We start from the raw sequence: 42405 nt of genomic DNA, 5'->3' as shown, positions 1-42405 counted from the left end.
GGAAAAGAAATCAACCGAGATTCCCTTAGTAGTGGCGAGCGAACGGGGACTAGCCCTTAAGTGGCTTTGAGATTAGCGGAACGCTCTGGAAAGTGCGGCCATAGTGGGTGATAGCCCTGTACGCGAAAATCTCTTGGTCATGAAATCGAGTAGGACGGAGCACGAGAAACTTTGTCTGAATATGGGGGGACCATCCTCCAAGGCTAAATACTACTGACTGACCGATAGTGAACTAGTACCGTGAGGGAAAGGCGAAAAGAACCCCGGAGAGGGGAGTGAAATAGATCCTGAAACCGTATGCGTACAAGCAGTGGGAGCCCACTTTGTTGGGTGACTGCGTACCTTTTGTATAATGGGTCAGCGACTTATTTTCAGTGGCGAGCTTAACCGAATAGGGGAGGCGTAGCGAAAGCGAGTCTTAATAGGGCGTCTAGTCGCTGGGAATAGACCCGAAACCGGGCGATCTATCCATGGGCAGGTTGAAGGTTGGGTAACACTAACTGGAGGACCGAACCGACTACCGTTGAAAAGTTAGCGGATGACCTGTGGATCGGAGTGAAAGGCTAATCAAGCTCGGAGATAGCTGGTTCTCCTCGAAAGCTATTTAGGTAGCGCCTCATGTATCACTGTAGGGGGTAGAGCACTGTTTCGGCTAGGGGGTCATCCCGACTTACCAAACCGATGCAAACTCCGAATACCTACAAGTGCCGAGCATGGGAGACACACGGCGGGTGCTAACGTCCGTCGTGAAAAGGGAAACAACCCAGACCGTCAGCTAAGGTCCCAAAGTTATGGTTAAGTGGGAAACGATGTGGGAAGGCTTAGACAGCTAGGAGGTTGGCTTAGAAGCAGCCACCCTTTAAAGAAAGCGTAATAGCTCACTAGTCGAGTCGGCCTGCGCGGAAGATGTAACGGGGCTCAAACCATACACCGAAGCTACGGGTATCACCTTCGGGTGATGCGGTAGAGGAGCGTTCTGTAAGCCTGTGAAGGTGAGTTGAGAAGCTTGCTGGAGGTATCAGAAGTGCGAATGCTGACATGAGTAACGACAATGGGTGTGAAAAACACCCACGCCGAAAGACCAAGGTTTCCTGCGCAACGTTAATCGACGCAGGGTTAGTCGGTCCCTAAGGCGAGGCTGAAAAGCGTAGTCGATGGAAAACAGGTTAATATTCCTGTACTTCTGGTTATTGCGATGGAGGGACGGAGAAGGCTAGGCCAGCTTGGCGTTGGTTGTCCAAGTTTAAGGTGGTAGGCTGAGATCTTAGGTAAATCCGGGATCTTAAGGCCGAGAGCTGATGACGAGTTACCCTTTGGGTGACGAAGTGGTTGATGCCATGCTTCCAAGAAAAGCTTCTAAGCTTCAGGTAACCAGGAACCGTACCCCAAACCGACACAGGTGGTTGGGTAGAGAATACCAAGGCGCTTGAGAGAACTCGGGTGAAGGAACTAGGCAAAATGGCACCGTAACTTCGGGAGAAGGTGCGCCGGTGAGGGTGAAGGACTTGCTCCGTAAGCTCATGCCGGTCGAAGATACCAGGCCGCTGCGACTGTTTATTAAAAACACAGCACTCTGCAAACACGAAAGTGGACGTATAGGGTGTGACGCCTGCCCGGTGCCGGAAGGTTAATTGATGGGGTTAGCTAACGCGAAGCTCTTGATCGAAGCCCCGGTAAACGGCGGCCGTAACTATAACGGTCCTAAGGTAGCGAAATTCCTTGTCGGGTAAGTTCCGACCTGCACGAATGGCGTAACGATGGCGGCGCTGTCTCCACCCGAGACTCAGTGAAATTGAAATCGCTGTGAAGATGCAGTGTATCCGCGGCTAGACGGAAAGACCCCGTGAACCTTTACTATAGCTTTGCACTGGACTTTGAATTTGCTTGTGTAGGATAGGTGGGAGGCTTTGAAGCGTGGACGCCAGTTCGCGTGGAGCCATCCTTGAAATACCACCCTGGCAACTTTGAGGTTCTAACTCAGGTCCGTTATCCGGATCGAGGACAGTGTATGGTGGGTAGTTTGACTGGGGCGGTCTCCTCCTAAAGAGTAACGGAGGAGTACGAAGGTGCGCTCAGACCGGTCGGAAATCGGTCGTAGAGTATAAAGGCAAAAGCGCGCTTGACTGCGAGACAGACACGTCGAGCAGGTACGAAAGTAGGTCTTAGTGATCCGGTGGTTCTGTATGGAAGGGCCATCGCTCAACGGATAAAAGGTACTCCGGGGATAACAGGCTGATACCGCCCAAGAGTTCATATCGACGGCGGTGTTTGGCACCTCGATGTCGGCTCATCACATCCTGGGGCTGAAGCCGGTCCCAAGGGTATGGCTGTTCGCCATTTAAAGTGGTACGCGAGCTGGGTTTAGAACGTCGTGAGACAGTTCGGTCCCTATCTGCCGTGGACGTTTGAGATTTGAGAGGGGCTGCTCCTAGTACGAGAGGACCGGAGTGGACGAACCTCTGGTGTTCCGGTTGTCACGCCAGTGGCATTGCCGGGTAGCTATGTTCGGGAAAGATAACCGCTGAAAGCATCTAAGCGGGAAACTTGCCTCAAGATGAGATCTCACTGGAACCTTGAGTTCCCTGAAGGGCCGTCGAAGACTACGACGTTGATAGGTTGGGTGTGTAAGCGCTGTGAGGCGTTGAGCTAACCAATACTAATTGCCCGTGAGGCTTGACCATATAACACCCAAGCAATTTGCTTGCTTCGAGCTGAAAAGCGAAAGAGCACCAGATTGCGGTGTGTGAAGACGAAACGAACCGAAAGTTTGAATCTCACAAACACCGAAAGCTGTCACATACCCAATTTGCTGAAGCGCGGCCGTCTGGCCACGATTCGGTACCCGAATTTCTTGACGACCATAGAGCGTTGGAACCACCTGATCCCATCCCGAACTCAGCAGTGAAACGATGCATCGCCGATGGTAGTGTGGGGTTTCCCCATGTGAGAGTAGGTCATCGTCAAGATTAAATTCCGAAACCCCAATTGCGAAAGCAGTTGGGGTTTTGTTTTGTCCGCAAGAAATGTGTCTGCTTGATTTCTATGCAACGGCCCGGGGCATGGCTATCATTCGGGCCTCATTGTGAGGCGAAACCTGCATGTTGACGTTGTTGAACCTATTGAAGGACGGTCGATTCCATTCCGGACAGGATCTAGGGACAGCCCTGGGAATAAGTCGAAGTGCTGTATGGAAGCAACTGCAGCATCTTGAGGCTGAGCTTGGTCTGTCAATCCACAAAGTTCGCGGGCGGGGATATCAATTGTCTGCGCCACTGATGTTGCTTGATCCTGTGGAAATAGCCAAAAAGTCGCCTCAATGGCCTGTGACTGTCTTCGATTCTGTCGATTCGACAAATGCCGAAGCTTTGCGCTCCATTGCACAGGGTGCTTCCGCGCCTTTTTTGGTGCTGGCTGAACGGCAGACCGCCGGGCGTGGTCGTCGAGGACGGAAATGGGTAAGCCCGTTTGCCGAAAACCTTTACTACAGCCTGGCTCTGCGTATCGATGGCGGTATGCGTCAGCTCGAAGGGCTGAGTCTCGTCGTAGGCCTCGCTGTTGTGCAGGCCTTGCGAAATTCGGGAGTGTCGAATGCCGGACTGAAGTGGCCCAACGATGTTTTGGTTGGCAGCAAGAAGATCGCTGGCATTCTGCTCGAGCTTGTTGGGGACCCGGCGGATGTCTGTCATGTTGTGCTGGGAATAGGGATCAACGTGAATATGCAAATTGCGGAAGGGGTCGATCAGCAATGGACTTCTATAAGACTAGAGTCAGGTAAGGCCTGTGACCGCAATGCTCTGGTGGCTGAGCTGAGCAATCAGCTCAGCACTTATATTCAAAAGCACCAAGCCAATGGTTTCGCTAGTCTCCAGGCCGAATGGGCGGAAAATCATCTCTGGCAAGGGCGCTCGGTTTCCTTGATTGCGGGTAACAGTCATATAGATGGCGTTGTGCTCGGAATTGATAATCAGGGTGGGCTGCGCCTCAGAGTGGACGGTGTTGAGAAGGTATTTAGTGGCGGAGAGCTCAGCCTGAGGTTGCGTGATGATTCTTGAGCTTGACTGCGGCAACAGCTTTATAAAGTGGCGCGTGCTGAAAGCCCTGGTTGGAACTGTAGTTTCGGAAGGGGTTGTAGACTCCAATCAGGCACTGATTGAAAGCCTGCGAATGATTGCGTCGCTGTCGCTGCGCAAATGTCGTTTAGTCAGTGTCAGGACGAGCGAAGAAACCGGCGCATTGATCGAGCTGATTGAGCGAGAGTTCAGTATTCCTATCGTATCGGCGAAGCCTGCCCGTGAGATGTCTGGCGTGCGCAATGGTTATGAAGACTATGAGCGGCTTGGGCTTGACCGCTGGCTCGCGATGCTTGGTGGTTTTCATCTGGCTGCCGGTCGGCCCTGTCTCGTTCTGGATTTCGGCACTGCGGTCACTGCTGATTTCGTTGCAGCTGACGGTGAGCATCTCGGGGGGTTTATTTGTCCTGGTATGCCGTTGATGCGGAATCAGCTGCGCACACATACACGCAAAATTCGCTACGGAGATGAGGCGGCGGAGCGGGCGCTTTCCAGTCATGTCCCGGGGCGGACTACCGTTGAGGCTGTAGAGCGTGGTTGTTCTTTGATGTTGAGAGGCTTCGTCCTGACCCAGTTGGAGCTGGCACGCGCTTATTGGGGGGAAGGTTTTACTGTCTTCATCACGGGCGGGGATGCCGAATTGGTTGCGGGTGTCTCGCCCGAGGCCAGGGTTATACCTGACCTGGTCTTTGTCGGCTTGGCTATGGCGTGTCCATTGTCCTGAGGTTTATATGCGTTGGTTGTTCCTGCTGCTTATTGTACTCAACGTTTTTTATTATGTCTGGCATCAGCAAGAAGCACCTCTGCGAGCCAAAGACGTAACGCCTTTAAGTTTGTATCGTGGTTCACAACAGGACATTCGTCTGTTGAGTGAGGCTGCCGGCAATGGGCGCATCGAGGAGGGTGTAGCGCGTCAGCAGTGCCTGTTCCTTGGTGGCTTTTCTGATGAGGATTCGATTATCAGATTGCAGCAGCGGCTGTCAGCGATGAAGGTTAATGCGCAGTCCGCCCCAAAGGATGCTGCCGGAAGCGGTTTCTGGCTGACAGTTACACCGGAGGGGCAGCGCTTGTTGGGTGATCAGCAGCTGCAAAACCTTTCCAAGGAATTCAATGAGTTAAAACATAAAATAATGCTGTGCGAAGGGGTTGCACCTGCTGAATAGTTTGCATAGAATGGCGCCCGCTCCACAGCGAACACCTTAACCGGATTTCAAAGTGAAGCGTGTCAACGCAGCTAAGCTCAGGTTTTTAAATGAGAAAATGCTTGACAGGGGTTTGGCATGATATAGAATGCCGGCCTGATTAGGAGGGGTTCCCGAGCGGCCAAAGGGATCAGACTGTAAATCTGACGTCTACGACTTCGAAGGTTCGAATCCTTCTCCCTCCACCAGATTTAAGCGTGAGCTGCAGGCTCCGCGGGTATAGTTTAGTGGTAGAACCTCAGCCTTCCAAGCTGATGATGCGGGTTCGATTCCCGCTACCCGCTCCAAGTTTGCAGGTTGTGCAAAGGGTTTTGCTCTTGTAGCTCAGTTGGTAGAGCACACCCTTGGTAAGGGTGAGGTCAGCGGTTCAAATCCGCTCAAGAGCTCCATATAACAAGGCAGATATGAAAATATCTGCCTTTGTTTTAATGGTTGATATTGTTTGTCTAATTCTTCTGTTTGAGGGTGATATCGATGGCTAAGGAAAAATTTGATCGTTCCCTGCCCCACGTCAACGTAGGGACCATTGGTCACGTTGACCACGGTAAAACCACTCTGACTGCTGCTCTGACTCGCGTTTGCTCCGAAGTATTCGGTTCGGCAATCGTTGACTTCGACAAGATCGACAGCGCGCCAGAAGAAAAAGCTCGTGGTATCACCATCAACACCGCACACGTTGAATACAACTCGCTGATCCGTCACTACGCTCACGTTGACTGCCCAGGTCACGCTGACTATGTGAAGAACATGATCACCGGTGCTGCCCAGATGGACGGCGCGATCCTGGTTTGCTCGGCCGCTGATGGTCCGATGCCGCAAACCCGTGAGCACATCCTGCTGTCCCGTCAGGTAGGCGTTCCGTACATCGTGGTTTACCTGAACAAGGCTGACCTGGTAGACGACGCTGAGCTGCTGGAACTGGTTGAGATGGAAGTGCGCGATCTGCTGAGCACTTACGACTTCCCAGGTGACGACACTCCGATCATCATCGGTTCTGCTCGTATGGCTCTGGAAGGCAAAGACGATAACGAAATGGGCACCACGTCCGTTCGTAAGCTGGTTGAGACTCTGGACAGCTACATCCCGGATCCAGTCCGTGTTATCGACAAGCCGTTCCTGATGCCAATCGAAGACGTATTCTCGATCTCCGGTCGCGGTACTGTTGTAACCGGTCGTATCGAGCGCGGTATCGTCAAGGTTCAGGATCCACTGGAAATCGTTGGTCTGCGTGACACTACTGTCACCACCTGCACCGGTGTTGAAATGTTCCGTAAACTGCTCGACGAAGGTCGTGCTGGCGAGAACTGCGGCGTTCTGCTGCGTGGTACCAAGCGTGACGACGTTGAGCGTGGCCAGGTTCTGGTCAAGCCAGGTTCGGTCAAGCCGCACACCAAGTTCGAAGCTGAAGTGTACGTACTGAGCAAAGAAGAAGGCGGTCGTCACACTCCGTTCTTCAAAGGCTACCGTCCACAGTTCTACTTCCGTACTACTGATGTGACTGGTAACTGCGAGCTGCCGGAAGGCGTTGAGATGGTAATGCCGGGCGACAACATCAAAATGGTTGTTACCCTGATCAAAACCATCGCGATGGAAGATGGTCTGCGTTTCGCTATCCGTGAAGGCGGTCGTACCGTCGGCGCTGGTGTCGTAGCCAAAATCATCGAATAAGCGGTTGTAATGTATTTTTCGGGCCGGCATAATGGTCGGCCTGATTTTGTTTTAGGTCAGTAGCTCAATTGGCAGAGCGACGGTCTCCAAAACCGTAGGTTGGGGGTTCGATTCCCTCCTGACCTGCCAGATTCACTTGGTGTGTCTGGCTTTCTTTTCACAGGATCTTCATAGATGACTCCTAAAGCTGAAGCTCAAGGCTCTCGCTTCGATCTGCTCAAGTGGCTTGTAGTAGTCGCTTTGGTAGTTGTTGGCGTTGTTGGCAATCAGTATTACGCTGCTTCGCCGATCCTGTACCGTGTACTTGCTTTGCTTGCCATTGCTGCTGTAGCTGCCTTTGTAGGCCTGCAGACTGCGAAGGGCAAGTCTTTCTTTGTACTGGTTAAGGAAGCTCGCACCGAGATTCGTAAAGTCGTGTGGCCAACTCGCCAAGAAACCACGCAGACCACGCTGATTGTCGTGGCTGTTGTTCTGGTTATGGCGTTGCTGTTGTGGGGTCTTGATTCCCTGCTCGGCTGGCTTGTTTCCTTGATTGTCGGCTAAGGGTGTCCCGTGGCTAAGCGTTGGTATGTTGTGCATGCTTACTCGGGTTACGAGAAGCATGTGATGCGCTCGCTTGTCGAGCGCGTAAAGCTGGCTGGCATGGAAGATGGCTTCGGCGAGATTCTGGTTCCCACTGAAGAAGTGGTGGAAATGCGCAATGGCCAGAAGCGCAAAAGCGAGCGTAAGTTCTTCCCTGGCTATGTGCTGGTCCAGATGGATATGAACGAGGGTACTTGGCACTTGGTCAAGGATACCCCTCGCGTGATGGGTTTCATCGGCGGTACCGCTGACAAGCCTGCACCGATCACGGATAAAGAAGCAGAAGCAATTCTGCGTCGCGTTGCTGACGGTAGCGACAAGCCTAAGCCGAAGACGTTGTTCGAGCCGGGCGAGACGGTGCGTGTCAATGATGGTCCGTTCGCCGATTTCAACGGCGTTGTAGAAGAAGTTAACTACGAAAAGAGCCGGATCCAAGTGGCTGTGCTCATTTTCGGTCGCTCTACTCCGGTGGAGCTCGAGTTCAGTCAGGTCGAGAAGGTCTAACTGGACAAGCAATCCCAACCCCGTAGCCTTAGGCTGTGGGGTTTTGTCGTCACTGGGATAAACGCGCAAGTAACCGGGGAGCCTTTCGAGGCGCTAGAACCCGTAATTGGAGTGCCTCATGGCCAAGAAGATTACCGCTTACATCAAGCTGCAAGTGAAGGCCGCTCAGGCTAACCCAAGCCCACCTGTTGGTCCTGCCCTGGGTCAGCACGGCGTGAACATCATGGAATTCTGCAAGGCTTTCAACGCCCGTACTCAGGGTATTGAAGCAGGCCTGCCGACTCCAGTAATCATCACTGTCTACAGCGACCGTAGCTTCACTTTCGAAACCAAATCCACCCCTGCTTCGGTTCTACTGAAGAAGGCGGCCGGTCTGACCAGCGGTTCCGCTCGTCCGAACACCGTTAAGGTTGGCACCGTTACCCGTGCTCAGCTGGAAGAAATCGCGAAAACCAAAAACGCGGATCTGACTGCAGCTGATATGGATGCAGCCGTGCGTACTATCGCCGGTTCTGCTCGTAGCATGGGCCTTAACGTGGAGGGTGTGTAATGGCTAAGCTGACCAAGCGTCAAAAGGCTATCGCCGGCAAAATCGAAGCAGGCAAGGCCTACAACATTGTAGACGCCGCTGCACTGCTGGCCGAGCTGTCGACTGTCAAGTTCAGCGAGTCGTTCGACGTTGCTGTAAACCTGGGTGTAGACCCGCGTAAATCCGACCAGGTCGTTCGTAGCGCTACCGTGCTGCCTCACGGTACTGGCAAGACCGTTCGCGTTGCTGTGTTCACCCAGGGTCCAGCTGCCGAGGCCGCTCTGGCTGCCGGCGCTGACCGTGTAGGTATGGACGACCTGGCTGCCGAAATGAAAGGCGGCGACCTGAACTATGACGTAGTGATCGCATCCCCGGATGCCATGCGCGTTGTAGGTCAGTTGGGTCAGATCCTCGGTCCACGTGGCCTGATGCCTAACCCGAAAGTCGGTACCGTAACTCCGGACGTAGCCACCGCGGTTAAAAACGCCAAGGCTGGTCAGGTCCGTTATCGCACCGACAAGAACGGCATCATTCACACTTCCGTTGGCAAGATGGGCTTCGATGCCGTCAAGCTGAAGGAAAACGTTGAAGCCCTGATCGCTGATCTGAAGCGTATCAAGCCTGCTTCCTCGAAAGGTATCTACGTCAAGCGCGTTACCCTGAGCACCACTATGGGCCCAGGTCTGATCATCGATCAGAGCTCGTTGGACGCGTAAGACAAAAATTGGCGTGATCAGTCGCGCCAGTTGAAAGATTGGGGTCCCTGCCTGGCGGGGGCTATCCAAGACCGTAGGCGACGCAAGTCTTAAACCATAAGCCTACGCAGATGGTGCTCCCGGTTCCTTACCGAATCAGACACCAAAACGACATTCGGTTTCGATCGAATGAAACGGTAACAAGCAGGAGTTAAACCCGTGGCAATTAATCTCGAAGACAAGAAGGCCATCGTCGCTGAAGTCAACGAGGCTGCCAAAGTCGCTCTGTCCGCTGTCGTGGTTGATGCACGTGGCGTAACAGTAGGCGCAATGACCGGACTCCGTAAAGAGGCTCGTGAAGCTGGCGTTTACGTACGTGTTGTACGTAACACCCTGCTCAAGCGCGCTGTTGCTGACACTCAATACAGTGTCCTCAACGACGTGTTCACCGGCCCGACCCTGATTGCATTCTCGAACGAACATCCGGGCGCTGCTGCCCGTATCTTCAAAGAGTTTGCCAAGGGTCAGGACAAGTTCGAGATCAAGGCAGCTGCGTTCGAGGGCAAGTTCCTCGCAGCTAATCAGATCGACGTACTGGCAACTCTGCCGACCCGTGACGAAGCAATTTCTCAGCTGATGAGCGTGATTCAAGGCGCTACCAGCAAATTGGCTCGTACTCTGGCGGCAATTCGCGACCAGAAAGAAGCTGCCGCAGCCTAAGGCTCGTCACTTCTCGCGTTTTTTGTTTATTTCGATGGTCGCGTAGGCCGTCCCCCAATTCAGGAATTGAGTCATGTCTCTGACTAACGAACAAATCATCGAAGCAATCGGCCAGAAATCCGTAGTGGAAATCGTTGAGCTGATCAAAGCGATGGAAGAAACCTTCGGTGTTACCGCTGCTGCCGCTTCGGCTGGTCCAGCTGCTGCTGCCGCTGTTGTTGAAGAGCAAACCGAGTTCAACGTTGTTCTGCTGGAAGCTGGCGAGAAGAAGGTTAACGTGATCAAGGCAGTTCGTGAACTGACCGGTCTGGGCCTGAAAGAAGCCAAAGAGAAAGTAGACGGCGCTCCTCAGGTTGTAGCTGAAGGCGTTTCGAAAGAAGCGGCTGAAGACGCCAAGAAGAAGCTGGAAGAAGCAGGCGCTAAAGTCGAGCTGAAGTAAGCATCGACTTTGCTCCTCCAGCCCGAGCGTCAAGCGACAGGCTGATGGCTGGTGGCTCTTGCCACCGGCCTTTTTCCGTTATTGGCAGCCGACTGGGTCGGTGCTGATAAAGGCGCTGTAACCACCCGATGCGGTGGCGCAAACCATGGGGTTTGCACGATTTTCTGGCTGCTCCCGTCGGGAGGGGCCAAACAAGCAGGTGACCAAGCTGGGGAACGCTGATGGCTTACTCATATACTGAGAAAAAACGTATCCGCAAGGACTTTAGCAAGTTGCCGGACGTCATGGATGTGCCTTACCTCCTGGCCATCCAGCTGGATTCGTATCGTGAATTCTTGCAAGCGGGAGCGACTAAAGATCAGTTCCGCGACGTGGGCCTGCATGCGGCCTTCAAATCCGTTTTCCCGATCATCAGCTACTCCGGCAATGCTGCGCTGGAGTACGTCGGTTATCGCCTGGGCGAACCGGCATTTGATGTCAAAGAATGCGTATTGCGCGGTGTAACTTTCGCCGTACCTTTGCGGGTAAAAGTGCGCCTGATCATTTTCGACAAAGAATCGTCGAACAAAGCGATCAAGGACATCAAAGAGCAAGAAGTCTACATGGGTGAAATTCCCCTGATGACTGAAAACGGTACCTTCGTAATCAACGGTACCGAGCGTGTTATCGTTTCCCAGCTGCACCGTTCCCCGGGCGTGTTCTTCGACCACGACCGCGGCAAGACGCACAGCTCCGGCAAACTGCTGTACTCGGCTCGCATCATTCCTTACCGCGGTTCGTGGCTGGACTTCGAATTCGACCCGAAAGACTGCGTCTTCGTGCGTATCGACCGCCGTCGCAAGCTGCCGGCCTCGGTACTGCTGCGTGCACTCGGTTACACCACCGAAGAAGTGCTGGACGCGTTCTACACCACCAACGTATTCCACCTGAGCGGCGAAACCCTCAGCCTGGAACTGATTGCTTCGCGTCTGCGTGGTGAAATTGCCGTTCTGGACATCCAGGATGAAAAAGGCAAGGTCATCGTTGAGCAGGGCCGCCGTATTACCGCGCGCCACATCAACCAGATCGAAAAAGCCGGTATCAAGACGCTGGACGTGCCGCTGGACTACGTCCTGGGCCGCACCACCGCCAAGGCCATCGTGCACCCGGCCACCGGTGAAATTCTGGCTGAATGCAACACCGAGCTGAACACTGAAGTCCTGGCCAAAATCGCCAAGGCCCAGGTCGTTCGCATCGAGACCCTGTACACCAACGACATCGACTGCGGTCCGTTCGTCTCCGACACGCTGAAGATCGACTCCACCAGCAACCAATTGGAAGCGCTGGTCGAGATCTATCGCATGATGCGTCCAGGCGAGCCGCCAACCAAAGACGCTGCCGAAACCCTGTTCAACAACCTGTTCTTCAGCCCTGAGCGCTATGACCTGTCTGCGGTCGGCCGGATGAAGTTCAACCGTCGTATCGGTCGTACCGAGATCGAAGGTTCGGGCGTGCTGTGCAAGGAAGACATCGTCGCGGTACTGAAGACCCTGGTCGACATCCGTAACGGTAAAGGCATCGTCGATGACATCGACCACCTGGGTAACCGTCGTGTTCGCTGCGTAGGCGAAATGGCCGAGAACCAGTTCCGCGTTGGCCTGGTGCGTGTTGAGCGTGCGGTCAAAGAGCGTCTGTCGATGGCTGAAAGCGAAGGCCTGATGCCGCAAGATCTGATCAACGCCAAGCCAGTGGCTGCGGCGGTGAAAGAGTTCTTCGGTTCCAGCCAGCTGTCGCAGTTCATGGACCAGAACAACCCGCTGTCCGAGATCACCCACAAGCGTCGTGTCTCCGCACTCGGCCCTGGCGGTCTGACTCGTGAACGTGCAGGCTTCGAAGTCCGTGACGTACACCCGACTCACTACGGTCGTGTCTGCCCGATTGAAACGCCGGAAGGTCCGAACATCGGTCTGATCAACTCCCTGGCTGCGTACGCTCGCACCAACCAGTACGGCTTCCTGGAAAGCCCGTACCGCGTGGTGAAAGAGGGTGTGGTCACCGACGAGATCGTGTTCCTGTCCGCTATTGAAGAAGCCGATCACGTGATCGCACAGGCTTCGGCGACCATGAACGAGCAGAAAGTCCTGATCGACGAGCTGGTCGCCGTACGTCACCTGAACGAATTCACCGTCAAGGCGCCGGAAGACGTTACCTTGATGGACGTATCGCCGAAGCAGGTTGTGTCGGTTGCTGCGTCGCTGATTCCGTTCCTCGAGCACGACGACGCCAACCGTGCGTTGATGGGTTCGAACATGCAGCGTCAAGCTGTACCAACCCTGCGCGCTGACAAGCCGCTGGTAGGTACCGGCATGGAGCGTAACGTAGCCCGTGACTCCGGCGTTTGCGTCGTGGCTCGTCGTGGTGGCGTGATCGACTCCGTCGACGCCAGCCGTATCGTGGTTCGCGTTGCTGATGATGAAGTTGAAACCGGTGAAGCCGGTGTCGACATCTACAACTTGACCAAATACACCCGCTCGAACCAGAACACCTGCATCAACCAGCGTCCGCTGGTGCGTAAAGGTGATCGCGTTCAGCGTAGCGACATCATGGCCGACGGCCCGTCCACCGACATGGGTGAACTGGCACTGGGTCAGAACATGCGCATCGCGTTCATGGCATGGAACGGCTTCAACTTCGAAGACTCCATCTGCCTGTCCGAGCGTGTGGTTCAGGAAGACCGTTTCACCACGATCCACATTCAGGAACTGACCTGCGTGGCGCGTGACACCAAGCTTGGCCCAGAGGAAATCACTGCGGACATCCCGAACGTGGGTGAAGCTGCACTGAACAAGCTGGACGAAGCCGGTATCGTTTATGTAGGTGCTGAAGTAGGCGCAGGCGACATCCTGGTCGGCAAGGTCACTCCGAAAGGCGAGACCCAACTGACCCCGGAAGAAAAACTGCTGCGTGCAATCTTCGGTGAGAAAGCCAGCGACGTTAAAGACACCTCCCTGCGTGTGCCAACCGGCACCAAAGGTACTGTCATCGACGTACAGGTCTTCACCCGTGACGGCGTTGAGCGTGATGCTCGTGCACTGTCGATCGAGAAGTCCCAGCTGGACGAGATCCGCAAGGATCTGAACGAAGAGTTCCGCATCGTTGAAGGCGCGACTTTCGAACGTCTGCGTTCCGCTCTGGTAGGCCACAAGGCTGAAGGCGGCGCCGGTCTTAAGAAAGGTCAGGACATCACCGACGAAGTGCTTGACGGTCTTGAGCATGGCCAGTGGTTCAAACTGCGCATGGCTGAAGATGCTTTGAACGAGCAGCTCGAGAAAGCTCAGGCCTACATCGTCGATCGTCGCCGTCTGCTGGACGACAAGTTCGAAGACAAGAAGCGCAAACTGCAGCAGGGCGATGACCTGGCTCCAGGCGTGCTGAAGATCGTCAAGGTTTACCTGGCAATCCGTCGTCGCATCCAGCCGGGCGACAAGATGGCCGGTCGTCACGGTAACAAGGGTGTGGTCTCCGTGATCATGCCGGTTGAAGACATGCCGCACGATGCCAATGGCACCCCGGTCGACGTAGTCCTCAACCCGCTGGGCGTACCTTCGCGTATGAACGTTGGTCAGATCCTTGAAACCCACTTGGGTCTCGCGGCCAAAGGTCTGGGCGAGAAGATCAACCGGATGGTCGAAGAGCAGCGTAAAGTCGCTGAACTGCGTACCTTCCTGGACGAGATCTACAACCAGATTGGCGGTCGTAACGAAGATCTTGACAGCTTCTCCGATCAGGAAATCCTCGATCTGGCGAACAACCTGCGTGGCGGCGTTCCAATGGCCACTCCAGTGTTCGACGGCGCCAAGGAAAGCGAAATCAAGGCCATGCTGAAACTGGCAGACCTGCCGGAAAGCGGCCAGATGCAGCTGACCGACGGCCGTACCGGCAACAAGTTCGAGCGTCCGGTTACCGTTGGCTACATGTACATGCTGAAGCTGAACCACTTGGTAGACGACAAGATGCACGCGCGTTCTACCGGTTCTTACAGCCTGGTTACCCAGCAGCCGCTGGGTGGTAAGGCGCAGTTCGGTGGTCAGCGTTTCGGGGAGATGGAGGTCTGGGCACTGGAAGCATACGGTGCTGCTTACACTCTGCAAGAAATGCTCACAGTGAAGTCGGACGATGTGAACGGCCGTACCAAGATGTACAAGAACATCGTGGATGGCGATCACCGTATGGAGCCGGGCATGCCCGAGTCCTTCAACGTGTTGATCAAGGAAATTCGTTCCCTCGGCATCGATATCGATCTGGAAACCGAATAACACGTGACGCGAATCGAGAGCGGGGCAGGATTGCCCGCTCTCTGCTCCGCCAGGAGGAAAGGCCTTGAAAGACCTACTGAATTTGCTGAAAAACCAGGGTCAAGTCGAAGAGTTCGACGCCATCCGTATCGGATTGGCCTCGCCGGAGATGATCCGCTCGTGGTCGTTCGGTGAAGTTAAAAAGCCGGAAACCATCAACTACCGTACGTTCAAACCTGAGCGTGACGGCCTGTTCTGCGCCAAGATCTTTGGCCCGGTAAAGGATTACGAGTGCCTGTGCGGTAAGTACAAGCGCTTGAAACACCGTGGTGTGATCTGTGAGAAGTGCGGCGTTGAAGTTGCACTGGCCAAGGTTCGTCGTGAGCGCATGGCGCACATCGAACTGGCTTCGCCGGTTGCCCACATCTGGTTCCTGAAATCGCTGCCGTCGCGTATCGGCCTGCTGATGGACATGACCCTGCGTGATATCGAACGCGTTCTCTACTTCGAGAGCTATGTCGTTATCGATCCAGGCATGACCACCCTTGAAAAAGGTCAACTGCTGAACGACGAGCAGTACTTCGAAGCGCTGGAAGAGTTCGGTGATGATTTCGATGCCCGCATGGGTGCCGAAGCTGTCCGTGAACTGCTGCACGCTATCGACCTGGAACACGAGATTGGCCGTCTGCGCGAAGAGATTCCGCAAACCAACTCGGAAACCAAGATCAAGAAGCTGTCCAAGCGTCTGAAGTTGATGGAAGCCTTCCAGGGTTCCGGCAACCTGCCAGAGTGGATGGTGCTGACCGTTCTGCCGGTTCTGCCGCCAGATCTGCGTCCACTGGTCCCGCTGGATGGTGGTCGTTTCGCGACTTCCGACCTCAACGATCTGTATCGTCGAGTGATCAACCGTAACAACCGCTTGAAGCGTCTGCTCGATCTGTCCGCTCCGGACATCATCGTGCGCAACGAAAAGCGTATGTTGCAGGAAGCGGTCGATGCACTGCTCGACAACGGTCGTCGTGGCCGCGCTATCACCGGTTCCAACAAGCGTCCTCTGAAATCCCTGGCTGACATGATCAAGGGTAAGCAGGGTCGTTTCCGTCAGAACTTGCTCGGTAAGCGTGTTGACTACTCCGGTCGTTCGGTAATTACCGTAGGTCCGACCCTGCGTCTGCACCAGTGCGGTCTGCCGAAGAAGATGGCTCTGGAGCTGTTCAAGCCGTTCATTTTTGGCAAGCTGGAAATGCGCGGTCTGGCGACCACCATCAAAGCGGCCAAGAAAATGGTCGAGCGCGAGCTGCCAGAGGTTTGGGACGTTCTCGCCGAAGTGATTCGCGAACACCCGGTCCTGCTCAACCGTGCACCGACCCTTCACCGTCTGGGTATCCAGGCGTTTGAACCGGTACTGATCGAAGGTAAGGCTATTCAGCTGCACCCGCTGGTCTGCGCCGCGTACAACGCCGACTTCGACGGCGACCAAATGGCCGTGCACGTACCGCTGACACTGGAAGCCCAGTTGGAAGCGCGTGCGTTGATGATGTCGACCAACAACATTCTGTCGCCAGCCAACGGTGAGCCAATCATCGTTCCGTCGCAGGACGTTGTATTGGGTCTGTACTACATGACCCGTGAAGCGATCAACGCCAAAGGCGAAGGTCGCGTGTTTGCGGATCTGCAGGAAGTCGACCGTGTATTCCGTGCCGGCGAAGCCGCACTGCATGCCAAGGTCAAGGTTCGTATCAACGAAACCGTCAACGACCGTGACGGCAACAGCGTGAGCGGTACCCGTATCGTCGACACCACTGTCGGCCGTGCGCTGCTGTTCCAGGTTGTGCCAAAAGGTCTGTCGTACGACGTCGTCAACCTGCCGATGAAGAAGAAGGCGATCTCCAAGCTGATCAACCAGTGCTACCGCGTGGTTGGTCTGAAAGAGACCGTGATCTTCGCTGACCAGTTGATGTACACCGGTTTCGCTTACTCGACTATCTCGGGTGTTTCCATCGGTGTTAACGACTTCGTTATCCCGGATGAAAAAGCCCGCATCATCGGTGCAGCTACCGACGAAGTGAAAGAGATCGAGAGCCAGTACGCCTCCGGCCTGGTAACCCAGGGCGAGAAGTACAACAAAGTGATCGACCTCTGGTCGAAAGCGAACGATGAAGTTTCCAAGGCGATGATGGCCAACCTCTCGAAAGAGAAAGTCATCGACCGTCATGGCGACGAAGTCGACCAAGAGTCTTTCAACTCGATGTACATGATGGCCGACTCGGGTGCGCGGGGTTCCGCTGCACAGATTCGTCAGCTGGCCGGTATGCGTGGTCTGATGGCCAAGCCGGACGGTTCCATCATTGAAACGCCGATTACCGCGAACTTTCGTGAAGGTTTGAGCGTACTTCAGTACTTCATCTCGACTCACGGTGCTCGTAAGGGTCTGGCGGATACCGCGTTGAAAACTGCGAACTCCGGTTACCTGACGCGTCGTCTGGTAGACGTGGCGCAGGATCTGGTAGTAACCGAGATCGATTGCGGCACCGAACACGGTCTGCTGATGACTCCGCACATTGAAGGCGGTGACGTTGTAGAGCCGTTGGGTGAGCGCGTATTGGGTCGTGTTATTGCCCGTGACGTGTTCAAGCCGGGTACCGAGGACGTTATCGTTCCTGCCGGCACTCTGGTTGACGAGAAGTGGGTCGAGTTCATCGAGCTGAACAGCATCGACGAAGTGATCGTGCGTTCGCCGATCAGTTGCGAAACCCGCTACGGCATTTGCGCCAAGTGCTACGGTCGCGATCTGGCTCGTGGTCACCAGGTGAACATCGGTGAAGCGGTCGGCGTTATCGCTGCCCAGTCCATCGGTGAGCCGGGTACCCAGCTGACCATGCGTACGTTCCACATCGGTGGTGCGGCAAGCCGTACTTCCGCTGCCGACAGCGTTCAGGTGAAGAATGGCGGTACCGTCCGTCTGCACAACCTGAAGCACGTTGAGCGAGTGGATGGCCACCTGGTTGCTGTGTCCCGTTCCGGTGAGCTGGCGATCGCTGACGACTTCGGTCGTGAGCGCGAGCGTTACAAGCTGCCGTACGGTGCTGTGATTTCGGTTAAAGAAGGTGACAAGGTCGACGCTGGCGCAATCGTGGCCAAGTGGGATCCGCACACTCACCCGATCGTTACCGAAATGAAAGGTACCGTGACCTACGTAGGCATGGAAGAAGGCATCACGATCAAGCGTCAGACTGACGAATTGACCGGTATGACCAACATTGAAGTTCTCGACGCGAAAGATCGTCCAGCAGCGGGCAAAGAAATTCGTCCAGCAGTGAAGATGGTCGACGACAACGGCAAGGATCTGTTGCTGCCAGGCACTGACGTTATCGCTCAGTACTTCCTGCCAGCCAACGCCCTGGTCGGTGTAGCGGACGGTGCGAAGATTGCGATCGGTGACGTTATCGCTCGTATTCCGCAGGAAACTTCGAAGACTCGTGACATCACCGGTGGTCTGCCGCGTGTTGCCGACCTGTTCGAAGCTCGTCGTCCGAAAGAAGCGTCGATTTTGGCTGAAGTCAGCGGCACCATCGCGTTCGGTAAAGAGACCAAAGGCAAGCGCCGTCTGGTCATTACCCCGAACGACGGTAGCGATCCGTACGAAGAGCTGATTCCGAAGTGGCGTCACCTGAACGTCTTCGAAGGCGAACAGGTAAACCGCGGCGAAGTTATCTCCGACGGTCCAAGCGATCCGCACGACATCCTGCGTCTGCTGGGTGTGAGCGCGCTGGCCAAGTACATCGTCAACGAGATCCAGGACGTTTATCGTCTGCAAGGCGTGAAGATCAACGACAAGCACATCGAGACCATCCTGCGTCAGATGCTGCGTAAAGTTGAGATCGCTGAATCCGGCGATTCCAGTTTCATCAAGGGCGACCAGATGGAACTGACTCACGTACTGGTAGAAAACGAGCGTCTGGGCGCGGAAGACAAGTTTGTCTCCAAGTACACTCGCGTTCTGTTGGGTATCACCAAGGCGTCGTTGTCCACCGAATCGTTCATCTCGGCGGCTTCCTTCCAGGAAACCACCCGCGTACTGACCGAAGCGGCAGTCACCGGCAAGCGCGATTACCTGCGTGGCCTGAAAGAAAACGTAGTCGTGGGTCGTCTGATCCCGGCCGGTACCGGTCTTGCCTATCACAGCGAGCGCAAGCGTCGTCGTGAAGCAGACAAGCCGTTGCGCGTAAGCGCCAGTGAAGTGGAAGCCGCACTGACCGAAGCGCTGAACTCGAGCGGTAACTGAGTTCTGCGATAAATGAGCGTAAGGCCCTGGTCGCTCCGTTCATCGAATCGAGACATTTAGTCGAGGTTTGATGGGCGGGGAGGTCGGGGCCTTGCCTTGACTGGGGCCAAGATCCTCTTTAGACTCTTGATCCCCTAAATTTGGCGGGAATTCGTTCCTGCCATTTTGCTTTTCTTGCAAGACAATAGCGTCGCAAGACAACAGTGGAGCTAGTAGATGGCAACTATCAACCAGCTGGTACGTCAGCCGCGTAAGCGTATCGTCGAGAAATCCGACGTGCCTGCGCTGCAGAACTGCCCGCAACGTCGTGGTGTGTGCACCCGTGTGTACACCACCACGCCGAAAAAACCTAACTCGGCACTGCGTAAAGTATGCCGTGTGCGTCTGACCAACGGTTTCGAGGTTTCCTCGTACATCGGCGGTGAAGGCCACAACCTGCAAGAGCACAGCGTGGTACTGATCCGCGGCGGTCGTGTAAAAGACTTGCCAGGTGTTCGTTACCACACCGTTCGCGGCTCCTTGGATACTTCCGGCGTTAAAGGCCGTAACCAGGGTCGTTCGAAGTACGGTACCAAGCGTCCGAAGTAATCGGTCGTTTTGCAGATTTTTATTTTATTGAGTCGATAAGAGTAAGGTCGGGCACGCATCCTCTGGATCTGTCCCGAGCTAACCTGAAGACCGCTTGAGGGCTTATCATGCCAAGACGTCGCGTAGCAGCAAAGCGTGAGATTCTGGACGATCCGAAATACGGAAGCCAGATCCTCGCCAAATTCATGAACCACGTTATGGAAAGCGGCAAGAAAGCCGTTGCGGAACGTATCGTTTATGGTGCCCTGGAAACCGTTGCGGCCCGTAAGGCTGGCACCGATCCCCTGGAACTCTTCGAAAAAGCACTCGACGCCATCGCTCCGCTGGTCGAAGTGAAGTCGCGCCGCGTTGGTGGTGCTACTTACCAGGTTCCGGTCGAGGTTCGTCCTTCCCGTCGTAACGCTCTGGCAATGCGCTGGTTGGTAGACTTCGCACGCAAGCGTGGCGAGAAGTCTATGGCTCTGCGTTTGGCTGGCGAACTGCTGGATGCTGCTGAAGGTAAAGGTGCTGCTGTTAAGAAGCGTGAAGACGTGCACCGTATGGCCGAAGCTAACAAAGCTTTCTCGCACTACCGCTTCTAATTTTAGCTTCACTAATTTTGCGAGGGCTTTATGGCTCGTACTACTCCGATTAGCCGCTACCGTAACATCGGTATCGTCGCTCACGTGGATGCTGGTAAAACCACCACCACCGAGCGCGTACTGTTTTACACCGGCAAAAGTCACAAAATGGGCGAGGTGCATGACGGCGCCGCGACCACAGACTGGATGGTTCAGGAGCAGGAGCGTGGTATTACCATTACTTCTGCTGCCATTACCGCCTTCTGGAAAGGTTCCGAGAAGCAGTACTCTCACGAGCACCGTTTCAACGTAATCGATACCCCGGGCCACGTAGACTTCACCATTGAAGTAGAGCGCTCCCTGCGCGTACTCGACGGCGCTGTCGTTGTGTTCTGCGGTACTTCGGGTGTTGAGCCGCAGTCGGAAACCGTATGGCGTCAAGCCAACAAGTACGGTGTTCCACGTCTTGTTTACGTAAACAAGATGGACCGTGCTGGCGCCAACTTCCTGCGCGTGATCGGTCAGATCAAGCAGCGTCTGGGTCACACCCCGGTGCCGATCCAGTTGGCCATCGGTTCGGAAGACAACTTCCAGGGTCAGATCGATCTGATCAACATGCAAGCTGTCTACTGGAACGACTCTGACAAAGGTATGGTCCCTGTTCGCAAGGACATCCCTGCCGAGCTGCAAGAGCTGGCTGAAGAGTGGCGCAACAACATGGTTGAAGCTGCCGCTGAAGCCAACGAAGAGCTGATGAACAAGTACCTGGAAGGCGAAGAGCTGTCGATCGAAGAGATCAAAGCTGCTTTGCGTCAGCGTACTATCGCCGGCGAAATCGTTCTGGCTGTTTGCGGTTCTTCGTTCAAGAACAAGGGCGTTCCCCTGGTTCTCGATGCCGTTATCGACTACCTGCCTGCTCCGACCGACATTCCTGCTATCAAGGGTACCAACCCTGATAACGAGGAAGAAGAGATGGAGCGTCATGCAGACGACAGCGAGCCTTTCGCGGCTCTGGCGTTCAAGATCGCTACTGACCCATTCGTGGGTACTCTGACTTTCGTCCGCGTTTACTCGGGCGTGTTGAACTCCGGCGACGGCGTGATCAACTCGGTCAAAGGCAAGAAAGAGCGCGTGGGTCGTATGGTGCAAATGCACGCAAACGCCCGTGAAGAGATCAAGGAAGTACGCGCTGGCGACATCGCGGCCCTGATCGGCATGAAGGACGTCACCACTGGTGAAACCCTCTGCAACGCTGACAAGCCAATCATCCTGGTTCGCATGGACTTCCCGGAGCCGGTTATTTCGGTTGCCGTAGAGCCTAAGACCAAGGATGACCAGGAAAAAATGGGTATCGCTCTGGGCAAACTCGCTCAGGAAGACCCGTCTTTCCGCGTTAAAACTGATGAAGAGACTGGTCAGACGATCATCTCCGGCATGGGCGAGCTGCACCTGGACATCCTGGTTGACCGGATGCGCCGTGAGTTCAACGTCGAAGCCAACATCGGCAAGCCTCAGGTTTCGTATCGTGAGCGCATCACGAAGAGCTGTGAAATCGAAGGCAAGTTCGTTCGTCAGTCCGGTGGTCGCGGCCAGTTTGGTCACTGCTGGATCCGTTTTGCTCCTGCTGACGAAGGTCAGGAAGGTCTGCAATTCGTGAACGAAGTAGTAGGTGGTGTGGTTCCTAAGGAATACATCCCGGCTATCCAGAAGGGTATCGAAGAGCAGATGAAGAACGGCGTTGTTGCCGGCTATCCGCTGATCGGCCTGAAGGCTACCGTGTTCGATGGTTCTTACCACGACGTCGACTCCAACGAGATGGCGTTTAAAGTGGCTGCTTCCATGGCGACCAAGCAACTGGCCCAGAAGGGTGGTGGTGAGTTGCTCGAGCCGATCATGGCGGTAGAGGTTGTTACGCCTGAAGACTATATGGGTGATGTGATGGGCGACCTTAACCGTCGTCGCGGCATGATCCAGGGTATGGAAGACACAGTGTCCGGCAAGGTTATCCGTGCCGAGGTTCCACTGGGTGAGATGTTCGGTTATGCGACCGACGTTCGTTCCATGTCCCAGGGTCGCGCAAGCTACTCTATGGAATTCAAAAAATACGATACGGCTCCGTCGCACATCGTCGAATCCGTAACCAAAAAACAAGGCTGATTCAGCCCCTTTAGGCTAGGAGTTAATTGTCGTGGCTAAAGAAAAATTTGATCGTTCCCTACCGCACGTCAACGTTGGCACCATTGGTCACGTTGACCACGGTAAAACCACTCTGACTGCTGCTCTGACTCGCGTTTGCTCCGAAGTATTCGGTTCGGCAATCGTTGACTTCGACAAGATCGACAGCGCGCCAGAAGAAAAAGCTCGTGGTATCACCATCAACACCGCGCACGTTGAATACAACTCGCTGATCCGTCACTACGCTCACGTTGACTGCCCAGGTCACGCTGACTATGTGAAGAACATGATCACCGGTGCTGCCCAGATGGACGGCGCAATCCTGGTTTGCTCGGCCGCTGATGGTCCGATGCCACAAACCCGTGAGCACATCCTGCTGTCCCGTCAGGTAGGCGTTCCGTACATCGTGGTTTACCTGAACAAGGCTGACCTGGTAGACGACGCTGAGCTGCTGGAACTGGTTGAGATGGAAGTGCGCGATCTGCTGAGCACTTACGACTTCCCAGGTGACGACACTCCGATCATCATCGGTTCTGCTCGTATGGCTCTGGAAGGCAAAGACGATAACGAAATGGGCACCACGTCCGTTCGTAAGCTGGTTGAGACTCTGGACAGCTACATCCCGGATCCAGTCCGTGTTATCGACAAGCCGTTCCTGATGCCAATCGAAGACGTATTCTCGATCTCCGGTCGCGGTACTGTTGTAACCGGTCGTATCGAGCGCGGTATCGTCAAGGTTCAGGATCCACTGGAAATCGTTGGTCTGCGTGACACTACTGTCACCACCTGCACCGGTGTTGAAATGTTCCGTAAACTGCTCGACGAAGGTCGTGCTGGCGAGAACTGCGGCGTTCTGCTGCGTGGTACCAAGCGTGACGACGTTGAGCGTGGCCAGGTTCTGGTCAAGCCAGGTTCGGTCAAGCCGCACACCAAGTTCGAAGCTGAAGTGTACGTACTGAGCAAGGAAGAAGGCGGTCGTCACACTCCGTTCTTCAAAGGCTACCGTCCACAGTTCTACTTCCGTACTACTGACGTGACTGGTAACTGCGAGCTGCCGGAAGGCGTTGAGATGGTAATGCCGGGCGACAACATCAAAATGGTTGTTACCCTGATCAAAACCATCGCAATGGAAGACGGTCTGCGTTTCGCTATTCGCGAAGGCGGCCGTACCGTTGGTGCTGGCGTTGTAGCTAAAATCATCGAGTAATTATCTCTTCTGAGATAGCTCTATGTTTTGAGAGGGCCCCCGCTTAGCGGGGGCCTTTTTTATTGGGTTGACACCTATCAGGGGCGTCTATAGAATTGCGCCTCCTTTTAACGGGCGTATTGCGCTCGGTGGGAATAGCAGCCGGAGTCTGAAATCCAATGCAAAATCAGCAAATCCGTATCAGGTTGAAGGCTTTTGACCATCGCCTGATCGACCAATCAACCCAGGAAATCGTGGAAACCGCGAAACGTACTGGTGCTCAAGTGCGTGGTCCAATTCCACTGCCTACCCGTAAAGAGCGGTTCACCGTTCTGGTTTCCCCGCACGTCAACAAAGACGCGCGCGATCAGTACGAGATCCGCACTCATAAGCGTGTACTGGACATCGTCCAGCCAACGGATAAAACCGTTGATGCGCTGATGAAGCTTGATCTTGCGGCCGGTGTGGAAGTGCAGATCAGCCTCGGCTAAGACTCGGTCTTGGTCGTGTAACGCTCTGAAATGGGCGGCCATAGCGGGTGAAAGCCCCGTACACTCATGAGGTTTACAACATGACTATTGGTGTAGTCGGTCGTAAATGCGGTATGACCCGTATTTTCACCGAAGAAGGTGTCTCCATTCCGGTCACGGTCATTGAGATCGAGCCGAATCGCGTCACCCAGTTCAAAACTGAAGAGACCGATGGCTATCGTGCAGTGCAAGTCACTGTCGGCGAGCGTCGCGCTTCGCGTGTAACAGCAGCTCAAGCTGGCCACTTCGCTAAAGCGAACGTTGCCGCTGGTCGCACCACCATGGAATTCCGTCTTGAAGAAGGCGAGTACCAGGCTGGCGATCTGATCAACGCTGAAATCTTCGCCGCTGGTCAACTGGTTGATGTAACCGGTCAGTCCAAGGGTAAAGGCTTCCAGGGTACGATCAAGCGTTGGAATTTCCGCGGGCAAGATAACACCCACGGTAACTCCGTATCCCACCGCGTCCCAGGCTCTATCGGCCAGTGCCAGACTCCTGGTCGTGTATTCAAGGGCAAAAAAATGTCCGGTCATATGGGCGCTGAGCGCGTGACCGTGCAGTCCCTGGAAGTAGTGCGCGTGGACGCTGAACGCAATCTGTTGTTGGTCAAGGGTGCTGTTCCTGGCGCTACTGGCGGCAACCTGGTTGTACGTCCAGCAGCCAAGGCTCGCGGTTAAGGGGAAGCTGACATGCAATTAAATGTAAATGACGCTCAAGCGATCGAAGTTTCCGAACTGACATTTGGCGGCGAATTCAACGAGACGCTGGTTCACCAAGCAGTCGTGGCCTACATGGCCGGCGGCCGTCAAGGTAGCAAGCAGCAGAAAACCCGTTCCGACGTTCGTGGTGGCGGCAAACGCCCATGGCGTCAGAAAGGTACTGGCCGCGCTCGTGCCGGTACTATCCGTAGCCCAATCTGGCGTGGCGGCGGTACCACTTTCGCAGCTCGTCCACAGGATCACTCCCAGAAGCTGAACAAGAAGATGTATCGCGCAGCAATGCGTTCCATCCTTGCTGAGCTGGTGCGTACTGATCGTCTGGTCGTGGTTCAGGATTTCGCTGTTGAAACTCCGAAAACCAAAGATCTGCTGGGCAAACTGAACAACATGAGCCTGACCGACGTTCTGATCGTGTCGGACGCTGTTGATCAGAACCTGTACCTGGCTGCTCGCAACCTGCCGCACGTAGATGTACGTGACGTGCAAGGTTCCGATCCAGTTAGTCTGATCGCATACGACAAGGTGTTGATCACCGTGTCGGCCGTGAAGAAATTCGAGGAGCTGCTGGGATGAACCAGGAACGCGTATTTAAAGTTCTGCTTGGCCCGCACGTTTCCGAGAAGGCTACGGTTCTGGCAGACAAGAAAGGCCAGTTCGTTTTCAAGGTTGCTACTGACGCAACCAAGCTGGAAATCAAGAAGGCCGTCGAAAGCCTGTTCAGCGTGAAAGTTGAGCGTGTTACTACCCTGAACGTTCTGGGTAAGAGCAAGCGCACAGCTCGCGGTCTGGGCAAGCGCAATGACTGGAAGAAGGCAGTTATCTCCCTTCAGCCAGGCCAAGATCTCGATTTCAGCAGCAGTGCTGAGTAAGGAAGGGGTGCATCATGGCAATCGTTAAATGCAAACCGACTTCCCCTGGCCGCCGTTTTGTGGTCAAGGTGGTCAACCAGGAGCTGCATAAAGGCGCTCCTCACGCACCGCTGCTCGAGAAAAAATCGAAGACTGGTGGTCGTAACAACAATGGCCGTATTACCACGCGTCACATCGGTGGTGGTCATAAGCAGCATTATCGTATGGTCGATTTCCGTCGCAACGACAAAGATGGCATCGTCGCCACTGTCGAGCGTATCGAATACGATCCAAACCGTACTGCTCACATCGCACTGCTTTGCTACGCAGACGGCGAGCGCCGCTACATCATCGCCCCTAAAGGCGTGAGTGCTGGCGACCAGCTGATCGCGGGCGCTCTGGCTCCAATCAAGCCAGGCAACGCTCTGCAACTGCGCAACATTCCAGTCGGTTCTACCGTACACGGCATCGAATTGAAGCCAGGTAAAGGTGCACAGATCGCTCGTTCCGCTGGTGCTTCGGCTCAGTTGATCGCTCGTGAAGGTGTCTACGTGACCCTGCGTCTGCGTTCCGGTGAAATGCGTAAAGTCCTGGCTGAATGCCGTGCGACCCTGGGCGAAGTCTCGAACTCCGAGCACAGCCTGCGTTCGCTGGGTAAAGCTGGTGCCAAGCGCTGGCGTGGCGTTCGCCCAACCGTTCGTGGTGTTGCCATGAACCCGGTTGACCACCCACATGGTGGTGGTGAAGGTCGTACCTCTGGTGGTCGTCATCCGGTATCGCCATGGGGCTTCCCGACTAAGGGCGCGAAGACTCGTGGTAATAAGCGTACCGACAAAATGATCGTCCGTCGTCGCAAGTAAATAGAGGGATACGACAGTGCCACGTTCTCTGAAAAAAGGTCCTTTTATTGATCTTCACCTACTGAAGAAGATCGAAGTGGCGGCGGAAAAGAACGATCGCAAACCAATTAAGACTTGGTCGCGTCGTTCGATGATCCTGCCACAAATGGTCGGTCTGACCATCGCAGTACACAACGGTCGTCAACACGTCCCAGTTCTCGTTAACGAAGACATGGTCGGCCACAAACTGGGCGAGTTCGCCGGTACCCGCACTTATCGCGGGCACGTGGCTGACAAGAAAGCCAAGCGTTAAGGGGTTAGGAAATGGAAGTAGCCGCTAAGTTGTCGGGCGCTCGAATCTCCGCCCAGAAAGCCCGCTTGGTCGCCGACCAGATCCGCGGGAAGAAGGTGGGCGAAGCGCTCAACCTGTTGGCTTTCAGCAGTAAGAAAGCCGCCGAGATCATGAAGAAAGTGCTGGAGTCGGCCGTAGCCAACGCCGAGCATAACGAAGGCGCAGACGTTGATGACCTGAAGGTCAGCACTGTTTTCGTCAACGAAGGGCGTTCGCTGAAGCGCATCATGCCACGTGCCAAAGGCCGTGCTGATCGCATCGTCAAGCGGTCTTGCCATATCACTGTCAAGGTTGCTGACAAGTAACGGAGTCGAAGAGATGGGTCAGAAAGTACATCCCATTGGCATTCGCCTGGGAATCGTCAAGGAGCACACCTCCGTCTGGTACGCAGACGGTCGGACTTATGCGGACTACTTGTTCGCAGATCTGAAAGTGCGTGAGTATCTCCAAGACAAACTAAAAAGCGCGTCCGTAAGCCGTATCGATATCCATCGTCCGGCACAAACAGCACGTATCACCATCCACACCGCTCGTCCAGGTATCGTTATCGGGAAGAAAGGTGAAGATGTTGAGAAACTGCGTCAGGACCTGACCAAGCAAATGGGTGTGCCTGTGCACATCAATATCGAAGAGATCCGCAAGCCGGAGCTCGACGGTATGCTGGTTGCGCAGAGCGTAGCTCAGCAGCTGGAGCGTCGTGTAATGTTCCGTCGCGCTATGAAGCGCGCAGTACAGAACGCCATGCGCATTGGTGCCAAAGGCATCAAAATCCAAGTGAGCGGTCGTCTCGGCGGTGCTGAAATCGCACGTACTGAATGGTATCGCGAAGGTCGTGTGCCATTGCACACCCTGCGTGCCGACATCGACTATGCCAACTACGAAGCTCACACCACCTACGGTGTGATCGGTGTAAAGGTTTGGATCTTCAAAGGCGAAGTTATTGGTGGTCGCCAAGAAGAACTGAAACCACAAGCACCAGCGCCTCGTAAAAAAGCTGCTAAGTAAGGGGTACGCCAAATGTTGCAACCAAAGCGTACGAAGTTCCGCAAGCAGATGACCGGCCACAACCGTGGTCTGGCTCAGCGCGGTAGCAAAGTCAGCTTCGGCGAGTTCGCGCTGAAGTCTGTAGCTCGTGGTCGTCTCACCGCTCGTCAGATCGAGTCAGCGCGTCGTGCTCTGACCCGTCACGTAAAACGTGGCGGCAAGATCTGGATCCGTGTATTCCCGGACAAGCCGATCTCCAAAAAACCTCTCGAGGTTCGTATGGGTAAAGGTAAGGGTAGTGTGGAGTACTGGGTTGCCCAGATTCAGCCAGGCAAAGTCCTGTATGAAATCGAGGGTGTTTCTGAAGAGCTGGCGCGTGAGGCTTTTGCCCTGGCTGCTGCAAAGCTGCCGCTCGCCACCGCCTTTGTTAAACGGACGGTGATGTGATGAAAGCGAATGAACTTCGTGAAAAATCCGCACAGCAGCTGAACGAGCAACTGCTCGGCTTGCTGCGCGACCAGTTCAATCTGCGTATGCAGAAAGCAACTGGCCAGTTGGGGCAGTCTCATCTGCTCTCGCAAGTTAAGCGTGACATCGCTCGCGTGAAGACTGTGCTCAACCAGCAGGCAGGTAAGTGATCATGGCTGAAGCCGAAAAAACTGTCCGTACGCTGACTGGCCGTGTTGTCAGCGACAAGATGGACAAAACCATCACCGTATTGATCGAGCGTCGCGTAAAGCACCCGATCTACGGTAAATACGTTAAGCGTTCGACTAAGCTGCACGCGCACGACGAAACCAATCAGTGCCACATCGGCGACAAAGTCACTATTCGTGAAACTCGTCCTATGGCCAAGACCAAGTCTTGGGCGCTGGTTGATGTTCTCGAACGCGCTGTGGAAGTCTAAGGACTAGGGGTCGGAGAAATTATATGATTCAGACTCAATCCATGCTCGATGTGGCCGATAACAGCGGCGCTCGCCGCGTTATGTGCATCAAGGTGCTGGGTGGCTCCCATCGTCGTTACGCTGGTATCGGTGACATCATCAAAGTTACCGTGAAGGAAGCAATTCCTCGCGGTAAAGTGAAAAAAGGCCAAGTGATGACTGCTGTTGTAGTCCGCACTCGTCACGGCGTACGTCGTGCTGATGGCTCCATTATCCGCTTTGATGGCAACGCTGCTGTTCTTCTGAACAACAAGCAAGAGCCGATCGGCACCCGTATCTTTGGGCCAGTGACCCGTGAACTTCGTACCGAGAAGTTCATGAAGATCGTCTCGCTCGCCCCAGAAGTGCTGTAAGGAGATCCGACATGCAAAAGATTCGTCGTGACGACGAGATCATCGTGATCGCCGGCAAAGACAAAGGTAAGCGCGGTAAGGTGCTCAAGGTTCTTGCTAATAACCGTCTGGTTGTTGGTGGTCTGAACCTGGTCAAGCGTCATACCAAGCCTAACCCGATGTCGGGCGTGCAAGGCGGTATCGTCGAAAAAGAAGCTCCACTGGACGCTTCTAACGTCGCCATTTTCAACGGCGAAACCAACAAGGCTGACCGCGTTGGTTTCAAAGTAGAAGATGGCAAGAAAATTCGTGTCTTCAAGTCGACCCAAAAAGCGGTTGATGCTTGAACACTGCTAGGTAGAAGACCATGGCACGACTAAAAGAGATTTACTGGAAGGAAATCGCACCGAAGCTTAAGGAAGAACTTAAGCTTTCGAACGTGATGGAAGTTCCACGCGTTACAAAAATCACCCTGAACATGGGTCTGGGCGAAGCAGTCGGTGACAAAAAAGTCATTGAGCATGCTGTTGCTGACCTGGAAAAGATCACCGGCCAGAAAGTCGTTGTGACCTACGCTCGTAAATCCATCGCTGGCTTCAAAGTCCGCGAGGGGTGGCCGATCGGCGTCAAGGTGACTCTGCGCCGTGAGCGTATGTACGAGTTCCTGGATCGTCTGCTGTCGATCTCCCTGCCTCGGGTTCGCGACTTCCGCGGCCTGAATGCCAAGTCCTTCGATGGTCGTGGCAACTACAGCATGGGCGTGAAAGAGCAGATCATTTTCCCGGAAATCGACTACGACAAGATCGATGCTCTCCGCGGTCTGGACATTACCCTGACCACCACTGCCAAGAACGATGATGAAGGCCGCGCTCTGCTGCGTGCTTTCAAATTCCCGTTCCGCAACTGATTGGAGTAGGAAAATGGCTAAGATGAGCATGAAGAACCGTGAGCTGAAGCGTCAGCTCACTGTTGCCAAGTACGCCACCAAGCGTGCAGCGCTGAAAGCTATCATCGTCGATCTGAACGCAAGTCCAGAAGCGCGTTGGGAAGCTACCGTGGCTCTGCAGAAGCAACCACGTGACGCAAGCGCTTCGCGCATGCGTAACCGTTGCCGCCTGACTGGTCGTCCGCACGGCGTTTACCGCAAGTTCGGCCTCGGCCGTAACAAGCTGCGTGAAGCTGCAATGCGTGGTGACGTTCCAGGTCTGGTTAAAGCCAGCTGGTAATCGCTGTCAAAGTCTCGGTGTTCGGGTTTGCAAGAACCTGACCACCGGTGACCTTGAATCTGAATCAAGCCCCTTTTGGGGCTTGATTCATTTCTGGGGTGTGTCTAGAATGACCGGCTCGCCTGAGCCCGTGTTTTTCTGCCCGGAAGTTCTCGGCGACAAGTAGTAGCCGCAAGGCTAATTTTTTTGTATTAGGAGCGTCTAGCCCATGAGTATGCAGGACCCGTTAGCGGACATGCTAACTCGAATCCGTAATGCCCAGATGGCTGAAAAGTCTGTCGTAAGCATGCCGTCTTCCACGTTGAAGGCTGCTGTAGCAAAAGTCCTGAAGGACGAAGGTTACATCGCGGATTTTCAGATCACCACCGACGCCAAGCCGTCGTTGTCCATCTCGCTGAAGTACTTCGAAGGCCGTCCGGTTATCGAAGAAGTGAAGCGCGTTAGTCGTCCAGGCCTGCGTCAGTACAAGTCCGTTGAAGATCTGCCGAAAGTTCGTGGCGGTCTTGGCGTGTCTATCGTCTCCACCAACAAAGGTGTGATGACGGATCGTGCTGCGCGCGCTGCCGGTGTCGGCGGCGAAGTTCTTTGCACTGTGTTCTAAGGGGGGATAAGCATGTCTCGCGTCGCTAAGAACCCCGTTAAGCTGCCAGCCGGTGTCGAAGTCAAATTCGCAGGCCAACAGCTTTCGGTGAAGGGTGCCAAGGGTACTCTTGAACTGAACATCCATTCGTCCGTTGAGATCGTTGAAGAAGCTGGTGAGCTGCGTTTCGCTGCTCGCAATGGCGATCAACAAACTCGCGCAATGGCCGGTACCACGCGTGCGTTGGTAAACAACATGGTCCAGGGCGTAAGCCAAGGCTTCGAGCGCAAGCTCCAGCTGGTCGGTGTTGGTTACAAAGCGCAAGCAAAAGGCACGGTTCTGAACCTTGCCCTTGGCTTCTCGCACCCAGTGGATTACGAACTGCCGGAAGGCATCACCGCTGAGACTCCTAGCCAGACCGATATCCTGATCAAGGGCATCGACAAGCAGCTGGTAGGTCAAGTGGCCGCTGAGATCCGCGACTTCCGTCCACCAGAGCCGTACAAAGGCAAAGGTGTGCGCTACGCGGACGAAGTCGTCCGTCGTAAAGAAGCCAAGAAGAAGTAGGGCATAGCAAATGACCGACAAAAAAGTTACTCGACTGCGTCGCGCTCGCAAAGCACGCCTGAAAATGCACGAACTCGAAGTCGTGCGTCTCTGCGTGTTCCGCTCGTCGCAGCACATCTACGCCCAGGTCATCTCGGCCGACGGCAACAAAGTCCTGGCAAGTGCCTCGACTTTGGATAAAGAACTGCGTGATGGTGCCACTGGCAACATCGACGCGGCCACAAAGGTTGGCCAGCTGGTCGCTACGCGTGCTAAGGCCGCTGGCGTCTCGCAAGTGGCTTTCGACCGCTCTGGCTTCAAGTACCACGGCCGCGTTAAAGCGCTGGCTGATGCTGCTCGTGAAGCTGGGCTGGAGTTCTAAGTTATGTCAAATAACGACCAAAAGCGCGACGAAGGCTACATCGAGAAGCTGGTTCAAGTTAACCGCGTAGCCAAAACCGTTAAAGGCGGCCGTATCTTCACTTTCACCGCGTTGACCGTGGTAGGTGATGGTAAAGGGCGTGTTGGCTTCGGCCGTGGCAAGTCACGTGAAGTGCCTGCTGCGATCCAGAAGGCAATGGAAGCTGCTCGCCGCAACATGATCCAAGTTGACCTGAACGGCACCACTCTGCAGTACGCAATGAAGTCCGGTCACGGCGCTTCGAAGGTGTACATGCAGCCTGCTTCTGAAGGTACCGGTATCATCGCTGGCGGCGCTATGCGTGCTGTCCTCGAAGTTGCTGGTGTGCAGAACGTTCTGGCCAAGTGCTATGGCTCGACTAACCCGGTAAACGTGGTTCACGCCACTTTCAAGGGTCTGAAGGCTATGCAATCTCCTGAGTCCATCGCTGCCAAGCGTGGTCTGACTGTCAAGGAGATCTTCTGATCATGGCTACCGTTAAAGTAACGCTGATCAAAAGCATGACCGGCCGCATCCCTAACCACAAACTGTGCGTTAAGGGTCTGGGTCTGCGTCGCATCGGTCACACTGTAGAAGTCCAGGATACTCCCGAGAATCGCGGGATGATCAACAAGGCTTACTACATGCTGCGTGTCGAGGGTTAATCGATGAAACTCAATGATCTGAGTCCAGCGCCGGGTTCCCGTCGCGAAAAGCATCGTCCGGGCCGTGGTATCGGTAGTGGTTTGGGCAAGACCGGTGGCCGTGGCCACAAAGGTCAGACCTCCCGCTCCGGTGGCACCATCGCTCCAGGCTTTGAAGGCGGTCAACAGCCGCTGCATCGTCGCCTGCCTAAGTTCGGTTTCGTTTCCCTGAAGGCCATGGACCGCGCAGAAGTGCGTCTGTCCGAGCTGGCTAAAGTGGAAGGCGACATCGTTACTGTGCAGTCCCTGAAAGATGCCAACGTGATCAACGTCAACGTACAGCGTGTGAAAATCATGCTGTCCGGTGAAGTGACTCGCGCTGTCACTATCGGCAAGGGAATCGGCGCCACCAAAGGTGCGCGTGCGGCTATCGAAGCAGCTGGCGGCAAGTTCGAGGAATAAATGGCTAAGCAAGGTGCTCTCTCTGCGCTCGGCAAAGGCGGTATGTCTGAACTCTGGGCTCGTCTGCGTTTTCTGTTCCTGGCGATTATCGTCTACCGAATAGGCGCACACATCCCGGTTCCAGGTATCAACCCGGACCGTCTCGCGGACCTGTTTCGACAGAATGAGGGGACCATTCTTAGCTTGTTCAACATGTTTTCCGGCGGCGCGCTGGAGCGGATGAGTATCTTTGCACTGGGGATCATGCCGTATATTTCGGCATCGATCATCATGCAACTGATGACCGCCGTCAGCCCGCAGCTGGAGCAGTTGAAGAAGGAAGGTGAAGCTGGCCGTCGCAAGATCAGCCAGTACACCCGCTACCTCACCGTCGCTCTCGCTCTAGTCCAGGCCATTGGCATGTCCATTGGTCTGGCGGGGCAGGGCGTTGCGTTCACTGGTGACTTTGGCTTCCATTTCGTCGCGGTAACCACATTTGTGGCTGGTGCGATGTTCATGATGTGGCTGGGTGAGCAGATTACTGAGCGTGGTGTTGGCAACGGTATCTCGATGTTGATTTTTTCGGGTATCGTCGCCGGTCTTCCGAGAGCAATCGGGCAGTCTTTCGAGTCTGCGCGTCAGGGTGATATCAACATCTTCGCCTTGGTTGCCATCGGTTTGCTGGCAGTAGCGATTATCGGTTTCGTGGTGTTCATTGAGCGTGGTCAGCGTCGTATTGCTGTTCACTACGCCAAGCGTCAGCAGGGCCGTAAGGTCTTCGCTGCGCAGACTAGCCACTTGCCGCTGAAGGTGAACATGGCCGGTGTTATTCCGGCTATTTTCGCGAGCAGCATTTTGCTGTTCCCGGCTTCGTTGGGTGCCTGGTTCGGTCAGTCTGAAGGTATGGGCTGGTTGCAGGACATCTCGCAGTCGATCGCTCCTGGTCAGCCGTTGAATATTCTGCTGTTTAGTGCAGGGATTATTTTCTTCTGCTTCTTCTATACGGCGTTGATGTTCAATCCGAAAGACGTAGCGGAAAACCTGAAGAAGTCCGGTGCCTTTATTCCGGGCATTCGTCCAGGTGAGCAGTCTGCGCGCTACATTGATGGCGTTCTGACTCGCTTGACCCTGTTCGGTGCTCTTTACATGACGGCCGTGTGCTTGCTTCCCCAGTTCCTGGTGGTTGCAGCCAACGTACCGTTCTACCTTGGCGGGACCTCGTTGCTGATCGTGGTCGTGGTTGTGATGGACTTCATGTCCCAAGTACAATCGCACCTCGTTTCGCACCAGTACGAATCCCTGATGAAGAAAGCCAACCTGAAGGGTTACGGCAGCGGCATGTTGCGCTGAGTACCCATAAGGTTCGAGGAGTTGGTGATGAAAGTTCGTGCATCGGTGAAAAAGCTGTGCCGTAACTGCAAGATTATTCGCCGCGAAGGTGTTGTTCGAGTAATTTGCAGCGCGGAACCGCGTCACAAACAGCGCCAAGGCTGAGTGTGATTGTGCTTCAAGCCCGGTAGCTAGTGCGCTACCGGGTTGATTATTTGTTATTACAGCGATATTATCTCGCGCCCTATTTCTTGGCTTCCGGGGCGTAGGTAGCTGTCAATTGGAGTCCCACTGAATGGCCCGTATTGCAGGCGTTAACATTCCAGATAACAAGCATACTGTTATCTCGCTGACCTACATCTATGGTGTTGGTCGCACTACTGCACAGAAAATCTGTGCAGAAACTGGGGTAAACCCAGCAGCAAAGATCAAAGATCTGAGCGACGAGCAAATTGAACAGCTGCGTGGCGAAGTGGCGAAGTTCACCACTGAAGGTGACCTGCGTCGCGAAATCAACATGAAAATCAAGCGCTTGATGGACCTCGGTTGCTATCGCGGTCTGCGTCATCGTCGCGGTCTTCCAGTGCGCGGTCAGCGTACCAAGACCAACGCGCGTACCCGTAAAGGTCCGCGTAAGCCGATCCGCAAGTAATCGCCCCAGCGAATCGACAGGAATTTAATCATGGCAAAACCTGCTGCTCGTCCTCGTAAAAAAGTTAAAAAGACAGTGGTTGATGGCATCGCCCACATCCATGCATCTTTTAACAACACCATCGTGACCATCACCGACCGTCAAGGTAACGCTCTTTCCTGGGCTACCTCCGGTGGTTCGGGTTTCCGCGGTTCCCGCAAGTCCACCCCGTTTGCTGCTCAAGTAGCTGCTGAACGTGCTGGTCAAGCTGCGCTGGAATACGGCCTGAAAAACCTCGACGTCAACGTCAAAGGTCCAGGTCCAGGTCGTGAATCCGCAGTCCGCGCTTTGAACGGCTGTGGCTACAAGATCGCCAGCATCACCGACGTGACGCCAATCCCGCACAACGGGTGCCGTCCGCCGAAGAAGCGCCGCGTGTAATCCAGGAGATTGTAAAGAATGGCTCGTTACATTGGTCCAAAATGCAAACTCGCTCGTCGCGAAGGCACCGATCTCTTCCTGAAGAGCGGCGTGCGCGCGATCGAATCGAAGTGCAACATTGAAGCAGCACCTGGTATCCACGGCCAACGCCGCGGCCGCCAGTCCGACTACGGCACCCAACTGCGTGAAAAGCAGAAGGTCCGTCGTATCTACGGCGTTCTCGAGCGTCAGTTCAGCGGCTACTACAAAGAAGCTGCTGGCAAAAAAGGTGCAACCGGTGAAAACCTGCTGCAACTGCTCGAATGCCGTCTGGACAACGTTGTATACCGTATGGGCTTTGGTTCGACTCGTGCCGAATCCCGTCAGCTGGTATCGCACAAGTCGATCAGCGTCAACGGTCAGACCGTAAACGTTCCGTCGTATCAGGTTCGTGCTGGTGACGTGGTTGCAGTTCGCGAGAAAGCAAAAAACCAACTTCGCATTGTCCAAGCTCTCGATCTGTGTGCCCAACGTGGCCGCGTAGAATGGGTAGAAGTAGACACTGAGAAGAAGTCGGGCGTTTTCAAGAACGTTCCTGCTCGCAGTGATCTGTCCGCCGACATCAACGAAAGCCTGATTGTCGAGCTCTACTCCAAGTAAGGGCTAGAAAATAGGTGCATCCATGCAGATTTCGGTAAATGAGTTCCTGACACCCCGCCACATTGATGTGCAGGTTGTCAGTCCAACCCGCGCCAAGATCACTCTCGAGCCTCTCGAGCGTGGTTTTGGCCACACCCTGGGCAACGCGCTGCGACGCATCCTGTTGTCCTCAATGCCCGGCTGCGCAGTAGTCGAGGCCGAGATTGACGGTGTGCTCCACGAGTACAGCGCCATCGAAGGTGTACAGGAAGACGTAATTGAAATCCTGTTGAACCTTAAAGGTCTGGCCATCAAGCTGCACGGTCGTGACGAAGTTACGCTGACCTTGTCGAAGAAGGGTTCGGGGGTGGTTACCGCTGCCGATATTCAGCTGGATCATGATGTCGAGATCGTTAATCCCGATCACGTAATCGCTAACCTGGCGTCTAACGGCGCCCTGAACATGAAGCTCACCGTAGCTCGTGGTCGTGGTTATGAACCAGCCGACTCGCGTCAGAGCGATGAAGACGAAAGCCGCAGCATCGGTCGCTTGCAGCTTGACTCTTCGTTCAGCCCGGTTCGCCGTATCGCGTACGTGGTGGAAAACGCCCGTGTCGAGCAGCGTACCAACCTGGACAAGCTGGTTATTGATCTGGAAACCAACGGTACTCTGGATCCTGAAGAGGCTATTCGCCGCGCTGCAACCATCCTGCAACAGCAGTTGGCTGCGTTCGTCGACCTCAAGGGTGACAGTGAGCCAGTGGTTGTCGAGCAGGAAGACGAGATCGATCCGATCCTGCTTCGCCCGGTTGACGATCTGGAACTGACTGTACGTTCGGCTAACTGCCTTAAGGCGGAAAACATCTACTACATCGGCGACCTGATTCAGCGTACCGAAGTAGAGCTGTTGAAGACTCCGAACCTGGGCAAGAAATCCTTGACTGAAATCAAGGACGTTCTGGCCTCCCGCGGTCTGTCCCTCGGCATGCGCCTCGACAACTGGCCGCCTGCAAGTCTTAAGAAGGACGACAAGGCGACTGCCTGATCGTCGTAATCACCGAACGTAGTGTTTGGTAAGGAATGAACCATGCGTCATCGTAAAAGTGGTCGTCACCTGAGCCGCACCAGCTCGCACCGCAAGGCCATGTTCCAAAACATGGCGGTGTCGCTGTTCGAGCACGAGCTGATCAAAACTACTCTGCCAAAAGCCAAAGAACTGCGCCGCGTTGCCGAGCCGCTGATCACTCTGGCCAAGACAGACAGCCTGGCTAACCGCCGTCTGGCTTTCGACCGTACCCGCTCGAAAGCTATCGTTGGTAAGCTCTTCAACGACCTGGGCAAGCGTTATGCTACCCGTGAGGGTGGCTACCTGCGCATCCTCAAGTGCGGTTTCCGCGCTGGCGACAACGCGCCTATGGCGTACGTCGAGTTGGTTGATCGTGCTACTGCTGGCGAAGCTGTATCCGCCGAGTAAGACGTCAGTCTGAAACGAAGAACCGGGCCTAGTGCCCGGTTTTTTGTGTCTGTAGGAAATGCGCGGTTCGTACAAGCTTCTGTCATTGTTCTGGCGTCACTATGTGCCGGGAAGCTTAATTAGAAATTATCTATCGATGTCCGCAAGTTAATGAATTTGTGGCCGTCGCGCTGATGATCGATACTCCCCCCAAGCCGATTAGCCGGCAGTTTCAAGACTGACAGAGGAAGAAGACCGCATGAGCCAGATCAAAACGCTTACGACCGCCAGTGGCGCACCTGTCGCTGATAACCAGAATTCTCGCTCCGCCGGCCCACGTGGCCCGCTGCTGCTCGACGACTTCCATCTGATCGAGAAGCTTGCCCACTTCAACCGTGAAAACATTCCCGAGCGTCGTGTCCACGCCAAGGGCTCGGGCGCTTATGGCACGTTCACCGTGACCCGTGACATCACCGAATACACCAGCGCCAAGTTGTTCGAAGCGGTAGGCAAGCAAACGCCGACCTTTCTGCGCTTCTCTACTGTGGGCGGCGAGCGCGGCTCGGCGGACACTGAGCGCGACCCACGCGGTTTTGCGCTGAAGTTCTACACCGAAGAAGGCAACTGGGACATCGTTGGCAACAACACCCCGGTGTTCTTCATCCGTGATCCGTTGAAGTTTCCTGACTTTATCCACACGCAAAAGCGCTTGCCGCAAAGCAACCTGAAAAGTGCGCAAATGATGTGGGATTTCTGGTCGCATTCCCCCGAAGCACTGCACCAGGTCACGATTCTGTTCTCGGATCGCGGCATTCCGGATGGCTACCGCCACATGCATGGCTTTGGCAGTCACACCTACAGCCTGATCAACGCCCGAGGCGAGCGCCACTGGGTGAAATGGCACTACAAGACCAAACAGGGCATCAAGAACCTCGCACCGGCAGACGCTGCACGTCTGGCGGGCACCGATCCGGATTACGCCCAGCGTGACCTGTTCGAGGCGATCGAGCGTGGCGATTTCCCGAAATGGCGCGTCTGCATTCAGATCATGACCGAAGCCCAGGCAGCGGCGCATTACGAGAACCCGTTCGACGTCACCAAGACCTGGTCGCAGAAAGAGTTTCCGCTGATCGAAGTGGGTGAGCTTGAGCTCAATCGCAATCCGCTGAACTACTTTGCAGAAGTTGAGCAAGCCGCGTTCGGCCCAAGCAACATGGTGCCAGGCGTGGGCCTCTCGCCGGACCGGATGCTGCAAGGGCGCGTATTCGCCTACGCCGATGCCCACCGCTATCGTGTCGGTACCAACCACCAGCAATTGCCGGTGAACGCCCCGCGCAGCCCGGTAAACACGTACCAGCGTGACGGTTCGATGGCCTTCGGCAGCAATGGCGGCGCAGCGCCGAATTACGAGCCGAACAGCTACATCGAGGCACCCAAACAAGCGCCGCATTACGCCGAGCCTGCGCTGGCCTTGAGCGGTGCCGCTGATCGCTACGACCATCGCGAAGACACCGATTACTACAGCCATGCCGGCGCGTTGTTTCGGTTGATGAGCGACGAGCAGAAGGCCTTGTTGGTCAGCAACATCGCCGGTGCGATGGCGGGCGTTTCAAGCGACGTTGTCGACCGTCAGTTGCAGCATTTCTACAAAGCCGACCCGGCGTATGGAGAAGCAATCGCAACGTTGCTCAACGTACAGCTTAACGAAGTCTAAACGAGAAGCAGAACCGCCCTCATTTGGGCGGTTTTTGCGTTATTTAGCCCTGTTTTCTCAGAAAATCTTCGCTTTTATTGCGCCAGGCGAGTGACCTTCCGGTCAGCTTGGTTCAAACTACAGACTTTCAAGTAGGGAGATGTAGGGCGATGCAAGGCCACCCAGACGTAATCGATTACCTCAACACGTTGCTGACCGGCGAACTGGCCGCGCGTGATCAATATTTCGTTCATTCGCGGATGTATGAGGACTGGGGGTTCACCAAGCTCTACGAGCGAATCAACCACGAAATGGAAGAAGAAGCCGGTCACGCGGATGCGTTGATGCGCCGGATTCTGATGCTCGAAGGCACACCGCGCATGCGTCCGGATGACCTGGATGTCGGCACTACTGTGCCAGAGATGCTCGAAGCCGACCTGCGCCTCGAATACAAAGTCCGCGCGGCGCTTTGCAAAGGCATCGAACTCTGCGAGCAGCACCAAGACTACGTCAGCCGGGAGATCCTGCGGGTTCAGCTCAACGATACCGAAGAAGACCATACCTACTGGCTGGAAAAGCAGTTGGGTCTGATCAAGTTGATCGGTCTTGAGAACTACCTGCAATCCCACGCGTCCTGATTGCAACGGCTACAAAAAAGCCCCTGTCACGGTTGAAGTGACAGGGGCTTTTTCATGCCCGGCGTTTAAGCGCGGTCGCGGATCAGCAGTGGCTTGAGGTAGTGGCCAGTATGAGATTGCTTCATCTCGGCCACTTCCTCCGGCGTACCGGTAGCGATGATCTGACCGCCCTTGGAACCGCCTTCAGGACCGAGGTCTACCAGCCAGTCAGCGGTCTTGATCACGTCGAGGTTGTGTTCGATCACCACCACGGTGTTGCCGTGGTCGCGCAGGCGATGCAGGACGTCGAGCAATTGCTGGATGTCCGCGAAGTGCAGGCCGGTGGTCGGCTCGTCGAGGATGTACAGGGTCTTGCCGGTGTCACGCTTGGACAGCTCGCGCGACAGTTTGACCCGCTGCGCCTCACCACCGGACAAGGTTGTCGCCGACTGCCCGAGCTTGATGTACGACAGGCCGACATCCATCAAGGTTTGCAGCTTGCGCGCCAGCGCCGGCACCGCGTCGAAGAACTCCCGGGCCTCCTCGATGGTCATTTCGAGGGTTTCGTGGATGCTCTTGCCCTTGTATTTGATCTCAAGGGTCTCGCGGTTGTAGCGCTTGCTCTTGCACACATCGCAAGGCACGTAGATGTCCGGCAGAAAGTGCATTTCTACCTTGATCAAGCCGTCGCCCTGGCACGCCTCACAGCGCCCGCCCTTGACGTTGAATGAGAAGCGCCCTGGGCCGTAGCCACGGGAGCGCGATTCGGGAACGCCAGCGAACAGTTCGCGGATGGGTGTGAACAGTCCGGTATAAGTCGCCGGGTTGGAGCGTGGAGTACGACCGATAGGGCTCTGGTCGATATCGACGACCTTGTCCAGATGCTCCAGGCCCTTGATGCTGTCGTGAGCCGCAGCTTCCAGCGTGGTCGCGCCATTGAGTGCCGTGGCACTGAGCGGGAACAGCGTATTGTTGATCAGTGTCGATTTGCCCGAGCCGGATACGCCGGTGACGCAGGTCAGCAGACCAATCGGGATTTCAAGGTCGACGTTGCGCAGGTTGTTGCCGCGTGCGCCCTTGAGCGACAGCGTCAGCTTCTTGTTGCGCGGCGTGCGCTTGGCGGGCACTTCGATCTTGACCCGGCCCGACAGATATTTACCGGTCAGGGAGTCCGGGTGGGCCATGACTTCGGCCGGCGTGCCTTCGGCGACAATCTGGCCGCCGTGCACACCGGCCCCCGGGCCGATATCCACGACATAGTCGGCCAGACGAATCGCGTCTTCGTCATGCTCGACCACAATCACGGTGTTGCCAATGTCACGCAGATGCTTGAGCGTGCCCAGCAAACGGTCGTTGTCCCGTTGGTGCAAACCAATCGACGGTTCGTCGAGGATGTACAAGACCCCGACGAGGCCGGCACCGATCTGGCTGGCCAGACGAATCCGCTGCGCCTCGCCTCCGGACAGCGTGTCGGCGCTGCGATCCAGCGACAGGTAATCCAGGCCCACGTTGACGAGGAACTGCAAGCGCTCGCGGATCTCCTTGAGAATCTTGTCGGCAATCTCGCCGCGCCGCCCGGTCATCTTCAGGGCGCCGAAGTATTCGCAGGCATCGCCGATGGGCAGATTGGTCACCGCCGGCAGGGTTTTCTCGCCCACCCACACATGCCGTGCTTCACGACGCAGACGGGTGCCGCGGCAATCCGGGCAGGCCTGATGGCTGAGGAACTTGGTCAGCTCTTCGCGCACGCTCGCCGATTCGGTTTCGCGGTAGCGGCGTTCCAGATTCGGCACGATGCCTTCGAACGGGTGCGAGCGCTTGACGATATCGCCACGGTCGTTCAGGTATTTGAAATTGACGTTCTGCGAACCGCTGCCGTGCAGAATGAATTTCTGCTGGTCGGCCGGCAGTTCGTTGAAGGGCTTCTCCAGGCTGAAACCGTAATGCGAAGCCAACGAGCCGAGCATCTGGAAGTAATAGACGTTACGCCTGTCCCAGCCACGAATCGCGCCCTCGGCGAGGGTCAGGTCGCCGTTGACCAGTCGCTTGATATCAAAGAACTGTTTAACGCCCAGGCCATCGCAGGTCGGGCAGGCACCGGCCGGGTTGTTGAAGGAAAACAGCTTGGGTTCCAGCTCGCTGATCGCATGGCCACAGATCGGGCAGGCGAAGCGCGCGGAGAAGATCATTTCCTCGCCCGGCTCGTCGTCCATCGGCGCGACCAGGGCAATGCCGTCGGCCAGCTTCAGCGCGGTTTCGAATGACTCCGCGAGGCGCTGCTGCAGATCGGCGCGGACCTTGAAGCGGTCGACGATCACATCGATCGAATGCTTCTTCTGTTTATCCAGCTTCGGCAACTCGTCGAGCTCGCAGATCCGTCCATTGACCCGGGCGCGAACGAAGCCTTGCGCACGCAGCTCTTCGAAGACCGAGAGGTGTTCGCCCTTGCGCTCGCGGATCACCGGGGCCAGCAGCATCAGCTTGCTGCCTTCGGGCTGGGCCAGTACCAGATCGACCATTTGGCTGACGGTCTGCGCTTCCAGCGGGATATCGTGATCCGGGCAGCGTGGCGTACCGACGCGTGCATAGAGCAGGCGCAGGTAGTCGTAGATTTCGGTGATGGTGCCGACCGTGGACCGCGGGTTATGCGAGGTCGACTTCTGTTCGATGGAGATCGCCGGCGACAGGCCTTCGATGGTGTCGACGTCGGGTTTTTCCATCATCGACAGGAACTGGCGGGCGTAGGCCGACAGCGATTC

Annotated in this window: 47 protein-coding genes, 4 tRNA genes and 2 rRNA genes (2 of these 53 only partly in view); 52 read left to right on the top strand and 1 reads right to left on the bottom strand. The window is 55.3% G+C overall.

From position 1 onward, the window contains the following. From HU739_RS26215 to bfr, 52 genes are all read left to right on the top strand, one after another. Positions 1 to 2681, top strand: a 23S ribosomal RNA gene (locus tag HU739_RS26215) (it extends 213 nt beyond the left edge of the window). 169 nt (positions 2682 to 2850) lie between these two features. Then, positions 2851 to 2966: ribosomal RNA gene (gene rrf, locus HU739_RS26210) — 5S ribosomal RNA — on the top strand. 132 nt (positions 2967 to 3098) lie between these two features. Beyond that, the gene (gene birA / locus HU739_RS26205) at positions 3099 to 4052 is read left to right on the top strand and encodes a bifunctional biotin--[acetyl-CoA-carboxylase] ligase/biotin operon repressor BirA (protein WP_186546707.1); all 954 of its coding nucleotides are present in this window, start codon (positions 3099 to 3101) and stop codon (positions 4050 to 4052) included. Beyond that, on the top strand, positions 4042 to 4794 hold the full coding sequence (locus HU739_RS26200) for a pantothenate kinase (protein WP_186546708.1): 753 nt from the start codon (positions 4042 to 4044) through the stop codon (positions 4792 to 4794). The genes birA and HU739_RS26200 overlap by 11 nt, the downstream gene beginning before the upstream one ends. 7 nt (positions 4795 to 4801) lie before the next feature. Beyond that, positions 4802 to 5233: a hypothetical protein gene (locus HU739_RS26195; RefSeq protein ID WP_186546709.1), complete on the top strand. Its 432-nt coding sequence runs from the start codon at positions 4802 to 4804 to the stop codon at positions 5231 to 5233. A 142-nt stretch (positions 5234 to 5375) separates the two neighbouring features. Next, a tRNA-Tyr gene (locus HU739_RS26190) sits at positions 5376 to 5460 on the top strand. A gap of 25 nt (positions 5461 to 5485) precedes the next feature. Further along, positions 5486 to 5559: transfer RNA gene (locus HU739_RS26185), tRNA-Gly, on the top strand. A gap of 26 nt (positions 5560 to 5585) precedes the next feature. Beyond that, positions 5586 to 5661: transfer RNA gene (locus HU739_RS26180), tRNA-Thr, on the top strand. An 85-nt stretch (positions 5662 to 5746) separates the two neighbouring features. Then, positions 5747 to 6940, top strand: a complete 1194-nt coding sequence (gene tuf / locus HU739_RS26175; protein WP_003176426.1) for an elongation factor Tu — start codon at positions 5747 to 5749, stop codon at positions 6938 to 6940. A 53-nt stretch (positions 6941 to 6993) separates the two neighbouring features. Continuing rightward, a tRNA-Trp gene (locus HU739_RS26170) sits at positions 6994 to 7069 on the top strand. A 45-nt stretch (positions 7070 to 7114) separates the two neighbouring features. Beyond that, the gene (secE, locus tag HU739_RS26165) at positions 7115 to 7483 is read left to right on the top strand and encodes a preprotein translocase subunit SecE (protein ID WP_016772937.1); all 369 of its coding nucleotides are present in this window, start codon (positions 7115 to 7117) and stop codon (positions 7481 to 7483) included. A gap of 9 nt (positions 7484 to 7492) precedes the next feature. After that, positions 7493 to 8026, top strand: a complete 534-nt coding sequence (nusG, locus tag HU739_RS26160) for a transcription termination/antitermination protein NusG (protein WP_007916492.1) — start codon at positions 7493 to 7495, stop codon at positions 8024 to 8026. Between the two features lie 118 nt (positions 8027 to 8144). Further along, a complete protein-coding gene (rplK, locus tag HU739_RS26155) occupies positions 8145 to 8576 on the top strand; it encodes a 50S ribosomal protein L11 (protein ID WP_042561349.1) in 432 nt (143 codons plus the stop codon). Next, on the top strand, positions 8576 to 9271 hold the full coding sequence (gene rplA, locus HU739_RS26150) for a 50S ribosomal protein L1 (RefSeq protein WP_042561348.1): 696 nt from the start codon (positions 8576 to 8578) through the stop codon (positions 9269 to 9271). The genes rplK and rplA overlap by 1 nt, the downstream gene beginning before the upstream one ends. A gap of 198 nt (positions 9272 to 9469) precedes the next feature. Next, positions 9470 to 9970 (top strand): 50S ribosomal protein L10, encoded by a 501-nt coding sequence (rplJ, locus tag HU739_RS26145; RefSeq protein WP_008081912.1) that lies wholly within the window; start codon positions 9470 to 9472, stop codon positions 9968 to 9970. A 73-nt stretch (positions 9971 to 10043) separates the two neighbouring features. Further along, entirely contained in the window at positions 10044 to 10409 is a 366-nt protein-coding gene (rplL, locus tag HU739_RS26140) for a 50S ribosomal protein L7/L12 (protein ID WP_003228750.1), read from the top strand. Positions 10410 to 10630: 221 nt separating this feature from the next. Continuing rightward, a complete protein-coding gene (rpoB, locus tag HU739_RS26135) occupies positions 10631 to 14704 on the top strand; it encodes a DNA-directed RNA polymerase subunit beta (RefSeq protein WP_186546710.1) in 4074 nt (1357 codons plus the stop codon). Positions 14705 to 14768: 64 nt separating this feature from the next. Continuing rightward, on the top strand, positions 14769 to 18968 hold the full coding sequence (gene rpoC, locus HU739_RS26130) for a DNA-directed RNA polymerase subunit beta' (RefSeq protein WP_186546711.1): 4200 nt from the start codon (positions 14769 to 14771) through the stop codon (positions 18966 to 18968). Between the two features lie 216 nt (positions 18969 to 19184). Next, positions 19185 to 19556 (top strand): 30S ribosomal protein S12, encoded by a 372-nt coding sequence (gene rpsL / locus HU739_RS26125; RefSeq protein ID WP_003186084.1) that lies wholly within the window; start codon positions 19185 to 19187, stop codon positions 19554 to 19556. A 107-nt stretch (positions 19557 to 19663) separates the two neighbouring features. Next, the gene (gene rpsG / locus HU739_RS26120; RefSeq protein WP_016772941.1) at positions 19664 to 20137 is read left to right on the top strand and encodes a 30S ribosomal protein S7; all 474 of its coding nucleotides are present in this window, start codon (positions 19664 to 19666) and stop codon (positions 20135 to 20137) included. A 30-nt stretch (positions 20138 to 20167) separates the two neighbouring features. Next, entirely contained in the window at positions 20168 to 22273 is a 2106-nt protein-coding gene (gene fusA, locus HU739_RS26115) for an elongation factor G (RefSeq protein WP_186546712.1), read from the top strand. Between the two features lie 31 nt (positions 22274 to 22304). Then, positions 22305 to 23498 (top strand): elongation factor Tu, encoded by a 1194-nt coding sequence (tuf, locus tag HU739_RS26110; protein WP_003176426.1) that lies wholly within the window; start codon positions 22305 to 22307, stop codon positions 23496 to 23498. Between the two features lie 158 nt (positions 23499 to 23656). Further along, positions 23657 to 23968 carry a 30S ribosomal protein S10 gene (gene rpsJ, locus HU739_RS26105; RefSeq protein ID WP_003186070.1) on the top strand — a complete coding sequence of 104 codons (312 nt, stop codon included), beginning with the start codon at positions 23657 to 23659 and terminating at the stop codon, positions 23966 to 23968. 80 nt (positions 23969 to 24048) lie between these two features. Next, positions 24049 to 24684, top strand: a complete 636-nt coding sequence (gene rplC, locus HU739_RS26100; RefSeq protein ID WP_003228738.1) for a 50S ribosomal protein L3 — start codon at positions 24049 to 24051, stop codon at positions 24682 to 24684. Between the two features lie 12 nt (positions 24685 to 24696). After that, positions 24697 to 25299 carry a 50S ribosomal protein L4 gene (gene rplD / locus HU739_RS26095; RefSeq protein ID WP_003228735.1) on the top strand — a complete coding sequence of 201 codons (603 nt, stop codon included), beginning with the start codon at positions 24697 to 24699 and terminating at the stop codon, positions 25297 to 25299. Then, positions 25296 to 25595 (top strand): 50S ribosomal protein L23, encoded by a 300-nt coding sequence (gene rplW, locus HU739_RS26090; RefSeq protein WP_002555488.1) that lies wholly within the window; start codon positions 25296 to 25298, stop codon positions 25593 to 25595. Before rplD ends, rplW begins: the two co-directional genes overlap by 4 nt. A 14-nt stretch (positions 25596 to 25609) precedes the next feature. Continuing rightward, entirely contained in the window at positions 25610 to 26434 is an 825-nt protein-coding gene (rplB, locus tag HU739_RS26085; protein WP_003228734.1) for a 50S ribosomal protein L2, read from the top strand. 16 nt (positions 26435 to 26450) lie between these two features. Continuing rightward, positions 26451 to 26726, top strand: a complete 276-nt coding sequence (rpsS, locus tag HU739_RS26080; protein ID WP_003228731.1) for a 30S ribosomal protein S19 — start codon at positions 26451 to 26453, stop codon at positions 26724 to 26726. 11 nt (positions 26727 to 26737) lie between these two features. Continuing rightward, complete coding sequence (gene rplV, locus HU739_RS26075; protein ID WP_003103908.1) at positions 26738 to 27070, top strand: 50S ribosomal protein L22; 333 nt, start codon at positions 26738 to 26740, stop codon at positions 27068 to 27070. Between the two features lie 13 nt (positions 27071 to 27083). Next, a complete protein-coding gene (gene rpsC, locus HU739_RS26070) occupies positions 27084 to 27770 on the top strand; it encodes a 30S ribosomal protein S3 (RefSeq protein WP_003176422.1) in 687 nt (228 codons plus the stop codon). A 12-nt stretch (positions 27771 to 27782) separates the two neighbouring features. Then, positions 27783 to 28196 carry a 50S ribosomal protein L16 gene (gene rplP / locus HU739_RS26065; protein WP_007896757.1) on the top strand — a complete coding sequence of 138 codons (414 nt, stop codon included), beginning with the start codon at positions 27783 to 27785 and terminating at the stop codon, positions 28194 to 28196. Beyond that, positions 28196 to 28387, top strand: coding sequence for a 50S ribosomal protein L29 (gene rpmC / locus HU739_RS26060; protein ID WP_002555481.1), 192 nt, complete (start codon positions 28196 to 28198; stop codon positions 28385 to 28387). Before rplP ends, rpmC begins: the two co-directional genes overlap by 1 nt. A gap of 2 nt (positions 28388 to 28389) precedes the next feature. Beyond that, positions 28390 to 28656, top strand: a complete 267-nt coding sequence (rpsQ, locus tag HU739_RS26055) for a 30S ribosomal protein S17 (protein ID WP_003194644.1) — start codon at positions 28390 to 28392, stop codon at positions 28654 to 28656. A 23-nt stretch (positions 28657 to 28679) separates the two neighbouring features. Then, positions 28680 to 29048 carry a 50S ribosomal protein L14 gene (gene rplN / locus HU739_RS26050; protein WP_002555479.1) on the top strand — a complete coding sequence of 123 codons (369 nt, stop codon included), beginning with the start codon at positions 28680 to 28682 and terminating at the stop codon, positions 29046 to 29048. Between the two features lie 11 nt (positions 29049 to 29059). After that, positions 29060 to 29374, top strand: coding sequence for a 50S ribosomal protein L24 (gene rplX, locus HU739_RS26045; RefSeq protein WP_186546713.1), 315 nt, complete (start codon positions 29060 to 29062; stop codon positions 29372 to 29374). Between the two features lie 20 nt (positions 29375 to 29394). Then, on the top strand, positions 29395 to 29934 hold the full coding sequence (rplE, locus tag HU739_RS26040) for a 50S ribosomal protein L5 (RefSeq protein WP_003176415.1): 540 nt from the start codon (positions 29395 to 29397) through the stop codon (positions 29932 to 29934). A 13-nt stretch (positions 29935 to 29947) separates the two neighbouring features. Then, complete coding sequence (gene rpsN, locus HU739_RS26035) at positions 29948 to 30253, top strand: 30S ribosomal protein S14 (protein ID WP_126366851.1); 306 nt, start codon at positions 29948 to 29950, stop codon at positions 30251 to 30253. Positions 30254 to 30461: 208 nt separating this feature from the next. Further along, positions 30462 to 30854: a 30S ribosomal protein S8 gene (gene rpsH, locus HU739_RS26030; protein ID WP_016772944.1), complete on the top strand. Its 393-nt coding sequence runs from the start codon at positions 30462 to 30464 to the stop codon at positions 30852 to 30854. Between the two features lie 12 nt (positions 30855 to 30866). Beyond that, entirely contained in the window at positions 30867 to 31400 is a 534-nt protein-coding gene (gene rplF / locus HU739_RS26025; RefSeq protein ID WP_003176412.1) for a 50S ribosomal protein L6, read from the top strand. A gap of 10 nt (positions 31401 to 31410) precedes the next feature. Beyond that, positions 31411 to 31761 (top strand): 50S ribosomal protein L18, encoded by a 351-nt coding sequence (gene rplR / locus HU739_RS26020; RefSeq protein WP_003186037.1) that lies wholly within the window; start codon positions 31411 to 31413, stop codon positions 31759 to 31761. Between the two features lie 3 nt (positions 31762 to 31764). Further along, positions 31765 to 32265 carry a 30S ribosomal protein S5 gene (gene rpsE, locus HU739_RS26015; RefSeq protein ID WP_064392263.1) on the top strand — a complete coding sequence of 167 codons (501 nt, stop codon included), beginning with the start codon at positions 31765 to 31767 and terminating at the stop codon, positions 32263 to 32265. Between the two features lie 2 nt (positions 32266 to 32267). Continuing rightward, positions 32268 to 32444, top strand: coding sequence for a 50S ribosomal protein L30 (gene rpmD, locus HU739_RS26010; protein ID WP_003176408.1), 177 nt, complete (start codon positions 32268 to 32270; stop codon positions 32442 to 32444). Between the two features lie 3 nt (positions 32445 to 32447). Further along, positions 32448 to 32885: a 50S ribosomal protein L15 gene (gene rplO / locus HU739_RS26005; RefSeq protein ID WP_003228720.1), complete on the top strand. Its 438-nt coding sequence runs from the start codon at positions 32448 to 32450 to the stop codon at positions 32883 to 32885. After that, positions 32886 to 34214 carry a preprotein translocase subunit SecY gene (gene secY, locus HU739_RS26000; protein ID WP_016772945.1) on the top strand — a complete coding sequence of 443 codons (1329 nt, stop codon included), beginning with the start codon at positions 32886 to 32888 and terminating at the stop codon, positions 34212 to 34214. Positions 34215 to 34241: 27 nt separating this feature from the next. Further along, positions 34242 to 34358: a 50S ribosomal protein L36 gene (rpmJ, locus tag HU739_RS25995; protein WP_002555468.1), complete on the top strand. Its 117-nt coding sequence runs from the start codon at positions 34242 to 34244 to the stop codon at positions 34356 to 34358. Positions 34359 to 34488: 130 nt separating this feature from the next. Next, on the top strand, positions 34489 to 34845 hold the full coding sequence (rpsM, locus tag HU739_RS25990; protein ID WP_009045849.1) for a 30S ribosomal protein S13: 357 nt from the start codon (positions 34489 to 34491) through the stop codon (positions 34843 to 34845). Between the two features lie 30 nt (positions 34846 to 34875). Further along, positions 34876 to 35265 carry a 30S ribosomal protein S11 gene (gene rpsK / locus HU739_RS25985; RefSeq protein WP_002555466.1) on the top strand — a complete coding sequence of 130 codons (390 nt, stop codon included), beginning with the start codon at positions 34876 to 34878 and terminating at the stop codon, positions 35263 to 35265. 18 nt (positions 35266 to 35283) lie between these two features. Then, the gene (gene rpsD, locus HU739_RS25980) at positions 35284 to 35904 is read left to right on the top strand and encodes a 30S ribosomal protein S4 (RefSeq protein WP_003176404.1); all 621 of its coding nucleotides are present in this window, start codon (positions 35284 to 35286) and stop codon (positions 35902 to 35904) included. 22 nt (positions 35905 to 35926) lie between these two features. Further along, positions 35927 to 36928 carry a DNA-directed RNA polymerase subunit alpha gene (locus HU739_RS25975; RefSeq protein ID WP_003186012.1) on the top strand — a complete coding sequence of 334 codons (1002 nt, stop codon included), beginning with the start codon at positions 35927 to 35929 and terminating at the stop codon, positions 36926 to 36928. Positions 36929 to 36970: 42 nt separating this feature from the next. Next, on the top strand, positions 36971 to 37357 hold the full coding sequence (gene rplQ / locus HU739_RS25970; RefSeq protein ID WP_003176402.1) for a 50S ribosomal protein L17: 387 nt from the start codon (positions 36971 to 36973) through the stop codon (positions 37355 to 37357). 238 nt (positions 37358 to 37595) lie between these two features. Next, positions 37596 to 39050, top strand: coding sequence for a catalase (locus tag HU739_RS25965; protein WP_186546714.1), 1455 nt, complete (start codon positions 37596 to 37598; stop codon positions 39048 to 39050). A gap of 149 nt (positions 39051 to 39199) precedes the next feature. After that, positions 39200 to 39667 (top strand): bacterioferritin, encoded by a 468-nt coding sequence (gene bfr / locus HU739_RS25960; RefSeq protein ID WP_042610653.1) that lies wholly within the window; start codon positions 39200 to 39202, stop codon positions 39665 to 39667. Between the two features lie 65 nt (positions 39668 to 39732). Here the strand turns inward: bfr and uvrA are convergent, their stop codons facing one another. Then, positions 39733 to 42405 carry the 3' portion of an excinuclease ABC subunit UvrA gene (gene uvrA, locus HU739_RS25955; protein ID WP_186546715.1) on the bottom strand. The gene runs 162 nt beyond the window's last position, so the window shows 2673 of its 2835 coding nt (coding positions 163-2835); its start codon lies beyond the right edge, outside the window; the stop codon is at positions 39733 to 39735.

The organism is Pseudomonas hamedanensis, assembly GCF_014268595.2.
GTDB classification, from domain to species: domain Bacteria; phylum Pseudomonadota; class Gammaproteobacteria; order Pseudomonadales; family Pseudomonadaceae; genus Aquipseudomonas; species Aquipseudomonas hamedanensis.
The sequence above is the reverse complement of the archived record's forward strand: the minus strand, read 5'-3'. Positions and strand labels throughout refer to the sequence as shown.

Excerpts from the sequence above, each read along its gene's own strand:
- HU739_RS25975 (WP_003186012.1), top strand. The coding sequence starts at position 35,927 with ATGCAGATTTCGGTAAATGAGTTCCTGACACCCCGCCACATTGATGTG.
- rplE (WP_003176415.1), top strand. The coding sequence starts at position 29,395 with ATGGCACGACTAAAAGAGATTTACTGGAAGGAAATCGCACCGAAGCTT.
- HU739_RS26195 (WP_186546709.1), top strand. The coding sequence starts at position 4,802 with ATGCGTTGGTTGTTCCTGCTGCTTATTGTACTCAACGTTTTTTATTAT.
- rpsD (WP_003176404.1), top strand. The coding sequence starts at position 35,284 with ATGGCTCGTTACATTGGTCCAAAATGCAAACTCGCTCGTCGCGAAGGC.
- birA (WP_186546707.1), top strand. The coding sequence starts at position 3,099 with ATGTTGACGTTGTTGAACCTATTGAAGGACGGTCGATTCCATTCCGGA.
- rpsM (WP_009045849.1), top strand. The coding sequence starts at position 34,489 with ATGGCCCGTATTGCAGGCGTTAACATTCCAGATAACAAGCATACTGTT.
- HU739_RS26200 (WP_186546708.1), top strand. The coding sequence starts at position 4,042 with ATGATTCTTGAGCTTGACTGCGGCAACAGCTTTATAAAGTGGCGCGTG.
- rpsG (WP_016772941.1), top strand. The coding sequence starts at position 19,664 with ATGCCAAGACGTCGCGTAGCAGCAAAGCGTGAGATTCTGGACGATCCG.
- rplW (WP_002555488.1), top strand. The coding sequence starts at position 25,296 with ATGAACCAGGAACGCGTATTTAAAGTTCTGCTTGGCCCGCACGTTTCC.
- rplP (WP_007896757.1), top strand. The coding sequence starts at position 27,783 with ATGTTGCAACCAAAGCGTACGAAGTTCCGCAAGCAGATGACCGGCCAC.
- rplQ (WP_003176402.1), top strand. The coding sequence starts at position 36,971 with ATGCGTCATCGTAAAAGTGGTCGTCACCTGAGCCGCACCAGCTCGCAC.
- rpmD (WP_003176408.1), top strand. The coding sequence starts at position 32,268 with ATGGCTACCGTTAAAGTAACGCTGATCAAAAGCATGACCGGCCGCATC.
- rplB (WP_003228734.1), top strand. The coding sequence starts at position 25,610 with ATGGCAATCGTTAAATGCAAACCGACTTCCCCTGGCCGCCGTTTTGTG.
- rplO (WP_003228720.1), top strand. The coding sequence starts at position 32,448 with ATGAAACTCAATGATCTGAGTCCAGCGCCGGGTTCCCGTCGCGAAAAG.
- rpsC (WP_003176422.1), top strand. The coding sequence starts at position 27,084 with ATGGGTCAGAAAGTACATCCCATTGGCATTCGCCTGGGAATCGTCAAG.
- rpsE (WP_064392263.1), top strand. The coding sequence starts at position 31,765 with ATGTCAAATAACGACCAAAAGCGCGACGAAGGCTACATCGAGAAGCTG.
- tuf (WP_003176426.1), top strand. The coding sequence starts at position 5,747 with ATGGCTAAGGAAAAATTTGATCGTTCCCTGCCCCACGTCAACGTAGGG.
- rpsQ (WP_003194644.1), top strand. The coding sequence starts at position 28,390 with ATGGCTGAAGCCGAAAAAACTGTCCGTACGCTGACTGGCCGTGTTGTC.
- rplV (WP_003103908.1), top strand. The coding sequence starts at position 26,738 with ATGGAAGTAGCCGCTAAGTTGTCGGGCGCTCGAATCTCCGCCCAGAAA.
- secY (WP_016772945.1), top strand. The coding sequence starts at position 32,886 with ATGGCTAAGCAAGGTGCTCTCTCTGCGCTCGGCAAAGGCGGTATGTCT.
- rpsJ (WP_003186070.1), top strand. The coding sequence starts at position 23,657 with ATGCAAAATCAGCAAATCCGTATCAGGTTGAAGGCTTTTGACCATCGC.
- rpsK (WP_002555466.1), top strand. The coding sequence starts at position 34,876 with ATGGCAAAACCTGCTGCTCGTCCTCGTAAAAAAGTTAAAAAGACAGTG.
- rplN (WP_002555479.1), top strand. The coding sequence starts at position 28,680 with ATGATTCAGACTCAATCCATGCTCGATGTGGCCGATAACAGCGGCGCT.
- secE (WP_016772937.1), top strand. The coding sequence starts at position 7,115 with ATGACTCCTAAAGCTGAAGCTCAAGGCTCTCGCTTCGATCTGCTCAAG.
- rplD (WP_003228735.1), top strand. The coding sequence starts at position 24,697 with ATGCAATTAAATGTAAATGACGCTCAAGCGATCGAAGTTTCCGAACTG.
- rplA (WP_042561348.1), top strand. The coding sequence starts at position 8,576 with ATGGCTAAGCTGACCAAGCGTCAAAAGGCTATCGCCGGCAAAATCGAA.
- rplL (WP_003228750.1), top strand. The coding sequence starts at position 10,044 with ATGTCTCTGACTAACGAACAAATCATCGAAGCAATCGGCCAGAAATCC.
- rpsL (WP_003186084.1), top strand. The coding sequence starts at position 19,185 with ATGGCAACTATCAACCAGCTGGTACGTCAGCCGCGTAAGCGTATCGTC.
- rplX (WP_186546713.1), top strand. The coding sequence starts at position 29,060 with ATGCAAAAGATTCGTCGTGACGACGAGATCATCGTGATCGCCGGCAAA.
- rplC (WP_003228738.1), top strand. The coding sequence starts at position 24,049 with ATGACTATTGGTGTAGTCGGTCGTAAATGCGGTATGACCCGTATTTTC.
- bfr (WP_042610653.1), top strand. The coding sequence starts at position 39,200 with ATGCAAGGCCACCCAGACGTAATCGATTACCTCAACACGTTGCTGACC.
- rpoB (WP_186546710.1), top strand. The coding sequence starts at position 10,631 with ATGGCTTACTCATATACTGAGAAAAAACGTATCCGCAAGGACTTTAGC.
- rpmC (WP_002555481.1), top strand. The coding sequence starts at position 28,196 with ATGAAAGCGAATGAACTTCGTGAAAAATCCGCACAGCAGCTGAACGAG.
- rpsH (WP_016772944.1), top strand. The coding sequence starts at position 30,462 with ATGAGTATGCAGGACCCGTTAGCGGACATGCTAACTCGAATCCGTAAT.
- rpmJ (WP_002555468.1), top strand. The coding sequence starts at position 34,242 with ATGAAAGTTCGTGCATCGGTGAAAAAGCTGTGCCGTAACTGCAAGATT.
- rplF (WP_003176412.1), top strand. The coding sequence starts at position 30,867 with ATGTCTCGCGTCGCTAAGAACCCCGTTAAGCTGCCAGCCGGTGTCGAA.
- rplK (WP_042561349.1), top strand. The coding sequence starts at position 8,145 with ATGGCCAAGAAGATTACCGCTTACATCAAGCTGCAAGTGAAGGCCGCT.
- rpsN (WP_126366851.1), top strand. The coding sequence starts at position 29,948 with ATGGCTAAGATGAGCATGAAGAACCGTGAGCTGAAGCGTCAGCTCACT.
- rplR (WP_003186037.1), top strand. The coding sequence starts at position 31,411 with ATGACCGACAAAAAAGTTACTCGACTGCGTCGCGCTCGCAAAGCACGC.
- fusA (WP_186546712.1), top strand. The coding sequence starts at position 20,168 with ATGGCTCGTACTACTCCGATTAGCCGCTACCGTAACATCGGTATCGTC.
- HU739_RS25965 (WP_186546714.1), top strand. The coding sequence starts at position 37,596 with ATGAGCCAGATCAAAACGCTTACGACCGCCAGTGGCGCACCTGTCGCT.